47 protein-coding genes, 2 tRNA genes and 1 pseudogene (2 of these 50 running past the window's edge) are annotated in these 57,671 nt (G+C 39.7%); 29 read left to right on the top strand and 21 right to left on the bottom strand.

The window, feature by feature from the left end; genetic code table 11:
* Positions 1–253 carry the 5' portion of a sigma-54 interaction domain-containing protein gene (locus tag A9J31_RS10815; protein ID WP_067765477.1) on the bottom strand. It extends 842 nt beyond the left edge of the window, so 253 of the gene's 1,095 nt are visible here — the first part of the coding sequence; its start codon is at positions 251–253; its stop codon lies beyond the left edge, outside the window.
* Positions 254–483: 230 nt separating this feature from the next.
* Between A9J31_RS10815 and A9J31_RS10810 the strand changes: the two genes are divergently transcribed.
* Both A9J31_RS10810 and A9J31_RS10805 read left to right on the top strand, forming a co-directional pair.
* On the top strand, positions 484–699 hold the full coding sequence (locus A9J31_RS10810; RefSeq protein ID WP_067765474.1) for a TOBE domain-containing protein: 216 nt from the start codon (positions 484–486) through the stop codon (positions 697–699).
* Positions 700–742: 43 nt separating this feature from the next.
* Entirely contained in the window at positions 743–1,567 is an 825-nt protein-coding gene (locus A9J31_RS10805) for an ABC transporter ATP-binding protein (RefSeq protein ID WP_067765471.1), read from the top strand.
* Positions 1,568–1,712: 145 nt separating this feature from the next.
* Here the strand turns inward: A9J31_RS10805 and A9J31_RS10800 are convergent, their stop codons facing one another.
* The 4 genes from A9J31_RS10800 to A9J31_RS10785 all read right to left on the bottom strand — a co-directional run bounded on the left by A9J31_RS10800 (position 1,713) and on the right by A9J31_RS10785 (position 7,695).
* On the bottom strand, positions 1,713–3,080 hold the full coding sequence (locus A9J31_RS10800; RefSeq protein WP_067765468.1) for an LLM class flavin-dependent oxidoreductase: 1,368 nt from the start codon (positions 3,078–3,080) through the stop codon (positions 1,713–1,715).
* Between the two features lie 297 nt (positions 3,081–3,377).
* Positions 3,378–4,739 (bottom strand): LLM class flavin-dependent oxidoreductase, encoded by a 1,362-nt coding sequence (locus A9J31_RS10795; RefSeq protein WP_067765466.1) that lies wholly within the window; start codon positions 4,737–4,739, stop codon positions 3,378–3,380.
* 272 nt (positions 4,740–5,011) lie between these two features.
* Positions 5,012–6,388 (bottom strand): MATE family efflux transporter, encoded by a 1,377-nt coding sequence (locus A9J31_RS10790; protein ID WP_067765463.1) that lies wholly within the window; start codon positions 6,386–6,388, stop codon positions 5,012–5,014.
* Positions 6,389–6,540: 152 nt separating this feature from the next.
* Positions 6,541–7,695, bottom strand: a complete 1,155-nt coding sequence (locus A9J31_RS10785) for a methionine aminotransferase (RefSeq protein ID WP_067765460.1) — start codon at positions 7,693–7,695, stop codon at positions 6,541–6,543.
* 230 nt (positions 7,696–7,925) lie between these two features.
* Here A9J31_RS10785 and A9J31_RS10780 point away from each other — a divergent pair, with 230 nt between their 5' ends.
* From A9J31_RS10780 to A9J31_RS10760, 5 genes are all read left to right on the top strand, one after another.
* The gene (locus tag A9J31_RS10780) at positions 7,926–11,297 is read left to right on the top strand and encodes a type VI secretion system Vgr family protein (protein ID WP_067765457.1); all 3,372 of its coding nucleotides are present in this window, start codon (positions 7,926–7,928) and stop codon (positions 11,295–11,297) included.
* An 8-nt stretch (positions 11,298–11,305) separates the two neighbouring features.
* Complete coding sequence (locus A9J31_RS10775; RefSeq protein ID WP_067765454.1) at positions 11,306–11,791, top strand: hypothetical protein; 486 nt, start codon at positions 11,306–11,308, stop codon at positions 11,789–11,791.
* Positions 11,791–14,211, top strand: a complete 2,421-nt coding sequence (locus A9J31_RS10770) for a hypothetical protein (RefSeq protein WP_067765451.1) — start codon at positions 11,791–11,793, stop codon at positions 14,209–14,211. Before A9J31_RS10775 ends, A9J31_RS10770 begins: the two co-directional genes overlap by 1 nt.
* Before the next feature lie 3 nt (positions 14,212–14,214).
* The gene (locus A9J31_RS10765; RefSeq protein WP_067765448.1) at positions 14,215–14,754 is read left to right on the top strand and encodes a hypothetical protein; all 540 of its coding nucleotides are present in this window, start codon (positions 14,215–14,217) and stop codon (positions 14,752–14,754) included.
* A gap of 114 nt (positions 14,755–14,868) precedes the next feature.
* A complete protein-coding gene (locus A9J31_RS10760; protein WP_067765445.1) occupies positions 14,869–15,615 on the top strand; it encodes an IS5 family transposase in 747 nt (248 codons plus the stop codon).
* Positions 15,616–15,666: 51 nt separating this feature from the next.
* Here A9J31_RS10760 and A9J31_RS10755 read toward each other — a convergent pair whose 3' ends face one another.
* Positions 15,667–16,530, bottom strand: coding sequence for a lytic transglycosylase domain-containing protein (locus A9J31_RS10755; RefSeq protein ID WP_067765442.1), 864 nt, complete (start codon positions 16,528–16,530; stop codon positions 15,667–15,669).
* 499 nt (positions 16,531–17,029) lie between these two features.
* On the opposite strand from A9J31_RS10755, the gene ttcA reads away from it, so the two are divergent.
* Positions 17,030–17,959 (top strand): tRNA 2-thiocytidine(32) synthetase TtcA, encoded by a 930-nt coding sequence (ttcA, locus tag A9J31_RS10750; RefSeq protein ID WP_067765439.1) that lies wholly within the window; start codon positions 17,030–17,032, stop codon positions 17,957–17,959.
* Between the two features lie 223 nt (positions 17,960–18,182).
* The gene (locus tag A9J31_RS10745; RefSeq protein WP_067765436.1) at positions 18,183–18,566 is read left to right on the top strand and encodes an SCP2 sterol-binding domain-containing protein; all 384 of its coding nucleotides are present in this window, start codon (positions 18,183–18,185) and stop codon (positions 18,564–18,566) included.
* Between the two features lie 67 nt (positions 18,567–18,633).
* Here the strand turns inward: A9J31_RS10745 and A9J31_RS10740 are convergent, their stop codons facing one another.
* Entirely contained in the window at positions 18,634–19,746 is a 1,113-nt protein-coding gene (locus A9J31_RS10740) for an MltF family protein (RefSeq protein ID WP_067765432.1), read from the bottom strand.
* Positions 19,747–20,111: 365 nt separating this feature from the next.
* On the opposite strand from A9J31_RS10740, the gene greB reads away from it, so the two are divergent.
* The 6 genes from greB to epmA all read left to right on the top strand — a co-directional run bounded on the left by greB (position 20,112) and on the right by epmA (position 24,256).
* Positions 20,112–20,606 carry a transcription elongation factor GreB gene (gene greB / locus A9J31_RS10735; protein WP_067765429.1) on the top strand — a complete coding sequence of 165 codons (495 nt, stop codon included), beginning with the start codon at positions 20,112–20,114 and terminating at the stop codon, positions 20,604–20,606.
* An 88-nt stretch (positions 20,607–20,694) separates the two neighbouring features.
* A tRNA-Ser gene (locus A9J31_RS10730) sits at positions 20,695–20,784 on the top strand.
* Positions 20,785–21,072: 288 nt separating this feature from the next.
* Positions 21,073–21,162, top strand: a tRNA-Ser gene (locus A9J31_RS10725).
* Positions 21,163–21,332: 170 nt separating this feature from the next.
* Positions 21,333–22,085, top strand: coding sequence for a class II aldolase/adducin family protein (locus A9J31_RS10720; protein WP_067765426.1), 753 nt, complete (start codon positions 21,333–21,335; stop codon positions 22,083–22,085).
* Between the two features lie 129 nt (positions 22,086–22,214).
* Positions 22,215–23,282 (top strand): 4-phosphoerythronate dehydrogenase, encoded by a 1,068-nt coding sequence (locus A9J31_RS10715; RefSeq protein ID WP_067765423.1) that lies wholly within the window; start codon positions 22,215–22,217, stop codon positions 23,280–23,282.
* Positions 23,279–24,256 (top strand): EF-P lysine aminoacylase EpmA, encoded by a 978-nt coding sequence (gene epmA / locus A9J31_RS10710; RefSeq protein ID WP_067765420.1) that lies wholly within the window; start codon positions 23,279–23,281, stop codon positions 24,254–24,256. Before A9J31_RS10715 ends, epmA begins: the two co-directional genes overlap by 4 nt.
* 60 nt (positions 24,257–24,316) lie before the next feature.
* Here epmA and A9J31_RS10705 read toward each other — a convergent pair whose 3' ends face one another.
* The 6 genes from A9J31_RS10705 to ahcY form a co-directional block, all read right to left on the bottom strand.
* Positions 24,317–25,552: a multifunctional CCA addition/repair protein gene (locus A9J31_RS10705; RefSeq protein WP_067765417.1), complete on the bottom strand. Its 1,236-nt coding sequence runs from the start codon at positions 25,550–25,552 to the stop codon at positions 24,317–24,319.
* Between the two features lie 82 nt (positions 25,553–25,634).
* Positions 25,635–27,914 carry an NADP-dependent malic enzyme gene (locus A9J31_RS10700; protein ID WP_067765414.1) on the bottom strand — a complete coding sequence of 760 codons (2,280 nt, stop codon included), beginning with the start codon at positions 27,912–27,914 and terminating at the stop codon, positions 25,635–25,637.
* A gap of 139 nt (positions 27,915–28,053) precedes the next feature.
* Complete coding sequence (locus A9J31_RS10695) at positions 28,054–30,930, bottom strand: EAL domain-containing protein (RefSeq protein ID WP_067765411.1); 2,877 nt, start codon at positions 30,928–30,930, stop codon at positions 28,054–28,056.
* Between the two features lie 189 nt (positions 30,931–31,119).
* Positions 31,120–31,833: a 16S rRNA (uracil(1498)-N(3))-methyltransferase gene (locus A9J31_RS10690; protein ID WP_067765408.1), complete on the bottom strand. Its 714-nt coding sequence runs from the start codon at positions 31,831–31,833 to the stop codon at positions 31,120–31,122.
* Between the two features lie 34 nt (positions 31,834–31,867).
* Complete coding sequence (gene metF, locus A9J31_RS10685) at positions 31,868–32,704, bottom strand: methylenetetrahydrofolate reductase [NAD(P)H] (RefSeq protein WP_067765405.1); 837 nt, start codon at positions 32,702–32,704, stop codon at positions 31,868–31,870.
* Between the two features lie 189 nt (positions 32,705–32,893).
* A complete protein-coding gene (ahcY, locus tag A9J31_RS10680) occupies positions 32,894–34,276 on the bottom strand; it encodes an adenosylhomocysteinase (RefSeq protein WP_067765402.1) in 1,383 nt (460 codons plus the stop codon).
* A 324-nt stretch (positions 34,277–34,600) separates the two neighbouring features.
* Here ahcY and A9J31_RS10675 point away from each other — a divergent pair, with 324 nt between their 5' ends.
* Positions 34,601–35,950 carry an amidohydrolase gene (locus tag A9J31_RS10675; protein ID WP_067765399.1) on the top strand — a complete coding sequence of 450 codons (1,350 nt, stop codon included), beginning with the start codon at positions 34,601–34,603 and terminating at the stop codon, positions 35,948–35,950.
* Positions 35,951–36,010: 60 nt separating this feature from the next.
* On the opposite strand, the gene A9J31_RS10670 is transcribed toward A9J31_RS10675, so the two are convergent.
* From A9J31_RS10670 to radA, 6 genes are all read right to left on the bottom strand, one after another.
* Positions 36,011–36,532 (bottom strand): tetratricopeptide repeat protein, encoded by a 522-nt coding sequence (locus A9J31_RS10670; RefSeq protein WP_067765396.1) that lies wholly within the window; start codon positions 36,530–36,532, stop codon positions 36,011–36,013.
* Positions 36,533–36,644: 112 nt separating this feature from the next.
* On the bottom strand, positions 36,645–36,983 hold the full coding sequence (locus A9J31_RS10665) for a DUF3325 domain-containing protein (RefSeq protein ID WP_067765393.1): 339 nt from the start codon (positions 36,981–36,983) through the stop codon (positions 36,645–36,647).
* Positions 36,980–38,752, bottom strand: coding sequence for a PepSY-associated TM helix domain-containing protein (locus A9J31_RS10660; RefSeq protein ID WP_067765390.1), 1,773 nt, complete (start codon positions 38,750–38,752; stop codon positions 36,980–36,982). The genes A9J31_RS10665 and A9J31_RS10660 overlap by 4 nt, the downstream gene beginning before the upstream one ends.
* A 1-nt stretch (position 38,753) precedes the next feature.
* Positions 38,754–39,104, bottom strand: coding sequence for a hypothetical protein (locus A9J31_RS10655; RefSeq protein ID WP_067765387.1), 351 nt, complete (start codon positions 39,102–39,104; stop codon positions 38,754–38,756).
* Positions 39,105–39,318: 214 nt separating this feature from the next.
* Complete coding sequence (locus A9J31_RS10650; RefSeq protein WP_067765385.1) at positions 39,319–40,311, bottom strand: Tim44 domain-containing protein; 993 nt, start codon at positions 40,309–40,311, stop codon at positions 39,319–39,321.
* A gap of 116 nt (positions 40,312–40,427) precedes the next feature.
* Positions 40,428–41,816 carry a DNA repair protein RadA gene (gene radA, locus A9J31_RS10645; RefSeq protein WP_067765382.1) on the bottom strand — a complete coding sequence of 463 codons (1,389 nt, stop codon included), beginning with the start codon at positions 41,814–41,816 and terminating at the stop codon, positions 40,428–40,430.
* A 170-nt stretch (positions 41,817–41,986) separates the two neighbouring features.
* Between radA and A9J31_RS10640 the strand changes: the two are divergent.
* Positions 41,987–42,355: pseudogene (locus A9J31_RS10640) on the top strand (hypothetical protein); the annotation flags it as partial.
* Between the two features lie 255 nt (positions 42,356–42,610).
* Here the strand turns inward: A9J31_RS10640 and A9J31_RS10635 are convergent.
* On the bottom strand, positions 42,611–43,957 hold the full coding sequence (locus tag A9J31_RS10635) for an alanine/glycine:cation symporter family protein (protein ID WP_005236738.1): 1,347 nt from the start codon (positions 43,955–43,957) through the stop codon (positions 42,611–42,613).
* A gap of 321 nt (positions 43,958–44,278) precedes the next feature.
* Between A9J31_RS10635 and A9J31_RS10630 the strand changes: the two genes are divergently transcribed.
* From A9J31_RS10630 to A9J31_RS10600, 7 genes are all read left to right on the top strand, one after another.
* On the top strand, positions 44,279–45,682 hold the full coding sequence (locus A9J31_RS10630) for an amino acid permease (protein ID WP_067765376.1): 1,404 nt from the start codon (positions 44,279–44,281) through the stop codon (positions 45,680–45,682).
* Between the two features lie 417 nt (positions 45,683–46,099).
* The gene (lptM, locus tag A9J31_RS15780; RefSeq protein ID WP_067765761.1) at positions 46,100–46,303 is read left to right on the top strand and encodes an LPS translocon maturation chaperone LptM; all 204 of its coding nucleotides are present in this window, start codon (positions 46,100–46,102) and stop codon (positions 46,301–46,303) included.
* Positions 46,304–46,327: 24 nt separating this feature from the next.
* Complete coding sequence (gene lysA / locus A9J31_RS10620; protein WP_067765373.1) at positions 46,328–47,572, top strand: diaminopimelate decarboxylase; 1,245 nt, start codon at positions 46,328–46,330, stop codon at positions 47,570–47,572.
* Positions 47,573–47,584: 12 nt separating this feature from the next.
* The gene (gene dapF, locus A9J31_RS10615; RefSeq protein WP_067765369.1) at positions 47,585–48,430 is read left to right on the top strand and encodes a diaminopimelate epimerase; all 846 of its coding nucleotides are present in this window, start codon (positions 47,585–47,587) and stop codon (positions 48,428–48,430) included.
* A gap of 98 nt (positions 48,431–48,528) precedes the next feature.
* Positions 48,529–49,353, top strand: a complete 825-nt coding sequence (locus A9J31_RS10610; protein WP_067765366.1) for an enhanced serine sensitivity protein SseB C-terminal domain-containing protein — start codon at positions 48,529–48,531, stop codon at positions 49,351–49,353.
* 87 nt (positions 49,354–49,440) lie between these two features.
* A complete protein-coding gene (locus A9J31_RS10605) occupies positions 49,441–50,361 on the top strand; it encodes a tyrosine recombinase XerC (protein ID WP_067765363.1) in 921 nt (306 codons plus the stop codon).
* A 292-nt stretch (positions 50,362–50,653) separates the two neighbouring features.
* Positions 50,654–51,025 (top strand): hypothetical protein, encoded by a 372-nt coding sequence (locus tag A9J31_RS10600; protein WP_067765360.1) that lies wholly within the window; start codon positions 50,654–50,656, stop codon positions 51,023–51,025.
* Between the two features lie 72 nt (positions 51,026–51,097).
* Here A9J31_RS10600 and A9J31_RS10595 read toward each other — a convergent pair whose 3' ends face one another.
* A complete protein-coding gene (locus tag A9J31_RS10595) occupies positions 51,098–51,592 on the bottom strand; it encodes an Lrp/AsnC family transcriptional regulator (RefSeq protein WP_067765358.1) in 495 nt (164 codons plus the stop codon).
* A gap of 114 nt (positions 51,593–51,706) precedes the next feature.
* On the opposite strand from A9J31_RS10595, the gene A9J31_RS10590 reads away from it, so the two are divergent.
* The 5 genes from A9J31_RS10590 to gyrA form a co-directional block, all read left to right on the top strand.
* The gene (locus A9J31_RS10590) at positions 51,707–52,312 is read left to right on the top strand and encodes a LysE family translocator (RefSeq protein ID WP_067765355.1); all 606 of its coding nucleotides are present in this window, start codon (positions 51,707–51,709) and stop codon (positions 52,310–52,312) included.
* A gap of 493 nt (positions 52,313–52,805) precedes the next feature.
* Complete coding sequence (locus A9J31_RS10585; protein ID WP_067765352.1) at positions 52,806–53,558, top strand: electron transfer flavoprotein subunit beta/FixA family protein; 753 nt, start codon at positions 52,806–52,808, stop codon at positions 53,556–53,558.
* A gap of 18 nt (positions 53,559–53,576) precedes the next feature.
* Positions 53,577–54,509, top strand: a complete 933-nt coding sequence (locus tag A9J31_RS10580; protein ID WP_067765350.1) for an FAD-binding protein — start codon at positions 53,577–53,579, stop codon at positions 54,507–54,509.
* 284 nt (positions 54,510–54,793) lie between these two features.
* Positions 54,794–55,426: a hypothetical protein gene (locus tag A9J31_RS10575; protein WP_150923014.1), complete on the top strand. Its 633-nt coding sequence runs from the start codon at positions 54,794–54,796 to the stop codon at positions 55,424–55,426.
* A gap of 291 nt (positions 55,427–55,717) precedes the next feature.
* Positions 55,718–57,671, top strand: partial view of a DNA gyrase subunit A gene (gyrA, locus tag A9J31_RS10570; RefSeq protein WP_067765346.1) — the 5' portion only. 1,028 nt of this gene lie beyond the right edge of the window; only the first 1,954 of its 2,982 coding nucleotides appear in the window; the start codon lies at positions 55,718–55,720; its stop codon lies off the right edge, out of view.

Here is a 57,671-nt window from a genome sequence, read left to right as displayed (position 1 = left end):
GAGATTCGGTAAAGGCACCACAGTTTACGGCAATGAAAGGCCCTTTGGTGCGATGGCTCAATTGATGGATTTGCCGTGCGACCAATTCTTTTCCCGTACCTGTATCACCAATAATTAATGCATTGGCATCGCTTGGTGCAATTTGTTCAATTCGCGATAACAACGCTTGCGATAAAGGATCTGCAAAAACTGTTGCTGTCGCCCGTTTATGCTTGAGTGCAGACGGCACTGAAGGGTGGGTCAGAATAGACATGTAGATTCTTATAGTTGTTGAAAATGTTGATCATGATGAAAGATTTAAAAATAAAAGATAAATAATAAATCGATATTTAAATATCAGTTTCAAGCATAAATTCCACTTGGGATTATTTATCTGTTTTTGAGATAAATAAAATCGGGATAACTAAAGGATAAATCGAGATATAGTAAGTGATTGAAGTGTTCTATATTAAAGATCTCTAAATAACAAAAGGCATAATTAAAATGGCGATTACTTCAGTAAATGTGCGTAACCAATTTAAAGGCGTGATTAATGAAATCGTAGAAGGACCAGTTGTTTCTGAAATTGATGTAGAAACCAAGGCAGGTTTTTTTACATCCGTGATTACCACACGATCAGTCAAAGATCTGGATTTAAAAGTGGGTTCAGAAGTGGTGGTGTTAATTAAATCTACGGAAGTGTCGTTGGCTAAACTTTAAGCTGAGTCAGTAGTCTATTCAAAAATGAATTGAGAATAATGATATGAGCGTAGAACAAACCGGTTCGGTTTCTATTCAGCAGCTGAATAAACATTATCCCACACAAAAAAATGAAGATTTGACGGTACTTGAAGATATTAATCTAGAGATTAAGCCGGGTGAATTTATTAGTATTGTGGGCAGCAGTGGCTGTGGTAAATCAACATTATTGCGTTTATTGGTGGGTTTGGAGCGTCAGTTTCAGGGCCAAATTTTAGTTGATGGTGAAGCGATTGAGGGAACCAGTCTCGAACGTGGTATTGTGTTTCAAGACCATCGACTGTTTCCTTGGTTAACAGTGCGTGAAAATGTACGGATTGCGCTGCACAAAAGCCAGTTTAGTCGTGCGGAAGAAGATCAATTAATTGATGAACATCTAGAACTTGTAAAACTCACCAAGTTTAAAGATGCTTATCCCTCGCAGCTGTCAGGCGGGATGAATCAGCGGGTTGCGATTGCACGCAGTTTGGTGAATCGACCACAGATTTTATTACTAGACGAACCTTTCGGTGCCCTTGATGCATTGACACGTCAAAATTTGCAAGATGAGTTACAGCGGATTTGGCAAAGTGAAAAAATCACCATGATTATCGTCACGCATGATGTGGAAGAGGCGGTATTTTTAGGTGATCGCGTGGTGGTGATGCAGCCGCATCCAGGGCGGATTAAGCGGATCGTCGATATCCAGTTACCGCATCCGCGTAAACGTGAAGATATTCGCTTAACCAACATTAAAAATGACATTTTGACCGATTTTAGTGATCCAGTTAAAGACCAATTAATTCAGCCCTTATCTGCGAGTTTCGCAGATTATAAATTTGCTTGGTAACTTAAAACACACATATATAGCCCTGATTACAGGGCTTTTTTGTAGTTGGTAAATGCCTTTTCAGATTAATCCGTGATACGTATTCCAAATCATTCATCATAAAAAATGCCCCATTTGGGGCACCTTGTGTCGTCATTGCAGGTACTTAGGATGCTTGCGAGGTATGACGTTTTTCTAAGAGATATTGGTTTTCAGGGCGTTTTAATCCGAGATTTTCACGTAAGGTTTTACCTTCGTAAGTGGTACGGAACAGACCACGACGTTGTAGTTCTGGCACCACTAAATCGACAAAGTCATCTAAGCTTGCAGGTGTAGTTGGCGGTAGGATATTAAAGCCATCCGCCGCCTCATTTTCAAACCAAGCTTGTAGTTGATCGACAATTTGTTCAGGTGTACCAATGAGCGTCCAATGACCACGAGCACTTGCTACCCATTGATAGAGCTGACGAATACTAAAATTGTTTTCACGCGCAATGTCTAAGATGAGTTGCTGGCGACTGGCGCCGTTTTCCATTTGACCAATATGTTCCGGTAGGGGTTGGTCTAAATCAAATTGGGATAAATCTTCGGTAAATCCGCCCAGTTGTTTTAACAGGGTAAGTCCCAAGGTTGGATGGATATAACTGTTTAGCTCGTCATACTTTGCGCGCGCTTCAGCTTCGGTTTTGCCCACAAAAACCGAAACACCGGGCATAATTTTTAAATCATCTGGATGGCGGCCAAATTTAGCTAAACGTGATTTCACATCACGGTAAAAGTCTTGTGCATCTTCAATTTTTTGTTGTGCGGTGAAGATGACTTCGGCATATTTTGCAGCCAACTCACGACCGTCATGTGATTGACCTGCTTGTACAATGACAGGATAGCCTTGTGGAGGACGAGCAATATTTAAAGCGCCATGTACAGAAATATGCTTACCTTTAAAACGTGGTGGATGCAATTTTTCGCCAGTGAAGAATTGTCCAGTCTGCTTGTTGTATTCAAAGGCATCATCCTCCCATGAATCCCAAAGCTTTTGAGTCACTTCAATAAATTCATCTGCACGTTCATAGCGCTCTTTAGGAAGTAATGCATCATTGATGCCGTAGTTTTTCGCGACTACGCTGCCTGAAGTCGTGACCACATTCCATGCAGCGCGACCCTCAGATAAATGGTCTAAAGAAGCAAATTTACGCGCAAGGTTATACGGTGCTTCATAGGTGGTCGAAGCGGTTGCAATAAAGCCAATATGCTCAGTTACTGCGGCAAGTGCTGAAAATAAGGATACGGGTTCCAATCCTGCTGAAAAAGTACCATTGAGTCCTAAATCTGGCGTGGTGTCTGGGTCAACGGTGACCGGAACATCAGCAAGGAAATAAGCATCAAATAAGCCACGTTCAGCGGTTTTAGCCAACTCGGTAAAGTATTTTAAATTATGACTGTCTTGTGGGCGTGCTGCTGGATGGCGCCATCCAGCAACATGTTGTGAAGTTCCTGGTACGAAAGCCCCTAAGCGAATTTGACGTTTTGACATGAATTAACCTGAGTATATGTTTTAATCCATAGAGTTATTACAAATGTTGTGCCAATTAAATAATATAACAAAAACATTCACTTATAATTTTATTGAAATTAAAATGTTGATATTTAAACAATAGATAATTTTGAGTGTTGCAGATAGTTCATCAAAAATATTGCAGTACTTATCTGTATATATTTAAACACATAAAAAATTTATGGGATTGTGGGCATTATTAAAGATTAATTATAAAAAATGCCTCAAATGAGGCATTTAGCAAATATAAGCTGAACTGAAATCAGCTCGCATGAATTACGAGGCTTGAGATTGTTGATTTTTCAACACATACTGATTTTCAGGTCGTTTTAAGCCTAGATTTTCACGTAAAGTTGAGCCTTCATATGCGGTACGGAATAAACCGCGACGTTGTAATTCCGGCACGATCAGATTTACGAAATCGTTTAATCCAGCCGGTGTGGTTGGTGGTAAAACATTAAAGCCATCAGCAGCTTCATTTTCAAACCACTCTTGTAATTGATCCACCACTTGTTCAGGTGTACCAATTAAAGTCCAATGCCCACGTGCTGAAGCGATATATTGATACAACTGGCGAATACTAAAGTTATGCTTACGCGCAATATCAATCATCATTTGCTGACGACTAGAAAAATTAATGTCGGTATCTTCAATTTTAGGGAAGGGTGCATCTAAATCAAACTTGGATAAGTTAATTCCACCTGCTAAGGCAGACAATAAGCTGAGGCCGACTTCAGGGTGAATTAAGCTATTTAAAAAGTCATATTTTTCTTGTGCTTCCTGCTCAGTTTTGGCCACAAAAATAGACACACCGGGCATAATTTTTAGATCATCTGCATGACGACCATATTTTAGGACACGGTTTTTTACGTCACGGTAAAAGGCTTGGGCATCGGCCAAATTTTGCTGTGCAGTAAAAATAACTTCTGCATATTTACCCGCAAGTTCGCGGCCATCTTCTGACTGACCTGCTTGCACAATCACTGGATAGCCTTGCGGTGGGCGAGAGACATTGAGCGCGCCTTCAACATGATAATACTTGCCATGATGTTCAGGTTGATGTTGTTTACGTGCATCAAAAAATTGTCCCGTTTCTTTATTGTAGTGGAAGGTGTCGTCCTCCCATGAGTCCCAAAGTTTATGACTCAGCTCAATAAATTCATCAGCACGTTCATATCGTTCTTTGGGTTCGGGGTGTTGCTGTAGATTAAAGTTTTTTGCTGTATCCGCAGAAGCTGTAGTGACCACATTCCAAGCAGCACGACCTTTAGAAATATGATCGAGTGAGGCAAATTTTCGAGCCAAAATATAAGGATCTTCGTAGGTCGTGGATGCCGTGGCAATGAAGCCAATATGCTTGGTCACGGTGGAGAGCGCAGCAAATAGCGTGACAGGTTCGAAGCCAACGCCTTTATCGCCCAGACCTTTTTCACCCTCGACAGCTGAACTCCAACGGACTGATAAACCATCTGCTAAAAAGTAAGCATCAAATAAGCCACGTTCTGCGGTTTGCACTAATTCAATGGCGTAGTCAATATTGAGATGATCTTGTGGGCGTGATTCAGGATGGCGCCAACCAGCCACATGCTGAGACGTTGTGGGAATAAAAGCACCGAGTTTAATTTGTCGCTTGGCCATTATTTTTCCTTATTTCTAAAAGCAATTTAATCTCTGTTTTAGAACAAGATGTATGCCAGTAAAAAATCATTAAGGAATGAAGTGCTTAGCGATTTTGAGTTGAATATATGTTGATTAAACAACAGCAAAATCATCTATTTGAGCAGATAGCCACAGCAGAAATTATTTAGAGCTTATGCAAAAAACTAGCTGATTTTACAAAAAGCATGCTCTATAGCATCATCATAAAAATGTCGCGAGGAAAGCGGCATTTTTTGAATGAAAGATCGATTTTAAACCAAGGCTTTGACGGCTTTCTTTTTCCAAACAAATTGGTAGTACAAGCCTTGTAATAAGCAGAGACTGACAAAGGCAAGGGCATAGGCATACCAAATACCTTGAAGTCCCCACCATTCACTGAACAAATAGGCGCAGGGTACTTCAATACATAGAATTGCCATAATATTGATGATCATGGGCACGGTTACTGTACCACTGGCCCGCATAATCGAGGCGAAGATGGCGCTGGCACCAAAGAATAAAATCGACCACAAGACAATAAACAGCAACTCTTGACCTAATAACACCACATTTGGATCGGTAATAAACAGCGCCATGAGGTATTTAGAGAACAGATAGCCTAAAGCCACCAAAGCACCAGTAATGATGATGTTCATACCTAAGGCGGTGCGTTTCACTTTATTGAGCAATTCAGACTTACCAGCGCCAATGGCCTGTGCGGCAAAAATAGACGCAGCAATTGAAATCGACAACGCTGGGAATTGAATATAGTTCAACACTTGATTGACCGCGCCATAAGCTGCCGTGGCATCGGCACCGTGACGATTGACCAAACCCACAATCACTAAACCTGCCACAGAAGTTGTCACCATCTGAATCCCTGTTGGGATGCCCAAACGCAGAATAATTTTACTCAGCTCATGTTGATGGCGCACATGACGCAGCAATTCCATATCTGGTTTGAGTGGATGATTTTTCTTGTTGAGATAAATAAACAAGAAGACCAAGGCGATGAAAAAGCCGACATTAGTGGCAATGGCAGGGGCAATAATGCCCATTTGTGGAAAGCCAAATTTTCCAGCAATTAAAATAGGCGTGATAATTAAACCTGTACCAATGGTCATGCCCGAAGCAATCAGCGGCGTGGTACTATCGCCAACACCCCGTAAAATGGAGGTGTAAATAATATAGATAAATAACAATGGGCTACCGGCAAGCATCCACTGCACATAAGGCAATGAGAGATGCATAACATCTGGGTCGGTGCCTAAAGCCAATAAAATAGGTTTGGCAAATAGCACACCTAATAGCGCAATAATACTGCCACCAATTAAAGTCATAAAAAGTGTAGAACCAACCACACTCCGGACTTTCTCGGTATTTTGAGCCCCCCATGCTTGTCCGACCAATACGGTTGCACCGGCAGAGAGTCCAATTACAAATGCCATTAAGCAAAACAAAATAGGAAAGAATACTGCCACCGCAGCAATGGCGTGCACACCCAACATTTGCCCGACAAACACGGTATTAATTGTGCCTGACAGGTTTTGCAAAATATTGGTCGCAATCAGTGGCACTAGAAAAATGAGAAAGGTTTTCCAGAGATTTTGTTGAGTGACGAGCGGTTGCTGTTGGGAAGGCTTCGACATAGGCGTGCACGTCCTGAGTGCTGCATTGTTATGTTTTTAAGTTACTGATAACACTAACATGCCTATGCTTAAAAAAGCCTTAGTTTTTAGGTAACGCAGGCTTCATTTTTTCTTCATGGCTTTAATCAGATACATGATCCAACAGAGAGAACTTAAACCGCAGATAAAATCTGGGCAGCTTGGTCTAATGTGGCATCTTGTTTGGCAAAACAGAAGCGTAATAAACGTAAATCTTCAGGTGCTTGTTGATAAAATACGGACACAGGAATTGCCACGATTTTATGTTGCTCTGCTAAAAGCTGACACATCTCGACATCATTGAGATCGGGACGAATCAAGCTGTAGTCGAGGTTTTGGAAATACGTACCTGCCGATGGAATCAATTCAAATCTAGAGTGGCTTAAGCCGGCATTGAAACGGTCACGTTTGGCTTGGTAAAAATTGCCCAATTCAGCAATGTGCTCCGGATGTTCTGCCATAAATGTAGCTAAAGCTATTTGGACGGGAGTGACCCCACAGAAGTTGGCAAATTGATAAATCTGACGAAATACCTGCATCAGTTTCGGCGCAGCAATGCAATAACCAGTTTTCCATCCAGTAACATGAAAAGTTTTACCAAAAGAACCCACCACAAAACTGCGTTCACGCAATTCTGGAAAAGACAGCGCTGATAGATGCTTTCGGCCATCATAAATTAGGTGCTCATACACTTCATCGGACAACACCACAATGTTTTTATTTGCAATCAGTTGAATTAAAGTCTGCCAGTCGTTATGACTCCACAAGGCACCCGTAGGATTATGCGGCGTATTGACAATAATCATCCGTGTTTTATCACTGATTGCGTCAGCAACACTGTTCCAATCGACACTAAAACTTGGCGCTTGCAAGGCAATATGCACGGGTTTTGCGCCCACCAGTTTAACGCTGGGTGCATAACTGTCATAGCTTGGGTCAAAAATAATCACTTCATCGCCAGCGTGTACCACTGCCTGAATGGCACTGAATATCCCAATAGTTGCCCCAGGGGTAATGGTGACTTCGGTTAGTGGATCAATCTGCAGTTGATCACGGTTGGCAAATAGGCCAACCAGTTGCTCACGTAAACTGTGTAAACCATCACCCGGCGCATATTGGTTAAAACCGTGTTGTGTCGCTTGACACAAGGCATCAAGCAGTGCGGGCGGGGCAGGAAAGTCAGGAAAGCCCTGAGATAAATTTAATGCATTTAAGCGCTGAGCCATGGCACTCATAGTGCTGAAAATTGTCACGCCTTGCGCAGGAAGTTTAGATTCGATTTGGATCATGGTCTTAGGTATTTTTATCAATTGCTTTGCCAGTTTACAGCTCTATTGGCAGAGCTAAAAGCCGAATTTGTAGAAAGAAATTCATAAATATTGCTGATATTGATCTTAATTAGCAGGGTTTTAAATTTGAAGCCGAAAACTAATTCACAATTTATTTACAAATTGAGGTAGACGAAAAAATCATCATTTCATAAAATGCAGCCATATAAAAATGATATCAACAATAAAAAATGATAAAAAATATTTATGCCATGGTGGAAAACTTTGGCCTTAGCGTGCAAAAACGCGCTCTACACATTCATTTTTCCAATGAAGCTCTGAATGCTGAAGTCTTTATTCAACGCATTGAAGGTGAACACCGAATCAATCAAGGCTTTCGTGCGGAAATAATTTGTCTATCGACCAATGCACATTTGGCCTTGAAGCAATTTATTGGTGGACGTGTCGCAGTTGATCAAGTCACGGACTTGGGACAACTCAGTCGCCTGACTGGTGTGATTACAGGGGCGAGCCAAGGGCAAAGTGATGGCTCATTGACGGTCTATAAATTAGTGATCGAAGACGCATCAGTGCTATGGCATAAACGTCGTAACAGTCGAGTTTTCATGAATAAATCGGTGCGTGACATCACCGAAGTGCTGTTTAGTGAATGGCAGAACAAAAGTAGCTTATTTGCTGCAAGTCTGAGTCTAAATTTGGCGGGGCTGGCCAAGGATTATGATGTCCGCCCATTTACCATGCAAGCCAATGAAACAGATTATGCATTTTTAACTCGACTTTGGCGTAGTGAAGGCATCAATTGGTTAATTGATGAATCCAAACGCTTTGTTCCATTTTCAGCATCGACCATTGAAGCACAGCAGTTACGTTTAATCGATCAAAACCAAGCATTTACTGCTTTAGATCGTACTAATATTCGTTTCCATCGTAGTCATGCTACAGAGCGACAAGACACCATTACCAGCTTGATTGCCGAGCGATTTTTACAATCTACAACTATTCAAACTCAGCGTTGGCAGGCTCAGCATCTTGCACAAGATCAAAGTGGCACACTGCTCAGTGTACATCAGCACAGTGAACTGCAAGAAAATGAAAGCTTGAGTTTAGAGCAGGCTTGGACCATTAGCTCGGCATGGACTGCTGATTTAAAAGGTGAAGATCAAGCGACCACTGCAAATACCCAACAATTGGATAAATTAAATCAGCAACTGAATCATTATCAAGAACTGCAAGCCAAATATTTTACCGTCAGTAGTAGTGTACGTGATGCGCAAGTCGGCTATTGGTTCGAGCTGTTAAATCACCCCGAAATAGATCAACATCAAGGATCAGATCGTGAGTTCCTTATTTTAGGCAAAGCGTTTTACAACCAAAATAATTTACCCAAAGATATCTTAGTTCAGTTAGACAAATTACTGACAGCCAGTCGTTGGCAATCGCTCGGTGATGAACGTCAAGCCAATAATTTGTACATCGTGCGGCGTAATATTGCCATCGTCCCTGAATATGATCCGATGTTCCATCGACCAGCAGCTTATCCGCAACGTGCAAAAGTGGTAGGGCCAGAGGGTGAAAGTATTCATGTGGATGCATGGGGGCGCATTAAAGTGCGTTTTACTTTTACCCGTGCAGATGATCATGGTCATGATGGTGGAGCGGGCAGCAATGATAATGATAGTGATTCGGCTTGGGTTGATGTGCTGACCCCTTGGGCGGGTGATGGTTATGGCGCACGTTTCCATCCGAGGGTCGGGGAAATTGTGGTTATCGACTTTTTTGAGGGTGATGTGGATCGACCTTTTGTGGTTGGGCGGATCCATGAAGCGGAACGTGATCAAACCATGTTTGATATTAAAGGACAGTTACCTGAAACAAAAAAACTCAGTGGTATTCGTTCGCAAGAAGTAGCAGGTGAAGGTTTTAACCAGTTGCGTTTTGATGACACCACTGGACAAATCAGTACCCAGTTGCAAAGTAGTCATGCAGCAACGCAGCTTAACCTCGGTAATCTGAGTCATCCTAAGGAACAAGCCAGCAGTAATGGGCGTGGTGAAGGCTTTGAGTTAAGAACAGATGCTTGGGGTGCAATGCGTGCAGGTAAGGGTTTATTAATCAGTACCTATGCGCAGGACAAAGCTGTAGCCGATCATTTAGCAGCTGCGGAAGCACAGTCTTTACTGACTCAAGGACATGAAAGCATGCATGTGCTGAGTGGACTTGCGGTGAAACAACAAACCGATGCATTGAATGTGGTAAGTAGACTACCGAAATTAATTCAATCTCTAGAAATTAAAAGTACCGTTGAGGCGGTTAAAAACACGCTGAATTTATTTAAAGATGATCTCAGTCAAGACCCATTAGCAGCACTTAAAAACTGTAAAGGTTTTATTCAAGATATTGGCTCGCTGACCAAAGATGTCAAAAGTACTGTTAAAGAGTTCAAAGCCTTTTTTGATGATGCCGAAGACGCTTTCGATAATCTGAAATCTGTATTGGATCATATTGAAGACAATGGAAAAGATGCACTACAAGGACGAGTCGCGAGTTTAAAAAGCAACATTCAAAATGATCCATTGAAAGCGTTAAAAGATGTCGGTCAACTGCTTGAAGATATTAAATTTAATCCGGCAGATTTACTTAATAGTGGTGGTTTCGGTCTACCTGAAAGCCTGACACCTATGAAAGCTTTAACCAAAGTTCAAGGCTTTATGGAAGGCTATGCACAAGGATTAGAACAGTCGAATAGTGCCAAGAAGCAAGAACAAGGCAAACTATTCCGCCAAGCTTTAATGCTATTGGCATCACCGAATGGCATTGCACTGACCACACCTGAAGATATTGTGTTGCAGGCGTCGCAAGATATTGCTGAAAGTGCTCTAGGTTCAATTAACTTTAGTGCACAAAAGAATATTGTTGGACATGCACAAGATAAAGTGAGTTTGTTTGCCGCACAAAAAGGAATTAGTGCTTATGCCGCAAAAGGCAAAGTGGAATTACAAGCGCAAGATGATGCCATTGAAGCGATTGCACGAAAAGTCATTAAGTTAATTTCAACCGAAGATAAGATTGAGATTACCAGTCCAAAAGAAATCATACTGACCGCAGGCGGATCACAACTCAAAATTAATGGCAGTGGAATATTTACCACGACAGGTGGCAAGTTTGAGAGTAAGGCAGGGCAGCATAGTTTTGTGGGGGGAAGAACAGTAAATGCTCAGTTGCCGAAGCTGCCTGAGAGTGGAATATTTAGCCGAAGATTTGATTTTGGTGAACTATTTGATAAAGATCAACTAAATCAAAAAATTAAATTTAAATTTATAAATCACTCCAAAAAAACTGAATTTAATGGGTTTTTAGATGAGTTTGGTCGTACTCAACGCTTTTTTAGCGATAGTGCTGATAATGTTGAAGTAATTATTTTAGGACATGATAGTCAGAATCATGATGAGCTTTTTGTCATCAAAAATGATTTGAATAGCACAAAAAATCAGGATTCTAGTGAAGATTGCTGTGGCGATGGAGACGATGATCATCACCACAACACGGAAAAATTATATGATGATAGTGATTTAGAAGCCGATTTTAAAAGTTTTGGATTGTGAGAATTTTTATGAAAAATAAAATCCTTTTTATATTTTTTATGTGTTTAATGTCTTTTACACATGCGGAGATATTGAAATCATATCCTTATGAAATATTGGATGGTGAAAAAATTAGCTTTGATTATATTGAATCAGATAAATGTAATTTTCAGCGAAAAGATTTAAAAAGTTCAATAAATCGTATTCTAGAAATAAATAAGATAGATCTTGGATCTGGAAATTGGATGCATGTCCCTTATGAGTGTTGGAATATAAAAAACTCAAAGGAGGACCTTTTTCTTATATCTTTTATAAATAAAAACAAGCCTTTAGAATTTTATATCTTTGTTGATGACAAGAATAATTTAGGAAGTGTTATGTTCAATTTAAAGGAAGACAGAAGCTTTGATTTTAATAAAAATATGATTATATTTTCAAAAAATGTAAATGAAAATAATAAAAATAAAATATTGATATTATTTAAAAAAATAGATTTTGAATCTAAGGGGTTATAATGAGTTTTGTTTCGCTTAAAAATGGACCGTCTTTTGGAGAAGATCGACTAGCCTATATATATGCTATTTCCCGTAGAGAATCGTCATCAAACCTCTCATTGTCTGATACAGTTAGACCAAATTTACAAGCTAGAAATGTTCATAACGGTAAAATTGCTGGGTATGGATTTATAGGCTATTTTCAATTTGGTGAAAGTGCACTATATGATTTGGGTTATTTTAAGCCGCCTTTTGAATTTAATGGTAAATCTTCAAGTAGTTTTCAAAAATCGCTAAATATCAATGATTGGAATGGTACTTGGACAGGTTTAGATGGTGTCACCTCAAAAAGTACTTTTTTAAAAGATAGAACTATTCAAATAAAAGCTTTCAATAAATGGATTAATACTTTATGTATTAGACTAAATAGTCAAAATTTAAATGAATTTTATGGTGTTAGGATTGGTGGTGTTGAAATAACTGAATCAGGTTGTATAGCAGGAGCACATTTAAAAGGACCTAAATATGTTCTGGAATTTGTTCAAGGTTTAGGTAACAGTGCAGATGCTTTTGGTACGCAAGTCGGTGAATATATATCCTTATTTGCACATTACGATTTGGAAAGTTGTTGTAATCGTAAAATATATATTAATGTAATAGATGAGGGTGGTAATCCTGTTTTAGGTCAAAAAGTTATAATTGAGTCGGAATATAAAGAAGGTAAATATTACAGTAAAATCGGAAAAATTTCGAATGATTATAAGACAAACAATGAAGGGAAAATTCCTGTTATTGTTAGACATCCAAATACTAAAATTAAAGTAATCATTGATGGTAAGAAACTAGAGATCACACAGCAAAAAGATAAGATAGAAAGCTATACAATTAAATTAACAAAAGAAATATCTGTACCTGTTGTGTTAGAACAAAATAGTACTCCTCAGCCAAAACCTCAATCAGATAAGACTCCTCAAGAAGTAAGAAATGAGCAGAATTCATTTGAAGATAAAAAAGAGGTAGCTGCTGGTAATACAAAAGAGGTGAGTTTTAATATTCAAATTATAGAAGAGGATACAAGGAAAGCTATTTCTTATATGAGTTTTTACTTGACATATAAAGGGAATATAAAAAAGCATACAGCTGATTCGTCAGGGACTAAAAAAGGGATAGTGGCTGAAGTAGGTGAAGATATCGAAGTTACAGTATCTGGCGCTGGTCAACCTCAAAAAATACACCATTTTAAAGTTGAACAGTCTTTATCTAATCAGACTATTAAAATTAAATTACCTGTATGCTCTTTTAAAATAAATGTTAAAGAAAATAATAAAAATGTAACAAATACACTAGTGAGTATTTTCTATAGAAATAAGCAAATTTCGAAAAGAACAGATAGTAATGGAGATCTTAATGTCAAAATGCTTCTGGGTTTTGTTTTTGGCTTTGGTATAAAAAATAAAGAGTTGGAAAAGCTTCGTGTTTTGAAAGGAATACCAATTAGGTATTTTAAAGTTAATGAAGGATTTGTAAAAGCTTCAAAGCTGTATGAAATTGCCGATCAAAAGCGTAAGGGAGCAGATGAACTTAAGAAAAAATCTGACCAAATGCAGCAAAAGCAACAACAAGATGCTCAGGAAAAAAAGGCAAAAGAACAATCTGAAAAAGCAAAATCAGAGTCAGAAAAAAATCAGTCTATTCAGGATAATACATATACAGAAAATGGTGGAAAACCACTAACTACAGCTAGTAAACAGTCTCCATCTACAAGTGATACAACACGTTATCATATTTATCATAATGGAAAAATTAAAAGGGAGAACAAAGCAGCTACAGGTTATGCTCAGTACATATATTATGATTCTACAGGGACTTCTCATAATTTAGGTAAATCAAAATATGTTGTCGCAAAAAGATGGTCTTCTAAGAACGTGTTAGGTAGTGGTAATGTTTATTTAGTCGATGTCAGACATTTTGATAAATATCGTTCAGGCGTAGTCGGTTATAAAATTTTAATGAATTCTGGACAACAACGATATTATTTAGGTGGTATAGAGTTAGCAGCATTTTTAGGAGCTTTGTGTAAATCTGGGTATGATGACATTTGTTTTAATGGCTTTAGCAGAGTCAATGGTGATCCAGGTGAGAGTAAAAGTCATATTAATGGTGAAGCTGGAGATCTGAGATATTTAAGAACTGATAAAAAGCCTCTAGCAGTGATCTTGCAAGATAACATTTATGACCATGAAAGGACTTTAAATTTAATCAATAACTTTATAATATTTGGTTGGGGTAAATCAAAAAAAATGCTAAGTGAATATTTCACTAATCCTAAGGTAGGTATTAAAAGTAATTATATTTTTCCAAATTGTAAGCATTTGGCTGAACCAAGACATAACAATCACCTTCATTTGCAAGGGTTGTCTCCAAATCTAGAGGATATTTAATTTATGAAAAAAATATATTTTATTTTTTCTATTTTATTGTTATGTGGTTGTTCCAATAGTCACAATAATTTATTGGATTTAAATGGGAATAAAAATAAAGAAAGTGAATTAAATGATATTAAAATAGGAGATACTTTAGAAGTGTTAAGGGAAAGGTTTAAGGGGGATATAATTATTCAAAATTATAGTGATATTACTGATTTAAAAGAATGTCAAAAGAGAAAGAATATTTTAGTTAACAACACTCTGACAAGTGTTGATATTGATGATTATGGAGTGGTTACATCTATTCATACTCGAGATTTGAAGGCAGTTGATGCAAACAATATAAGTGTTGGTAAGCTAGAAAGTAGTATTAAGAATTTAAATAGCAATATTAAGTCAGAGAAAATTTTTAGTGGGGATGATTCAGTAGACGTATTTGTATATAAGATTCCTATGAAGGGAAATAAAGGATATTTTATATATAATATTGGTAATGAAAGTAAAATTGAGTCTATCTCGATTGAAAGCTTGGATCACATTTCGTGTAATTTTGAGTGATTTACAATTAAGCTAAAAAAATTAAAATTTAGTTTAGGGTCTGTTGACATTTACTGTGCAAAAAAAATAGCGAGAAAGTAGAATTTAATCGCCAAACCAAATCTACTCCTCGCTATGCCTCGTACAATGTTGACTGATCAACACTGGTCTAAGTTAGAAAACATTTTCCGTAATTTTCGTATTTATCTCAAACAAAATCTTCGAAATTTTATTGAAGCTATTCTTTATAGAATCCGTACAGGCTGCCCATGGCGGGATTTACCTGCTAGCTTTGGAAAACCAAATTCTATATTCAAGAAATTTTCCCGGTGGTCGAAAGACAATAAGTTATTAAAAATATTTAAGTTAATTTCATCTGATGCTGATCTAGAGTGGGTGTTTATTGATGCTAGCCATGTGAGGGCTCATCAGCATGCTACAGGAATCAAGGATCAGGCTATTTCAAAAAGTATCGGTGGAAACAGTTCTAAAATTCATTTGGTAGTTGATTCTCATGGGAACCCTGTTCAGTTTTTGATAGAGGATGGTACGACCCATGATGTAAAAGTGGCACCGAAATTAATTAATAGCATAGACCTGAATGAGACAGAAATTCTCTGTGCCGATAAGGGGTATGACTCTGAATCCTTGAGAGAACAGATAGAAAAAACGGGGACTCAAGCTAATATTCCCAAGAAATCCAATACGCTTTCAAATAATGATCATGTGGATTGGTATTTTTATAAAATCAGGCACTTAATTGAGAATGCCTTTGCTAGATTAAAGCAATTTAGAGGAATTGCCACACGCTATGACAAGCTAAAGCAAAGCTATGAAAATTCTGTTGCCTTAGCTTGTATCTTTATTTGGCTACCATTATGAAATGTCAACAGACCCTAATAATTCAGATACAGAATTATCTCAGCATGTTTTTTATTCATTAAAGTAGATACGTGCTGAGGCAGACGCATTGGCTGTGGCAAATGATCCAGCTGGCGCATCGGTATAGCTACCGTTCGCATTTTGAATTATTTGGCGCTGTGGGCGAGAAGGTGTGGGTGCCGCGGCATGATAATTGTCAGAACTAGCAATAATACGGCCATTTGAACTCGCGCTATCACTGTTAGATGCTGATGAAGCTACGTTTAAGCCACTAGAATATAAATTACTATAGCGACTGGTTACACGGCGCACATAATCTTGGGTTTCACGAAAAGGTGGAATGCCGCCATATTTAGCAACATTGCCTTCGCCAGCATTATAACCAGCCAAAGCTAAAGAGGTATTACCATTAAAGCGTTTTAATAGCCAAGACAGATAACGTGCACCCGCCATAATATTTTGGTGCGGGTCATAGGCATTTGAGACATTGAAGCGGCGGGCCGTCGCTGGCATCAATTGCATTAAGCCTTGAGCACCAACAGGGGAGCGGGCATTTGTATTAAAACCTGACTCGGTATGCATCACTGCTTTAATTAATCCTTCAGAGACACCATGCTGAGCAGCAGCTTGTTTAATAATATTGTCAAAGGCATTTTTATTGCGACTATAGCTTGGTAAAACTGAAGACTCATTAGAACCCCAGTTGCTATAACTGTGAATATTACTGTCCGGATAATACGTTTTCTTTTCAACTTTCAGATTGCTATAGCGACCCTGCTTATTGGTTAATAAGGTCGTACCATTACTTTCGCGTAATTGGTAAATGGTTTGCCCAGCAAAAGTGTTAGGCGCAGTCCAAAATATGGCCGCACTTCCGATAATATAGAGCCCCAAAGTCCAAATATTTTTTTTCATTTTATAGTGAAGAAATTTTCTGTCCCCAAACAGTTGAATTAGAGTTTAACAAAAAAAAATCAGATGAAAAGGCTTCGGTTGCTGATTTCTTCACTAGTTTGTAAAAATCAAGTCATTTTGATGATTCAATAATCAAAAAAAAATATTTATTTTTTTTTAATGAGCATAACTTGACACACTTAAATGGTTGAAAAATAAGTAAAAATAAATTGATCAAAAAATAATCAATTTAAATAGAAGCCTTAAAATAAGGGCGGCTCAAGCTGTCAAGCCTTTTAGAATCCACAAAGTTATCCACAGGTTTTGTGGACAACTGTGGAAAAGTCCAAAAGATAAGCGTTTCGGGTAAAAAATGAACGCTTGCGTATAAAATTATGAACAAGTGATTACGTGACGATGACAGCAATTTTACATTTTCGGGAAAATACATTCTTTTGATGCGCAGCTGCGTCGAATCAGCTAAAATTGCGCGGTATTTTTATTTAGGTTTAACTCGTCTATGTTCTCGCCAGTTGAGTCCGAACAAGGATTTAATTTCAAACCAGAACTACCAACTAGCTCTGCGTATTATCGTCTATTGAAAAAGCTACGCCGTCAGGTCGGTCATGCCATTCGTGATTTTAAAATGATCGAAGAGGGTGACAAAGTCATGGTGTGTATTTCTGGCGGTAAAGACAGTTATACCTTGCTTGACATTATGTTGCAGTTTAAGCGTATCGCACCAATTAATTTTGATGTGGTTGCGGTTAACCTTGACCAAAAGCAGCCTGGTTTTCCTGAAGATGTATTACCACGTTATTTAGAAGAAAATAACATTCCGTATTATATTTTAGAAAAAGATACCTACAGCATTACCAAACGTTTAACCCCAGAAGGTAAAACGTATTGCGCAGTATGTTCACGTTTACGTCGCGGCTCTTTATATGGTTTTGCACAAGAAATTGGTGCAACCAAAGTCGCGCTTGGTCATCATCGTGATGATATTTTGGCAACGTTCTTCTTGAATTTGTTCCATGGCGGTAGCTTAAAAGCGATGCCACCTAAGCTTTTATCTTCGGATAAAAAGAACATTTTGATTCGTCCACTGGCTTATGTGGAAGAAAAAGACATTATCAAGTATGCGGAAATGCGTAAGTTCCCAATAATTCCGTGTAACTTATGTGGTTCACAAGAGAACTTACAACGTGCCATGTTAAACGAAATGCTACGTACGTGGGATAAAGAATATCCAAAACGCTTGCACAGTATTTTTGGTGCACTGCAAAATGTATCACCATCACAATTAGCTGACCGTGAGTTATTTGATTTCGAAAAATTAGACGAAGAACGCGAGTTTGATTTTAAAGAAAGCAGTAGTTGTTCGACAGAGGCAGGCGAACCTGAAAGCAAACGCATCAATATGGTGAATTTAGGTTTTGCTGCTGACTAATGAAATAATTGGGTAAAAAGAAAGGCATTCTCAGGAGTGCCTTTTTTTATATTGATGATTTTTAATACTTTGTTGTTAAGGTGTTAAATATTGAACGGTGCGTACAAAAAACTTTAGCCATTTTATAATTGATCATGCTATAACAAGCGACAAGCAAAAATAGCTTGCACTGATGTTGTCTGGAACGGCAACACAAACGAACAAAATAAATTGAGGAAAGATCATGCCTGCTTTTTTAACTGATGATTGGTTTTCAACTGTAGAAACTTTGACTGCTCAAGCTGGTGACTTAAATTTACCACCTGCGTTGGCTAACCTTGCAATTAACCTAGTTGTAGCTGAAGCTGCAGGTAACACAGAATTATCTTTAGATGGCGGCGCAATCAAAAAAGGTTTGTCATCAAATGCAAAAACTACATTAAACATGGATGCTGAAACATTACGTAAAGTATTCCTAGAGTTTGATATGGCTGCGGCGATGCAAGCATTCATGACAGGAAAAATCAAAGTTCAGGGTGACATGTCTCAGCTGATGGCATTGCAAACTGCAAAACCGAGTGCAGAACAAAAAGATTTATTCAAAAAAGTACTAGAGCAAACAGCTTAAGTCTTTTGAAATAAAAAAGCTTACCCGAAGGTAAGCTTTTTTTTTGCTTTAAGAAAATTTCAAGTCTTTAAATATTCACCAATTGCGGTGTGGTCTTGATATGTTCTAAATAGGCACGAATACGTGTGACATATTGAACTGTTTGACGATAACGTCCATTGCTGGCTTTGTTACGGTCTAAGTAAGCGTATAGGTTCACCCATTTATCTGGGTTTTTACCTTGTGACTTAATTCGCTTCTGAATCTGAGAAACAGCACCAGGCCCCATATTGTAAGCAACGAGGGCATACCAATTACGATCAGGGAAAGGAATATGACTATAACGATTTAACATTTGGTCATAATACTTTGCACCACCTTGAATGCTTTGTGTCGCATCGGTACGGTTACTTACACCCATAGCTTTTGCCGTACTGTTGGTCAGCATCATAATGCCGCGTACGCCTGTCGGCGAAACAGAGTCAGGTTTCAAATACGACTCTTGATATCCAATGGCTGCAAGTAAATGCCAATCTAAATCGTATTGCTGTGCAGTCTTTTTAAAACTAGCTTTATAGATAGGCATACGTTTGGTTAAATCACGTTGAATGATATTCCAAGAATCTTGCTTGACCACATTACGATTATAAAATGAAGCGAGTTGACTGATTGCTCCATTTTGCTTTGCACGACAAACAAAGCCACTTGCAGTTTGGCTCAGTGGGTCATCGGCATTTTTAAACACCCAGTTTAAATTGCTATTTAAACCATTTTTTTGCAATGAAACCGTGTCACCGCAACTTGCTGAAAATGAAGTGAGGTGTTTTGCTTCAATACTTTGCATGCTCGCCGTCGTCATCGCAAAACTTGCTTGACCTTTAGCGACCATTTTTAAAGCAGTGGCATTGTCTTTGACTGTACGAAAGTCAAGTTTGACATTAAGACTATCCGCATAATTTCGTGCAAGGTCATAACCAAAACCATGCAGATGTTTACCATCCTTAAAAACGATATCTGGGTTGGCTACAGATACAACAGTTAATTTACTGTTATTGACGACAGCATCATATTGATGTGTCGCTTTACTTGCATTGATACTGTGAAATGGTATTGCAACAGTACAAAGTGCAAGGGCTTTAAATGGGAGAGAGTTAAAAGAGTTAAGGCAAAGCCTAAACCCAGAAGTTGAACTACTGTGCATGTTGTCTCCGCTACAAGTAATTTATGCCCTAAAAAGCAAAGGCAAAAATGCCTCAGACTTTTTCAAGTTTGATAAATTCAATAAGGGTTGGGCAGTCATGACGTCATTCAGAATGACTAAGGTTTAACGGGAAAATATGTAGAAAATCTACACTGATGAAAAAATAAACAAGCTTAAAAGATGTGCGCATAATAAAGATCAAAAAAAAGCTTGTCAAATTTTGTACGAAAAATTATAAAATTATGTAACATAAATAACTGATTTTGTTTGGGAATAAATTTTATATACTGATACTGTGTAGAAATAGGGGATAAAATAGGCTTTTATTGTAAGTTGTTGCTCATCAAACTAGCCTAGAAAACATCATGAAATCTAACTTAATTACCCGCGCTGGGCATGATTTATTGGTCGCTGAACTGAAGCATTTATGGCATGAAGAACGGCCCGAAATAACCAAAAAAGTGAACTGGGCAGCGAGTTTAGGCGACCGCTCTGAGAACGCAGATTACCAATACAACAAGCAATTGTTACGTAAAATTGATCGACGTGTTCGTTACCTTGGAAAGCGTTTAGAAGAACTCCGAATTATTGACTATTCACCCGAACAAGCCGGCAAAGTTTATTTTGGAGCTTGGGTCGATATTGAAAATGAATTGGGCGAAGAAAAAACGCTACGCATCGTCGGTGTTGATGAAATTTACGACCATCATCCACAGCATATCTCTATTGATTCACCCATGGCTCGGGCGCTGTTGTCTAAACAGGTAGATGATGAGGTGGAAGTTGTTACACCATCAGGAAAAAAATGTTGGTATATCAATGCTATTCGTTATGAACTGAGAGAAGAAGCATCGAAATAATAGAATTTGCTTTTATTTTGTTCAATTGAATGCTTTTTTGACAAAATGATTTGCCATTGTGGAATTTTATTTATATGATGGCGCCCATGGAAGCGTGGCAGAGCGGTTTAATGCACCGGTCTTGAAAACCGACGAGGGCGCGAGTCCTCCGTGAGTTCGAATCTCACCGCTTCCGCCAAATTCAAAACCCCCAATCATTGATTGGGGGTTTTTTAATGACTTTATTTTCTATTTCTAAAATAAATAATAAGGTGATCGATAGTTTTTTATATACTTGGATGTATTTTTTTGGTGATCATTAGTCTGAAATTTTTCTAAAAAAACGTTTCTAGCTGAAAAAAAAGATGTTCTGAATTTTATGCAATTGTTGTAATTGCATAAAAAGTGAATAAACGATTCAAGCAAGGCATAAAATCATGGAAAATAATTTGCCATTGTGGAATTTTATTTATATGATAGCGCCCATGGAAGCGTGGCAGAGCGGTTTAATGCACCGGTCTTGAAAACCGACGAGGGCGCGAGTCCTCCGTGAGTTCGAATCTCACCGCTTCCGCCAAATTCAAAAAACCCCAATCATTGATTGGGGTTTTTTATTGCCTAGTTTTTTTATAGATATTGATTCAGTGAATAAATCAAAAAGACAATGTACTTGTTGATTGACTAAAAAATTGCTAACAATAATGCAGACAAAATAATTGATTAGAAAATGATAAAAGGATTTAAAAAATGGCTAAGCCTGATTATATGGATGAACAAGAGTGGCAAGCACGTTGTCAATTGGCAGCTTTGTATCGGTTGATTGCTTATTATAAAATGACCGATTTAATTGATACACATATTAGTTTACGTTTACCCCATGAACCAGCGCATTTTTTAATCAATCGTTATGGTGTCACCTTTGAAAAAATGAAAGCATCCGATCTCGTTAAAATAGATCATGATGGCAAAATTGTTGAAAGCTTTGATGAAGGGAAAATGGTGAACGTTGCTGGCTTTGTCATTCATTCGGCCTTGCATCATGCAAGAGCAGATATCAATTGCGTGATCCATACGCATACAGCGGATGGCATTGCCGTTTCCGCGCAAGAACAAGGTTTACTCCCGTTATCTCAACATGCCTTAAAGTTTTATAACAACATTGCTTATCATGAATATGAAGGGATTGCATTTTCATTAGAAGAACGTGATCGTCTCGTGGCTGACATGGGGCATTATCGCTGTATGATTTTAAGAAATCATGGATTATTAGCGACAGGAAATCATATTGCCCGAGCATTTCACGAAATATATTTTTTAGAACGTGCTTGTCAAATACAGGTTAAAGCAATGAGTGGTGGTAATTTACATTTTCCGAAAACAACTATTTGTGAATATACCGTTCAGCAATTTGAGAGCCCAATGGCTGAACCCATTATTCAAGCAGCATGGCAAGCCGCTTTATCCCAAATTGAAGATCTGCAAACTGATTATTGCCAATAAAGTGTATGCCGACTTGTTTTGTCATTCGTATTTATTCATCTGGATGATTTCAACACATTGGCATATCAGTACATAGTCAGCATCTATGTAACGCGCTATTATTCATGCAGTGAAATTTTGGAATGACTTATGAAAATCGTTGCAGATGAAAATCTTGCATTTACAGATTACTTTTTTGCGCAATTCGGTGAAATTCAGCAAGTTGCAGGACGTAACTTAACGCAACATGATGTTGTAGATGCAGAAGCGCTTTTAGTGCGTTCAGTGACGAAGGTTAATGCTGCTTTAATCAACAAAACTGCGTTGAAATTTGTTGGTAGTGCAACGATTGGAACTGATCATTTAGATATTTCTGCATTAGAGCAGCAAGGCATTGCATGGTCGAATGCAGCAGGCTGTAATGCACAAGCTGTTGCAGAGTATGTAATTACGGCACTGTTACACTTAGAGCCAACTGTACTTGATGCAAATCAGAAGTTTACTCTAGGCATCATTGGTTTAGGTAATGTTGGTTCGCGTTTAGCGACAATGGCGCAACTATTGGGCTGGAATGTGATTGGCTATGATCCATTTGTTCAACGAGATCATGTACAACAAGTTGAATTGGAAGAATTACTGGCTCAGGCCGATGCAATTTCGACGCATGTACCTTTAACCAAAACTGGCGCGCATCCGACCTATCATCTCATCAATTCTGAAGCCTTCGCTACCATGAAGCCATCAGCTATTTTGATTAATTCTGCACGTGGCTCAGTGGTTGAAGAAGCTGCTTTAATTGCTGATATTCAAAGTACTGGGCGTAAAGTGGTATTAGACGTATTTGAACATGAGCCTGAAATTTCAGAAACGTTACTTAATCTTATTACTTTGGTGACGCCGCATATCGCAGGTTATAGCTTGGAGGGAAAAGCCCGTGGTACGCAAATGATTTATGAAGCATTTTGCAAAACCTTTTCGTTTCAAAGCGATAAAGCCTTTGAAACGCAGTTACCTGTAGGTGAACAATATTTTGCTCAGCATGATTTAAAACAAACGCTTAAAGTCTATTTACATCAAATTTATGATATTGCTCGTGATGATGCCAACTTACGTACTTGCCTAAAAGACGGTAAGGTGGATCAAAAAGCCTTTGACTATTTACGTAAAACCTATCCTTTACGCCGAGAGTGGGCGGCACATGGAGGTCCAGCTGCATGAGTGATGTCCGTTATCAGCCGACCTGTGATGTTAATACATTGCGTGCACGTGCCAAAATGTATGCACAAATTCGTCAGTTTTTTGCAGAACGTGATGTACTCGAAGTCGAAACACCGGTGTTGTCACAAGCTGGTGTGACTGATGTTCACTTGGCCTCAGTACAAGCACAGCGTCACGTACAGAGCTGTGCTCAAATACATTATTTGCAAACATCACCTGAATTCGCCATGAAGCGCCTGCTAGCCAGTGGGAGTGGTCCAATTTACCAAATCTGTAAAGTATTTCGTGACGATGAGCATGGGCGTAAGCACAATAGCGAATTCACTATGTTGGAATGGTATCGTCCAGGATTTAGTTTAAAAGACTTAATGTTTGAAGTGGCTGACTTACTCAATGTTGTGCTAAAACAGCGTTTTGGTGAAGTACGTCCAACAATCTTAAGTTATAAGCATGCTTTTATGGATCGTTTGGACTTGAACCCATTACAGGCGACTGTACAAGAATTAAAAGATTGCTGCCGTCGTGTTGGCTTGAGTTTAGATTTAGGTGATGAACGTCTTGGTTATATTGATCTATTGTTCTCACATTTCGTTGAACCAAGTCTAGGCTTTGATACCCCAGTATTCTTAACAGATTTCCCACCCGAAATGGCATCACTTGCGAAAACACGTGTTGATGACGATGGGGAGTTAGTTGCAGCGCGATTTGAGTTGTATATAGAAGGTTTAGAGCTTGCCAATGCTTATGACGAGTTAATCGATGCTGATGTTTTGCGCAGTCGTTTTGAAGCCGATAATGCTGAACGTGAAAAGCTTGGTTTACATATCATGCCAATTGATGAATATTTGCTTGCGGCGTTGCCCCACATGTCAGAGTGTGCGGGCATTGCACTGGGTATAGATCGATTGTTAATGACAGCAACTGAACAATTGCGCTTAGACAAGGTCATCACGTTCCCAGCGGATATTTCATAACAGCGTTGTTATTAGACGACATTTAAAAAAAGCACCTGAGGGTGCTTTTTTTAAATCAATTTATACGTCCATTGTATATTGATTCGTTTTAAGTGCGGCAATAGCTTGAATACGTCGTTCAATCAGTATTTCGCCAATATCAGGGCCTGATATGTCAGGTGGTAAATCTGCTGCTTTAATACTCCGTACGACATTCATTGCATCGAGCACATACTGTGCTTGCGGATAAGCTCGATCTTCAAGTCCCAAACGACCACGTGAATCGCATTCACAGGCTTGAACAAAAGCTTCCACACGTTCAGGTCGACGTAATACATCCATGCGTTGTAAAAGACGCCATAAGGTACCAGGTTTTAATGTCAGTGCTTGATGACACTTGAGATGCTCTTTACAAACAGAAATTGCCAATTGTTTGGTATTGGTGGGAACACGCATACGATCACACACTTCGGTCACCGGTTTAACACCACGTTCTTCATGCATGATATGGCGCGGTAACTCATCCACTGGAGTGAGTGCTTTGCCCAAGTCGTGTACCAGTACAGCAAAACGAACATCCAAAGAATAATTGGCACGGCAAGCCTGCTGCAATGACATCATGGTATGAATACCACAATCAATTTCAGGATGATATTCAGGACGTTGTGGAATACCGTATAACGCATCAATTTCTGGGAATAGTACTTTTAATGCGCCGCATGCACGCAGAACTTCAAAATATTCATCTGCGTGGTCTTCCATTAAGGCACGAGACGTTTCCTTCCATACACGTTCAGGTGTAAGGGCTTCAAGTTCACCCGAATTAGCAAGCTCATGCATCAGTTCCAGTGTTTCATCAGCCACTTTAAAACCTAAAGCTTTATAACGTGCTGCAAAACGTGCAATACGCAAAACCCTTAATGGATCTTCGACGAAGGCATTAGACACATGACGAAGGATACGCTGTTCTAGATCACGTTGACCGCCATAGGGGTCATAGATATTACCTGCATCATCCATAGCAATGGCATTGATGGTGAGATCACGACGAATGAGGTCTTGTTCAAGGCTAACATTGACGTCTGTATAAAACTCAAAACCGTGATAACCATGACCCGATTTCCGCTCTGTTCGAGCGAGTGCATATTCGTCTTTTGTGTCAGGATGAAGGAAAACAGGGAAGTCCTTACCCACAGGTTGATAACCTTGAGCAAGTAATTGTTCCGGCGTTGCACCGACGACTACATAATCTTTCTCGTGATAGGGGTGTCCGAGCAAGTGATCTCGAACTGCGCCGCCTACTAAATAAACTTGCATGAAAAAACCTCTATTCTTATCGCCATCATGCTACAGAACAGAGGTTTTCTCAAGTCACAAAGTGTGATCCATTAAACTTAAATTAGAGGGCTAATTTTTCGTTTTCTTGAATCTCTGCAACGGTTAATGCTGTCATATTCACCAAACGACGTGTTGTTGCTGTCGGAGTTAAAATATGAACAGGTTTAGCAGCACCAAGTAGAATTGGACCAATCGTTACATTGCTACCTGATGTTGATTTCAACAAGTTAAATGAAATGTTCGCTGCATCAAGGTTAGGCATAATTAATAAGTTTGCAGAACCTTTGAAACGTGAATTTGGGAATGCAAATTGACGAATATTTTCATCCAGGGCTGCATCAGCATGCATTTCACCTTCAACTTCAAGCTCCGGTGCAATTTCTGACAAAATGTCGAACACCTTACGCATTTTTTGCGCACTTGGGTCTGTTTGATCAGAACCAAAACTTGAGTGAGAAAGTAACGCGACACGTGGAGTAATACCAAAACGACGCACTTCTTCTGCAGCCAAAATAGTCATTTCAGCTAATTGTTCAGCGGTTGGATTACGGTTGATGTAGGTATCCGCAATAAACAAGTTACGATCTTCAAGCATCAGTGCATTTAGCGTAAAGAAGTTATTACGACCTTCTTTTAAACCAATTACATTACTTACGAAGTCTAAATGGATATCGTAGCTTGAGTACGTACCACAAAGCATACCATCAGCAATGCCATGACGAACCAACATAGAAGCAATTAAAGTCGAACGACGACGAGCTTCACGCTGCGCATATTCAGGTGTAACCCCTTTGCGTTGCATGATTTTATAGTAGTCATCAGCAAACTTGTCATAGTCTGGGTTTTTCTCTTGGTCAACGATAGTGATGTTCACACCATCTTCAAGACGTAAACCTAGTTTCTTGATGTTTGCTTCAATAACAGCAGGGCGACCAACCAAAATAGGTTTTGCTAAACCTTCATCTACAGCAATTTGCACTGCACGAAGTACACGTAGATCTTCACCTTCAGCGTATGCAATACGTTTAGGATCCGTTTTCGCTTGTGCAAAAATCGGTTTCATCATAAATGCAGAGTTATATACAAACTCAGACAAACGTTGACGATATGCAGAGAAATCTTGGATTGGGCGTGTAGCAACACCTGAATCCATAGCTGCTTGTGCAATGGCAGGTGCAATTTCAAGAATTAAGCGTTGATCAAGTGGGCGAGGGATTAAGTAATCACGACCAAATGAGGCAGATTTTTCACCATAAGATGCAGCATCTGCTTCAACGTGTGCCATACGTGCAATAGCATGCACACAAGCGATCTTCATCTCTTCATTAATTGTCGTAGCACCAACATCGAGTGCACCACGGAAAATATAAGGGAAGCAAAGCGCGTTGTTTACTTGGTTTGGATAATCTGAGCGACCTGTTGCCATAATTACATCTGAGCGCGCTTCGTGTGCGTGTTCAGGCACAATTTCTGGATCTGGATTGGCAAGGGCAAAGATGATTGGATCTTTGGCCATCACTTTAACCATTTCTTTGGTCAAAATGCCAGCAGCAGAAAGGCCCAAGAACATGTCAGCACCTTCCATGACATCGGCAAGTTGAGTGCCTTCAATGTCTTGTACATATGCTTTTTTAGATTCGTCCAAACCTTCACGTTTAGTGGTCAGTAGGCCGCGTGAGTCCGCAACAATAATGTTTTCTTTCTTTGCACCTAAAGCACAAAGTAGATTTAAACATGAAAGTGCAGCAGCACCAGCACCTGAAGCAATAATTTTGATTTCTTCAATTTTTTTGCCGTTGAGTTGTAAGGCATTTAACAATGCAGAACCAACGATGATTGAAGTACCGTGTTGGTCGTCATGGAACACAGGAATGTTCATGCGTTCACGAAGTTTTTGCTCGATGTAGAAACATTCTGGGGCCTTGATGTCTTCAAGGTTGATACCACCAAAAGTTGGTTCTAAAGCTGCAACGATATCTACGATTTTGTCTGGATCGTTTTCAGCAATTTCGATGTCAAATACATCGACACCAGCGAATTTTTTGAATAGTACGCCTTTACCTTCCATTACAGGTTTAGACGCCAATGGACCGATGTTACCTAAGCCAAGTACGGCTGTACCGTTACTGACTACTGCAACAAGATTACCGCGCGCTGTGTAAAGTGCAGCAGTAGATGGGTCACGTTCAATTTCTAAACAAGGTGCAGCGACACCAGGCGAGTATGCGAGGGCTAAATCGTGTTGGTTGACCAATTGTTTGCTTGGTGTAACGCTGATTTTCCCCGGTGTTGGAAATTCGTGATAATACAAAGCCTGCTGTTTTAAAGATTGATCGTCCATCTGTATCTCGATTGTGTTTTGTTTATCCAGTGGGCCTGGATATGGTTGCTTTATCAGCTTGAATATATCATTAGTTGTCTTATTGGGACAGTCGAACACGTGTGTTTTTCAGACATTCTTATTGGTTCGAGCGACTAACTTAGATTAAGTATGTATAAGTCGGTGCACTAATGTTGTTTTCGAGGAAGATAGTGGCTTCTTCTTGTGGCAGAGGTTTTGAGAATAAATAACCTTGTGCAATATCACAGTCTAAATCTTGCAAATACTGCATTTGTTGTTCTGTTTCAATCCCTTCAGCAACTACTGTCATGCCCATCGCTTTACCCATAGCAATCATGGCGCTGACAATTGCTTGTTGCTTATTTTCTCCAATTTTAGAGACAAAACTACGGTCAATTTTTAAAATATCAATTGGAAAATCAGCTAAATAGGACAGTGAAGAATAACCAGTACCAAAGTCATCCAAAGAGATATTAATTTTACGTTTCTTAATTTCGTCAAGTAAGTTACGTACTGAATCTGAGTTTTCAATTAGTGAAGATTCGGTAATTTCTAATTCCAAACTCGAGCCATCAATTTGATTGTCGTCAATTGCTTGATCCAAATCGTTTAGTAACTGGCCACGACGAATTTGCTGCGCCACAATATTTACTGAAACACAGATGTTGTTATAGCCTAAATTATTCCAGAGACGGATTTGTTTTGCTGTTTTTTGCAGCACAATTCGACCAATATCTGAAATTAAACTGGTTTGTTCAGCAAGCGGAATGAAAAGGCCGGGTGGTATAAGTCCTTTTTCAGGATGATTCCAACGTACTAAAGCTTCAAAACCATAAATATCTTTATTTCTAAAATTAATTTTAGGTTGGTAATAAACCACTAATTCATTGTTTTGAATTGCTTTACGTAAATCGCGTTCAAGGAAGATACCTTGTTCGAGTAGGGCCGTATTTTCATTTGAATAATAACGGATGGTATTACCACCTAAGTTTTTGGCCTCACTGAGTGCTTGTTCTGCACAGTTGTTTAGATAGTCGAGCTGTCGGCCATGTTCGGGGTAGAAAGCTACACCAATAGATAATGTGATCACATGATCTTGCCCGAAAATATTAAAAGGCAGACTGAATGCTTTGGTTAAGCGCTCACAGTGTTCTTGTACCGAAGGTCGAATATGTGACATCTCATATACAATTGCAAAATCATCGCCATTTAGATGGGCAACAAATAGTGCTTCCGCATTGGTTAGGCGTAAACGCTGTGCTACTTGGCGCAATAGTTCATCGCCGCCATTATTGCTGAGATATTCATTTAAAGGGCGGAAACGGTCGATGTTGAGTCGAATAACTGCCAACTGCTTGATGGAATCTTGCTGTGACACTAAATATTGATGTAATTGGTAATTGTAGTAGAAACGATTTGGTAGATCGGTCAGCGTGTCGTAGTTTTCTAAATATGACAGGCGTTGTTCTTGTAGCTTACGTTCGGTTAAGTCGGAGACAATACCTATATAATGGGTGACACGGTTTTGCTCATCGGTAATTGCATTAATGTGCATCCACAATGTTAATTCTTTACCAGATAAGAATTTTTCATGTAATTCACCATCATATTCACCCATTTTAAGTACTTGCTTAATAATGGAATAATGGGTACTACGCTGTGCTGATTTATAATTTGCAGTAATATCAAATAAATGCTTGCCAATAATTTGCTCGTGGCTAAATCCAGTCAGTTGTTCATAGAAAGGATTGACATCAATGTAGCGAAGTTCTTCATTGAGAATAAAGATTCCCTCTGCGGCTTGCTGAAGTACACTTGCAGCTAGTTTTAGGCGTTCTTGTGAAGTACGTTCTTGGTGAATATCACGGCGAATCCCCACCATGCGAAGTGGTTTTTTATTGTTTGGATCACGAGTAATCACACGACCTATATCATGCACCCAGTTCCATTTACCATTGCTGTTTTGAATCCGATACGTTGCTTCATATCGGTCTGTCAGACCACGCAAATGTCTGGTCATTTCTGTTTTGAAATGCATGACATCGTCAGGATGAATGACATGCTGAAGCTGGATTTGATGGTCTTTAGAACTGCGTAAGGATTTTTCATGCTTATGATTGGTCACAGAAATTCTACGTTCTTTGACATTCCAGTCCCAAGGACGTAAGCCTGCAATTTCATGGGCAAGAACAAGGTTTTCTTGTTGGTTTTCTAAGTCCTTGTTCATAGTTTCAATATCAAACGTTCGCTCTTTGACTTTCTGCTCTAACAGTTGATTGCCGAGCTGCAACTGCATTTCGATATCACGTGATTTATTAACTTCGTCCTGTAATTGTTGGCAGAGTTCATCCGTCCATTTGACTTGTTGCTCTGCATTTTCGACTAATAAATTATTTTTCGCGTATAGGGTCGAAACACGACGATGGATACGATAAGAAGTCATTGCACACATTAAAATGACAATAAGGCCAAAATTAATACTGAGATTGAATAAATGATTGGTTTCGTCAAAAAAGAAAAACTGTGCAACTAAATAGGGAACGATAGACGGTAAAAATGCTAAGCAAAAATAATTTAGTTTTTGTGTTAAATAAGTTAGGCCAAAGGTTTGCGTAACAATCAGGAGGAGGGCTGAAAGTGTTAAGGCTTGAATCGGTTGAAAATTTTCATTGTTAGAGGGTAGGTAATAAAAGATTAAAAAGATCCCGCTTGCGATGAGCGTACCTACAGAAAAGCATTGAAATTGTAACCAGCGATGTGCAATTTGCAGCGAATATTGTCCTGGTTTGAAATAAACCGTACTGATCATCCAGCAAAGGCTGACGAAAACTTCAGTGAAAATGAACCAAATGCTGAAATAAAAAGATTGATGAGTAAAATAAACTTGGTAAATAGCGAATATATAAAGACAAATAATAAGGATGCTAACCAAAAAATAGCGGCTATGGCGAAGCGTGTTCGCAATTTGTGCAGCATGATTGTGCTGCTTAATATATTCATCTTGATTATATGTCATGAATATAAGCACCTTGCCCCAAGTACATCAAAACCATCATTGTATTTGTAGTATTCCAGCAACTATTTGTTTATTCAGGTAACTGTTGATTCATTTTTATTAAATCTAGGTTAATTGCGTTACAAAAAAAATGCAATGCACTGCAGAACTAAATATTAACTATCTGATGAACTCTTCAGTTAAAAAAAATTAAACCAACTTATAATTTAGAATTGATAATGCAACAACAGGTGCAGTTTCGGTACGTAAAACACGCTGACCAATGCACCAATTCACAAATCCTTTTTGATTTGAAGCTGCTATTTCTGCTTCACTTAAGCCGCCTTCAGGCCCGATTAGTAAAGCTATATCATGTGTCGCCTTAGTGAGTACATCAGCTTCATCTTTGTTTGGTGCCAGTACTAGTCGAGTTTCTGGTAATTCAGTTTCCAGCCATTTTTCTAGACTCATTGGTGGTAAAATTTGCGGTACGATGTTTAAACCACATTGTTCACAGGCCGCCACGGCAATACCTTGCCAGTGATCTAATTTTTTTTGATCGCGGTCATATTTGAGACGCATTTCACAGCGCTCAGAAGTCAAAAGCTGGATATTGGAAACACCGAGTTCAACAGCTTTTTGAATCGCATAATCCATACGATCCCCCTTACTCATGACTTGGCCTAGTAATGTACGAATTGCAGACGTACGATTATTTGGGTTAAAGTCGGAAATCTGCACAACAGCAGATTTTTTAGCGACTTCAATGAGTTCTGCTTGGTATTCACCACCTTGTCCATTAAACAAGATGGCTTGTTCACCCACTTGCGCACGTAATACTTTTACCCAGTGATGAAACACTGTTTCAGTTAATTCAACAGAAGTATTTTCGGCTAAATCAGCTTCAATAAAAAAACGGGGCATACTGCATTACTCGTAAATGGGTGAAATCTATGACTTATGCTAAACCGAGGTCTAGAACAAGTTGACGTGTTGGATTAGTTGTATTCATGGTGTAGAAGTGCAAGCTTGGTGCGCCACCGGCAATCAGGCGTTCGCAAAGTTTCACAATCACTTCATGACCAAAGGCTTTGATCGATTCAGTGTCATCGCCATAAGTCGCCAACTGCTTACGAATCCAACGTGGAATCTCTGCACCTGTACCATCAGCAAAACGAATTAAATTACTTGCATTGGTAATTGGCATAATGCCCGGAGCAACAGGAATATTTACACCTTCTTTTTGAATGCGTTCCACAAAGTAGAAGTATGCATCTGGATTGAAGAAGAACTGTGTAAGTGCTGCATTCGCGCCTGCATTGGCTTTGTCGCAGAAACGCTTGATGTCTAGATCAAAACTATCTGCTTGCGGATGCATTTCTGGGTAAGCAGCAACTTCAATTTTGAAGTGATCACCTGAATGTTCACGGATGAAACGCACAAGGTCGGTTGCGTATGGCAATTCACCTAAGCCAACTTGGCCTGAAGGTAAGTCACCGCGAAGTGCTACAATACGGTCAATGCCTTGTGATTTATATAAATCTAGCAATTCTGCAATACGTGCTTTGCTGTCACCAATACAAGAGAGGTGAGGCGCAACTGGTGTGCCTTTACCGTTGAAATCATTCAATGTAGACAAAGTACGTTCACGGGTAGAACCGCCTGCACCGTAAGTTACAGAGAAAAATTCAGGATTAAGTAGCTGAAGTTCTTGGTGTACAGCTTTAAGTTTTTCCGCACCAGCATCAGTTTTGGTTGGAAAGAACTCAAAGGAAATGGGTATATTTTTGCTCATTTCAAATCCTTGTTATAAATATTTAATTTTTTACCCTCTCCCTGACCTCTCCCAGAGGGAGAGGAGAATTCATTGCGGAATGATGCAGGGGAGCAAGCTAACTTTCTTCAAAAGATGAAAGTGAATTCATAAATGAAGATGTTCTGCGGTCACCCTCTCCCTCTGGGAGAGGGGTGGGGTGAGGGCTAATTAATATTTATAAGCCTCAGCTTTGAAAGGACCTTCAACTTGAACACCAAGGTAATCAGCTTGTTCTTGAGTTAACGTTGTCAATACACCGCCAAAACCAGCAACCATTGCAGCAGCAACTTCTTCATCTAATTTTTTAGGAATAAGTTCTACGCGAATTGCCGCTTGTTTTTGATCTTCAGGAAGATCAGCAAATTTCTCAGCGAACAAGTGCATTTGCCCCAATACTTGGTTAGCAAAAGAACCATCCATAATACGTGATGGGTGGCCAGTTGCATTACCAAGGTTTACTAAACGACCTTCTGAAAGAAGGATGAGGTAATCGTTTTCATTTTCAGAACGATAAACTTGGTGAACTTGAGGCTTAACTTCAACCCACTTGTAACCACGTAAGTAGTTAGTATCAATTTCAGTGTCAAAGTGACCGATGTTACAAACCACAGCACCCGCTTTTAATGAATCAAGCATTGCTGCGTCACATACGTGGTAGTTACCAGTTGTTGTTACGATCAAGTCAGTGTTTTGAAGAAGATCAAGGTTGATGTCTTCTTTCTTGCCCGTTTGTACGCCGTTTTTGTATGGAGCAACAACTTCATAACCGTCCATGCATGCTTGCATTGCGCAGATTGGATCAACTTCAGTTACACGTACAATCATGCCTTCTTGACGAAGTGATTGAGCTGAACCTTTACCAACGTCACCATAACCAATAACAAGCGCACGACGGCCAGATAAAAGCATATCTGTACCACGTTTGATTGCATCGTTTAGTGAGTGACGGCAACCGTATTTGTTGTCGTTTTTAGATTTAGTTACTGAATCATTTACGTTGATCGCAGGAACTTTTAATGTACCGTCACGGTGCATTTCGTAAAGACGTTGAACACCTGTCGTTGTTTCTTCAGTAATACCGTGAATTTTAGCAATCACTTCAGGGTATTTTTCGTGAACAAGTGCAGTTAAGTCACCGCCATCGTCCAGAATCATGTTGGCATCCCAAGGCGTACCATTCACATTAATTTGCTGTTCAAGACACCACATGTATTCTTCTTCAGTTTCGCCTTTCCAAGCAAATACAGGAATACCCGCAGCAGCAATAGCAGCAGCGGCATGGTCTTGAGTAGAGAAGATGTTACAAGATGTCCAACGAACTTCAGCGCCTAATTCAACTAAAGTTTCAATTAAAACCGCAGTTTGGATTGTCATGTGGATACAACCCAAAATTTTAGCGCCAGCAAGTGGTTTAGCGGCAGCATAACGCTTACGCAAGCCAATTAGAGCTGGCATTTCAGCTTCTGCAAGTTTGATTTCTTTACGGCCGTAGTCAGCAAGTGAAATATCGGCAACTTTGTAATCTGTAAATGAAGCATTAACCGCGTTCATCACGATCTCCTTAATAAAAACAATTGATCATTCAGTTCGCGGATGCCGTTGTTGATTCAAAAGAGCTTTGAACCGAATCGTCGAGCCTAGCGATTTCACATTTATGTGTCTGTGAAAAAGTCGCAGCATCCCTCGACTAGCGAAGTATTGTACTTGGAAAGTTAGGAGTGGGAAAGAGAGAGCGAGGACTTTGGTTGAATATTTGCACAGTGAGAAATAATTTTACTATACCTTTAATGTATAGCTCTGATACCTATAAAGTGCCCAAAAAATATTCAAATTTGCTTATGCTTGATTATCCATAGGATAAAGATGAGAGAAACGATGAAAAAGTTTATTCAGCTAGGTGCCGTGACATTGGCATTGACGACTAGTCAAATGACTTTGGCTGACTGGGTCAAAGATGCTGCACAAGCGGCAGAGGTAAAAACGATTCAGCTACGTCAGCATATTCATCAATATCCTGAACTGGGCAATATGGAAGTCAACACATCTAAGCTCGTGCAAAAGGAGTTAAAAGCCTATGGTATTCAGGTAAAAACAGGATTTGCTAAAACGGGTGTTATTGGCATTCTAAAAGGTGGTAAACCCGGCCCAGTCATGGCATTACGTGCTGATATGGATGCATTGCCTATGCAAGAAAAGACCAATTTGAGTTTTGCCAGTAAGGTCAAAGCAATCTATCAAGGTAAAGAAAGTCCTGTTATGCACGGCTGTGGTCATGACGCGCATACAGCAATACTTTTAGGGGCAGCAAAGGTGTTGGCGCAACATAAAGATCAGATTGCTGGAACCGTCGTTTTTGTGTTCCAGCCAGCGGAGGAAGGCGGTGCAGATATTGATAATTTTAGTGAAGGTCATTTGATTGGTTCACGTAAAATGATTAGTGATGGAGCGTTTAAAGACCTTCAGCCCGAAGTGATTTTTGGTTTGCATGTGATTGCAGGTATACCAAGTGGGCATTTACATTATAAAACTGGTGCTATTCTTAACAGTGCGGATAATTTGAAAATTACTGTCAACGGTCAGCAGGTACATGGTTCTATGCCATGGGCGGGACGTGATCCGATTGTGGCTTCTGCACAGATGATTAATAATTTACAAACTGTGGTGAGTCGTCGTAGTGATTTAACTCAGGGCATGGGTGTAGTCAGTATTGGGCAGATTCAGGCGGGTACTGCTGGTAATATTATTCCTGAACAGGTTTCAATGCTGGGCACGATTCGTTCAAATAATGAACAGGTACGTGATAATATCCTCAAGACCATTCCACAAGTGGTCGAGCACACTGCTGCTGCTAATGATGTGAAAGCCAAGGTGGAAATAGCGACTTATGCGCCGGTGACCATGAATGATGAAACTTTAACTGAGGTGATGGTGCCGACCTTAAAGCAGGCAGCAAATGGTAATGTCAAAATTTTAAATAATAATGCGAGTGCCAGTGAAGATTTTGCTTACTATGGCAAATTGATGCCATCGTTATTTGTATTTTTGGGAGCTACTCCAGCCAATCAGGATATGAGTAAAGCAGCGCCAAACCATAGCCCATTTTTTATTGTGGATGATGCGACCTTAAAAACGGGTGTAGAAAGTCATGTACGCTTTATTTTGGATTATCCAAATGTGGCAAGTCAGGTGCAAACGGCATGGAAAAATAAAGCTTTAAAGAAATAAAAAAGTAGTCAAAAAAATGAATAAAAAGCCCATCAATTGACGGGCTTTTTACTTTGAAATTTAAGCTTCTGGTTGCTCTAAGGTATTGGCTTTTTCTGTCCAGTAATCTGCTTTATCTTCATCGGCATCAATGCCTAAGCCGTTGGCATAAATAAAAGCTAAATCACGCATGGCTTGAACCTCACCTAATTTTGCAGATTGCTCCACCAGTTCAATCGACTTTGTTACATCTTTTTCTACTACATCACCACGACGGAAAAAGTTTGCCAATTCTAAAATCGCAGCAGGGTGATTATGTTTAGCTGCTTGTTCTAACCAACGATGCGCATGTTCAAAATAAGCTTTAGATTCTTCAGGATCTTCTTCTTGCATATCTTTCGCATAGACTGCATAACCTTCACCCAACCAATACATAGCCTCAACATGACCGAGTTGTGCAGCTTTGAGTGCCCATTCTTCTGCAAGCTCAACATGCTCATCATTTTCACTTTGCATATAAATTTCAGCAAGTTCAAATTGAGCATCTTTGTTGCCCGCCATTGCGCGGTTATATAAAGCAGGAGAGATCGAAAGTTCAGACATATGAAATCCAAAAGAGCAGAATAGATATAGCCTAATGGGTTGGTATGAAAAAAGCCAATCCGAAGATTGGCTTTTCACACGTGTAGGATGTATCGAAAACGATTATTGGTAATTAAACGAGCAACATGCCGTAGCTAAAAATCGCAATAACCGCTAAACCACCAATATATTTCCAAAAGTATGCTGGGAAATAACTAATACATAAGCCAACACTTAATGCAGCAATCGTCAACGCGCCAAACCAATAACTGATGTTATTACTTGGTGTTCCTAGGGAAAGACAAATGAGTAAAGTGACAATGAGTAAACACCAACCAACCAAAGTCGCTAGGCGTGTTTGCCCTAAAGATAATTCTTTACTAAAAAATTGCTTTTGATGTTTTGACATACTGCTGGCCAGTGCAAAAAAACCTAAACAGCTTAAAGACCAAATGCATAAGAAGAAGATCATCCTTTCAACTCCTGTGTAACACGTGCTTTTTTAGTAGGGAGTCCTTTATGATTTTTGACTTTATAGAACGAATAGGCAAATAAAACAGCCAACAACCACATCGCGATATCAAAGGATGCAATCATCCACTGACCATGTGCGACGGTGTTCCAAAGTGGCTGGCCGCCAGTCATAAAGTTCACAATTGGTAGCAGTGCATAAAGTGCCGAAGCAACCGCTAAAAGTTCTAACCAGGCCTGACGATGTGTACGGAACATCGGATAAATGAACGTGATTAGCCAGACAATAAAGAAGCTACGAATTTCCCAATTTGAACGCATTTCCATGCTGGTAGGGATAAAACGGTTAGCATAGAAGAATGCTGCACAGGCAATTGGAAGACCAATAATGGCAGCAATATTAGTTACTTCTACAGTACGGTAACCAAATGATTTATAGCCTTGCTTTTGCTGCTGTGGTGCTCGTTTCACACACCATAAGATGAGACCTGTTGCGACCATTAACGTACCAACAATGCCTGAAATAAATAATAACCAACGAAGCACAAGATCTACACCTCGTGCTTCATGTAAGGTGGTAACGACATTGTAGATACCCATGGGTACCGATGGATTTTTCAGTTTGGCACTTTCGTCAGTAAGGTCTTTACCGCTAACACCATCAAACTGTTTGCTCACATATACGTTACGATATGCCACGCTTTCGCCATGAAGCGCACGCAGTTCGATTTTGGCTTGATCAGTATTTGGCGCAATAATGCTGATTGTGCTAATTGGATTGGTTTTCCATTCCTTTTGTACTGCCACCACAATTGGCGCTAAATCTGTCAATGGTGCAGCTACAGCTGGTTTATCATCACGTTTTTTACGCTCGCCGCGTACTTCACTACGATTTTGCTGATCGGCATGATTTCCACGGGCTTGTTGTATTCCACCTTGCGTAGGAGATTCTGATTTTGCAGCACGTTCAGGACTTCCACTACGCTCTGAACGTTCATTTTGATTGTTAGCTTGTTCTGATTTTTTTTCTTCAACTAAAGCACGGTTTTGTTCTTGTAAAAATTGGCCACGGTTATCGTAGATCCGTTCAATACCCCACGGCATAATGGTAAAAAGCAGAAGTAAAAGACCGCTAAATGTAATCATGATATGGAATGGAAGCGCGAAAACAGCTGTCGCATTATGTGCATCAAGCCATGAGCGTTGACCTTTACCTGAGCGGAAGGTAAAGAAATCTTTAAAAATCTTTTTATGAGTGATCACACCACTAATAATTGCAACAAGCATCAATAAGGTTGCAATGCCCACGAACCAACGTGTCCATATACGTGGCATGCCATACAGTTCGAAATGAAAACGATAGAGGAAACTACCGCCTCGAGTTTCACGTGGTTTTAGTACTTCACCCGTCGCGCTATCGATATAAATTTGTTTACCACCACGACGTGCACGAGGGTCTTCACCCTGTTCGCGTACAGTAACTAAAGTGGCATTTTGTCGCGTGTTTGGCAGTAAAATATTCCAAGCGCCAGCATTTGGATGGTTTTGCTGTAAATAATTTAAAGCGACCTGTGTTTGCTGTATTTGCGAACTTGCTGGAACAGATTGATGAACTTCAGGTGTCATCCACACTGTAATTTCATTTTTGAAGAAACTTAGTGTTCCAGTCAAAAAGATTGCATAGAGCAACCAACCTAAAATTAGGCTCGCCCATGTATGTAGCCAAGACATTGATTGGCGTGGGCCTTCAGTTTTTGCATCTATGCGCATATTAACTTCCTAGCATTTTATAAATGATGTACAAGCACAGCGTTGGAATAACAATGCCTAATGTAGCTTTGCTGGTTTTATTCACCATAAATACCCAAATAAATGCACATGCCCACAGTAAAAAAGCGATTAGAGTGGCGCTCATGGCAGCACTGCCGCGGTCTTCTTGAAAATAATCTGCGATGACGATTGCTGACAGCATGGCCAATACATAACCACCAATCATGGCTAAGGCAAAGCGATAGAAAATCATCAAGCGATAGACGAGGAGGGAGGGTGCGGATTTGATTTTTGAAGGTGCAGAATTTGTAACTTGCGTCACAACAGCTTCAGGCGGTGAGCTATTTATCATCGTCTAAATTACAAGGAAATTTATGAAAGTTAATCTAAATGATAACAATTATTATTAAGTATTAGAATACTTGTAGGATGTATATTTTTATTTTATTCAATATTTTAGAAAATGTTGAAGAAGCTACTCAACATGAAAAGAGGGAATTGTCTTAAAAAATAGGCAAAAAAATAGCGGCCTAAGCCGCTACTTCTTCATAGGTTAAAACCTAAAATTATTGCTCTTGCTGAATACCTGCAACTTTCCAGTCTTCATTTGAACCAGCAGGTTTAACAAAATGCCAAACTTCTGCGAAAGGTTGTGGAAGGCTGTTTAAGTCTTCGCTTACAGTACCTGTAAAGCGAACGCTAACAACATATTGACCATTTTCTGTCGCAGAATCTGCAACCATAGCATTTAAGTTTGAAAACTCAGCTACGTCTTCATCTTTATTTGCCATGATGTCGTTATACATCGACTGGTAAAGGTCTGGAGTTAAGTAGCGTTGAATTTCAGCAATATTACTTGCTGTATTCATTGATTGAATGTGGTTAAAGCGCTGACGAGCTACACGTAAGAATGTTGCAGGTTCAGTACCATCCGGTAATTGATTACCCGAATTCGTATACGCACCACCAGCAAAAGGAGCATTCGTTTGCGGTGCATTTGACGCAGTTGAACCACCTACAGATTGACCAAAAATATTAGTGCTATCGTTACCTGCACGTGGAACAGCATTTTGCTGGCCAAACGGTGCGTTATTCGCACCGCTGTTAGGCGCATACGGGTTTGAATTAGCGGCTAGTTTTTTTTTTGCGCCCATCTTACGGAAAATGAAGAAGGCTGCTGCAGCTGCAAGTAAGATCCAAATCCAGCTTGGAATACCGCCTTTTTCTTCCTGTTGTTGAGCTTGCGCTTCAGATGCTGCTTGACCGTTGTTGTCATCAGCAAGAGCGTTTGCAGCTACAGCACCAATTGCCGCACCAGCAACACCGGCAGCAACCATACCGCCAACATTTGAACCAGATTTAGCAGGTGCTGTTGCAGGAGCAACAGGTTGTTGAGCTGGAGCAGATTGACGAGGTTGTTGATAAGACTGAGCAGGAGCTGCCTGACGGCTCATACCATGGCTTTTACCGCCACCGGCACGCTTAGCTTCTGCAATTGGAGCTACCAAAAGGGCTGCTGTTAAAAGAGCAGTCATCAAACCACGCTGTCGAACTTCCATCAAATTTTCCTATATAAAGTTTGAATTGCCCTGTATTTATGCAGTCATTTGGCATTAATTTCAATAGAACATGCGTAAAAACTTGGAAAAATCATCAAAATAAATCAAAAATAAACCTAAGTCTCATCACACAAGGTCATGGCCTGACTTAGGGCTTCATGTAAACGAGCGACCGAAATAATTTGTACACCCGGAATTGGTTTCTGGGGGGCATTGCCACGCGGTAAAATAATATATTTAAAACCGTGTTTGATGGCTTCTTTCAACCGCTCTTGGCCATTGGGTACGGGGCGAATTTCACCAGATAAACCAACTTCACCAAAAACTGCGAGATGCTGAGGTAAGGCTTTACCCCGTAAGCTAGAGGCACAAGCCAGTAGGACAGCAAGGTCAGAACCCGTTTCAGTAATTTTAAGACCACCAACCACATTGACATATACATCTTGTCCAGCGGTTTGTACGCCTCCATGACGATGCATCACTGCCAACAGCATATTCAAACGGTTCTGCTCAAGACCTAAGGCGACACGGCGTGGTTGTCCATGAGCATCATCGACCAAAGCCTGAACTTCGACCAACAGTGGGCGGGTGCCTTCACGACTGATCATTACAATTGAGCCGGGAATCGCTTCGTCATAACGACTGAGGAAAATGGCCGAAGGATTTGAAACTTCACGTAGACCTTTATCGGTCATGCCAAATACGCCCAGTTCATTGACTGCACCAAAACGGTTTTTAACTGCCCGAATCATACGGAAGCGAGAATCGGACTGGCCTTCAAAATACAGAACACAATCGACCATGTGCTCGAGTACCCTTGGGCCAGCTAAAGAACCTTCTTTAGTTACATGACCGACAATAAAGAGTGACGTCCCGCTATTCTTCGCAAAACGTGTCAGCAATGCCGCAGATTCACGGATTTGAGAAACGCCACCAGGTGCTGATTGCAACGTTTCGGTATACAGGGTTTGAATAGAGTCTAAGATCGCAACAGCAGGGCGTTCTTGGGCTAAAATTTCACAAATCCGCTCAACGCATGTTTCTGCCATGACTTTAAGTTGATCTGTGGGCAGGTCGAGTCGTTGAGCACGTAATGCAACTTGAGAAAGTGATTCCTCACCAGTGACATATAAGGCTGAACTTTTGCTTGCAGCCATATGCGTAGCGGTTTGTAATAAAATAGTCGACTTACCAATACCAGGGTCACCGCCAATTAAAACTACGGAGCCTGTGACTAAACCGCCACCAAGTACGCGGTCAAACTCACCTATACCTGTAGCTAAGCGTGATTCTGTTGAAACAGACACTTGATTTAACGTAGTGACTGCTGCCGCTTGGCCAGCATAGCCGCCACCCATTTTCGGTTGGGCACGATGAGTTACCACAGGAGCAATACTGACTTCGTTTAGTGAATTCCATTCACCACATTCAGAACATTGACCGGCCCATTTTGTATGGTCGGCACCACATTGTTCGCAACGATAGACACTTTTTGCTTTAGCCATAGGAATACATACATCAACTCAAATTGAGTCACAGCATAGCGGTGAATGCACAAAAAAACCAAGACCTTAACTTGAAAAAAATGCTTTCACGACAAGTCACGACGTTTAATTGCAGAGACTTATACATTCATCAAGTGCAACGTTTATAATGCTAAAACCTTCTAAATGAAATGGAACAACGCATGCCACTTTTAGTGAAACACATTGATGAGATTGCACGTGAAAAAAATCGTGATGTGCTGTTTGTACATTTTGAAGAATATGATCATGAACATCAGGAAAATAACCATGCACGTAATGCGTTATTTGAATGGTTAGATTTACAAAATATTGAATATTTTCCTTGTATGGGGCTTGCAGGTGAGGCTTTGCTCGTCAGCTATAGTGGGGATATTTATGTGGATGTTCCATTTGATGTGAATAATCCCGCGTTTCGTACTTTGAGTGAATATCTTGAAGATGAACAAGGCAATATGAAAATTGATGGTGTGTTGTTCTATTCACTCTCTTTGGAGCTCGCTTTAGAAATTGAAGCGGATCGTGCAAATGATGAATTTGATGACGAAGGCTTTGAAATGGAATATGACGAAGACGAGTTTGGTGATCAATTTGGTGAAGGCTTTGTTGAAAATATAGATTCACGACCAGAAGATTTAAGCAAGAGAAGCTTAAAAAAACCAAATGATGATGCGGATGATCAACTTGATGATGGGCCTATTGGGACAATTCAATAAATAACTAAACGGTATATAAATAAAAAAAGCCACGATATCCGTGGCTTTTTTTATTAAGAATTAATACAGTTCGCCTGACTTTCGACGTGCAATAAAGTCTTTCGACTCTTTCACGATCACCCCAGACAGCAGTAGCAGGCCGATCAAGTTTGGAATCGCCATCAAACCGTTGAATGTGTCTGCGAACAGCCAGACCAGATCCAGTGTTGCTACACAGCCAATAAATACTGAAGCGATATAAATGATGCGATAAGGGAATACAAATTTTTCACCGAGCAGATAGGTGGCACATTTTTCGCCGTAGTAGCTCCAGCCCAAAATGGTAGAATAGGCGAAGAAGATAATACCGAAGGTCACGATCCAGCCACCGACACCTGGCAGCAGTTTGTTAAATGTAGAAACGGTCAGAACAGCACCGGTTTGTCCACCAAAATCACTGCCGGCCATGATGAAGCCCATTACCAGGACAATACCCGTAATCGAACAGACAATAATTGTGTCAATAAAAGTTCCGGTCATGGACACCAGACCTTGACGTGCAGGATGATCGGTTTTTGCAGCAGCAGCGGCAATCGGTGCCGAACCCATACCAGCTTCATTCGAGAAGACACCACGCGCGACACCATAACGAATCGCCGCACCAATCGCACCACCTACAGCAGCTTCACCAGTAAAGGCATAGGTGAAAATCATTTTCAGTGCAGGGCCCACTAAATCGAGATGGGTGAAAATAATGATCAGACCGCCCGCCACATAACCAATCGCCATAATTGGAACGATGAAAGAGGCCGCCCTAGAAATCCACTTAATCCCGCCCAGAATCACTAGTGCCGAAAATGCAGTAATCACGATACCTGTAACCCAGGTTTCCAGACCGAAACCATTTTCTACCGCGAGTGCAACAGTGTTGGACTGAACTGAACTACCAATTCCGAAAGATGCGACAGCGCCAAAGAATGCAAAGATCAGCGCCAGCCATTTCCATTTCAGGCCACGCTCGATGTAATACATTGGACCGCCAGACATTTCACCGCGTTCATTTTTAACTCGGTATTTGACGGCCAGTACACCTTCGCCATATTTGGTTGCCATTCCGAACAGGGCAGTCATCCACATCCAGAATACGGCCCCTGGGCCACCCAGTACACAGGCAGTTGCGACACCGGCAATATTACCGGTACCGATGGTAGCTGACAGTGCGGTCATGAGTGAGCCAAACTGGGAAATATCACCTTCATGCGAAGGGTGTTTGCCAAAAACCTGTTTAAAGGCCAGTGGCAACATGCGGAACTGCCAGAACAGCAGGCGGAAAGTCAGGAATATACCGGTACCGACAATGAGAACCAGCATATATGGGCCCCAGACCCAGCCACTGACGGTTTCCATGATGCTTTGTAAATTTTGCATAAATTTCTTCTTATTTATCCGTGTCAGCTTTATTTGAGATGTTGATTGAAAAGCAATTTCTATGCCATGCGCGCTCATCCTAAATGCGAATATTGGCGGATTTGTATTCTATTTTTTACATAGTTTCAGCACTTTGACAAGAAAAATCCTGTATTCATTACGCCTTAAAACCAAGACTAAAGATAAATGAATATTGATATAAGAAAAATAAATTAATTTGCAAGATTAGTTGGAAAATACAAATGATGCGAATTTTCTTTTTGTATTCCGGGTTTTTTACGTTAATTTGTCGCCAATGGAACGCGAAGTTGAATTAACAATATGTCTAACGAAATTCATGGATCGCCAGAAACAAGTGGTGATTTGAAACGAAGCTTGTCCAACCGACACCTACAATTAATTGCAATTGGTGGTGCGATTGGTACAGGTTTATTTATGGGGTCAGGAAAGACCATCAGTTTAGCTGGCCCTTCCATTTTAATTATTTACATGATTATTGGTTTCATGGTTTTTCTCGTCATGCGTGCATTGGGCGAGTTATTACTATCAAACCTTGCGTATAAATCATTTATCGATTTTGCGACCGATTTAATTGGCCCTTGGGCAGGTTATTTCGTGGGGTGGACCTATTGGTTATGTTGGATCACGATTGGTATCGCAGATTTATCAGCCATTATTTATTACTTACAGTTCTTTAATGGGGGTAACCCGTTCTCGCCAGAAGAAGGGGTGATGATCAGTATTGCCGCCATTGTCTTTATCATGGGCTTGAACCTCGTTACTGTGAAACTCTTTGGTGAGTTGGAGTTTTGGTTTGCCTTAATTAAGATCATTGCGATTGTGGTATTGATTGGTGTTGGTTTGTGGATGATTTTCACGGGCTTTACATCGACTGCGGGCGATGTTGCATCATTTAATCATTTATGGTCGCATGGCGGGATCTTCCCAACAGGGGTAACAGGCTTCTTAGCTGGCTTCCAAATTGCTATTTTCGCCTTTGTCGGGGTGGAATTGGTGGGTACAACTGCTGCTGAAACCAAAGACCCAGAGCATAACTTGCCTAAAGCAGTGAACTCGATTCCAATTCGTATCATTATTTTCTATGTGCTTGCACTGGTGATTGTAATGTCTGTTACGCCTTGGAATAAGATTGATCCAAGCATTTCTCCTTTCGTGAATTTGTTTAGCCAAGCGGGTATTGCTGCTGCAGCCATTATTATGAATTTGGTGGTGTTATCTTCAGTAATGTCATCAATGAATAGTGGTGTGTTCTCTACATCGCGCATGTTGTTTGGTTTGTCTCGTGAAGAGCAAGGCCCGAAAGCGTTTGGTCACTTAAATAAACGTGCTGTTCCAGCAAATGCGTTGTATTTCTCAGCAGTGTGTTTACTACTCGGTGCTGCATTACAGTACTTTGTACCTAACACGGTTGAAGCATTTACTTTGGCAACCACACTTTCAACGATTTTATTTATCTGTGTGTGGCTCATGATTATCTGGAGCTATATCGTTTACTATAAAACACGCCCAGAATTACATGCTAAATCAACATTTAAACTTCCTGGCGGTTTGTTTACGTGTTGGATCGTGATTATCTTCTTTATTGGTATGATTTACGTGCTATCCCTTGAAGCGGATACCATGAAAGCATTAATGGTCAGCCCAATTTGGTTTGTCGTCTTATTGATTGGTTATTTTTGTTTCTATAAGCCGAAGCATAAATAAGTCTAAATAATACTGATGAAATGAAAAAACTGCTCCTTAGGGAGCAGTTTTTTTATGCGAATTTTTCACTACAAGGCTGATTTTTTACATGACCCAATGTGACCTTTATGGGTTGAATCCTTACCACCAATTTAATGTTTGATGGATAAAAACAGCTGAAATCGATTGATGTTAGAGAACATTTATCGGACTATGAATAGTTTACAAATTGATAAGCGATGTCAGTAAAATCAATGTTTTTGAGGCACAATTGCAAAGTAGATTTTTTGAGATGAGCGATAAAAATACAAAAATGCTTAAAATTAGTACAGGGTGCAAATAAGCCATCTAGGAATTACAGGGCTTTTCTTTTATCCGCGTGTTGATCACGTTATACTCGGAAAAATCTTTTCATTAGGTACGATTATGTATCGCTTTATGAATTATAAAATGATCGTGCTGATCAGCAGTGTTTTACTGACTGCATGTGGACAGTCTGGTGCATTACATTTGCCTTCTGATGGCAATGCAGATAAACGAGCAAAATATTTGATTTATCCAGATACGCCTGCACAGCAAAAGCAGGATAAGGAAACGACAACTGCACCTGCTGAAGCGTCTAATTCAAACCCAACACCTTAATGCTTTTTTAGAAAGGATACCTCCATGAGTTTCACCCGTATTAATGGGGTATTGCATGCAGAGCAATGTTCATTACAACAACTTGCGCAGCAATACGGCACACCACTATATGTTTACTCAAAAGCGACTTTTGAAAAGCATTATTTAGATATGGATCGTGCATTTAGCTTTATCGATCATCAAATTTGTTTTGCGGTAAAGTCTAACTCAAATATTGCGGTGTTAAACGTGCTTGCCAAGCAGGGTGCTGGTTTTGATATTGTAACTGGCGGAGAATTAGCGCGAGTATTAAAAGCGGGCGGCGATGCGTCAAAAATCGTATTATCTGGCTTGGGCAAAACTGAAGCAGATATTCAAAAAGCATTAGAAGTTGGCATTGCTTGCTTCAACGTTGAATCTTATGCTGAACTGGATCGTATCCAAAAAGTTGCGGCAGGATTAGGTAAAAAAGCACCGATTTCATTACGTGTAAACCCAGATGTTGATGCTAAAACGCATCCATATATTTCAACTGGCTTGAAAGAAAATAAATTTGGTATTCCTTCAGATTCAGTATTTGAAACTTATCAATATGCTGCATCTTTGCCGAATCTTGAAATAGTCGGTATTGATTGTCACATCGGTTCGCAGTTGACCGAAACACAGCCTTTTGTAGATGCGCTTGATCGTGTCATTGTGATGATCAATAAACTCAAAGAATTTGGCATTGAGTTGAAGCATATCGACATTGGTGGTGGTTTGGGTGTGACTTATAAAGATGAAGTTCCGCCTACAGTTGAAGAATATGCCAACGCGATGCGCCCAGCTTTAGAAAAATTGGGACTAAAAGTGTATATGGAGCCGGGTCGTAGCATTTCTGCTAATGCAGGTGTGTTGTTGACTAAAGTTGATTTACTTAAACCAACCAATCACCGTAACTTTGCCATTATTGATGCAGCAATGAATGATTTAATTCGCCCTGCATTGTATGAAGCATGGATGGACATTCAAGAAGTGACTCCACGTAACGATGTTGAAAAACAACAATGGGATGTCGTTGGTGCAATCTGTGAAACAGGTGATTTCTTAGGGAAAGAGCGAGAGCTAGCACTGAAAGAAAATGATGTACTGGCAGTATTGGGTGCTGGTGCATACGGTTTTGTTATGAGCTCTAATTATAACAGTCGTGGTCGTGCGGCAGAAGTGATGGTAGATGCTGACCAAGCACACTTAATTCGTGAACGTGAAACGATTGAGTCGCTCTGGGAACGTGAAAGCCTGTTGCCATAAGGAGTAAATCAGATGTTATTAGAATTTACGAAAATGCATGGCCTGGGCAATGATTTCATGGTGGTTGATTTAATCAGCCAACGTGCATACCTCGACACAGTGACCATCCAACGTTTAGCAGATCGTCATTTTGGTATTGGTTTCGATCAACTTTTAATTGTAGAACCACCCGATTTACCGAATGTTGATTTTAAATATCGCATTTTTAATGCTGATGGCTCTGAAGTAGAACAATGTGGCAATGGCGTACGCTGTTTTGCGCGTTTTGTCCATGAACGTCAGTTAACCACAAAATCCAAAATTAAAGTGCAAACCAAATCAGGAATTGTAGAGCCTGAATTGGGTGCAAATGGTTGGGTGCGTGTGAATATGGGCTATCCAAAATTCTTACCGCACGAAATTCCATTTTTGGCAGACGAGCCTGAAAACTTGTATGACATTGCACTGGAAAATAATCAGCAATTGACTATTGATGTCGTGAATATGGGTAATCCTCATGCTGTGACGATAGTCCCTGATGTGATTACCGCTGATGTTGCGATGATTGGGCCACAAGTTGAATCACATGAGCGTTTCCCACAACGTGTGAATGCAGGTTTTATGCAAATCATCAACGAAAAGCAAGCACGTTTACGTGTGTTTGAGCGTGGTGTGGGCGAAACCTTAGCTTGTGGTACAGGCGCTTGTGCCGCAGCTGTGTCTGGTATGCGTCGTGGTTTATTGGCAAATTCAGTGGAAATTGAATTGGCTGGCGGTAAATTGCAAATTGAATGGAAAGAAGGAGAGGTAGTCTGGATGACTGGCCCAACCGCAACTGTTTACGAAGGACGCTTAGACTTAAGTTACTTCCAAGGTTAAAATGAAAGCCCTGATTTATTCAGGGCTTTTTTATAGCGGTATTTGATACATCAGCAATAAAAATAATTCAAAAATACAATCAAAAAATAGGACTGACCATGGATACAATAAAAGAAGAAATATTAGAAAGTCTATTTGCGAAGGCTGTACATGAACCTGCTTATCGGCCTGAATTTTTGCAGCAACTTTTGGCTGCGAATGTGTATTGTGTTGGACATACAGATCGAAATGATACCGCCATAGACATACAAGAGCGTCATTTATCTACTGGTTCAAATATCCAACTCAAAAGTTGGGATGATGACGAATATACCAGTGTGCTTCCATTTTTTACGTCATTAGAAAAAATGCGTTTAGCGATTTCAGAGGAAGAATCATTTATTTGTTTACCGGCAAAAACTTTATTTGAAATGACTTTTGGTTCTCGTTTGGTACTTAATCCACAATCACCTGATGCGAGCAAAGATTTTATTCCAGATGAAATTGACTACTTACTTAAAGGAGAATTTGGAACCTCACCAGAGAATTACCTGATTGAAGAAGATACCGAAATCCTGATCGGTCAACCGGCAGATTATCCAACATTTATGGTCGAACAATTAACGATACTTTTTGCGACAGAAACTGATGTGAAAGCTGCATATTTGGCACAAATGTTTAATCAGCGTAGAGATGAAGAGCCAAGTTTATTGATTGGACTTGAGTTGAATGAAGGTTTATCGAAAGAACATGTGCAAGACTTACATAGTAAAATTAGTCGCGTTGCTTATGACAGTATGCAAGAACAAGGCTTAGTTGATTTGATTCACATGCTGGATGATGATCAAGAGGGCGTCGTTGCATATTTAAGAGATGAAACTGAACCTTTTTATGTGCGAGCACAGGGCAAGAAAAAAGGTTTTTTTGCAAGACTATTTTCATAGCGTACAATCTTCCTCAATGAAGAACCAAATCAGGCCGTAGAATATTTTGATGAGACAGCAATTCAAGTTGAGTATTGGAGATCGCAAATGACGGTAGATAATGCACAACTCCTTGAAATGTGGTTAAAGCAACGTGAAATTCAAAATCAGTCTAAACATACATTGCAAGCGTATGAACGAGATGTTCAGGATTTTATGCATTTCTGTGTCTCAAGAAATATTCAGCTGAGTGATGTTGAAAAAACAGACTTGCGTGAGTTTGTTGCTTATAAAGTTGAAAAGTTTCAGTTGAGTCCGAGTAGTTTGCAGCGGATGTTGTCTTCTATACGACAATTTATGAAATGGGCTGAACAAGGACAATATCTGGCATTTAATCCTGCAGATGATTTTCAATTAAAACGTCAATCACGTCCTTTACCTGGTTTGGTAGATATTGAAACGATTCAACAAATCATGGAACAGCCTGAGCCCGAAACGGAAACTCAACGACAACTGTGGATTCGAGACAAAGCCATTTTAGAGCTATTGTATTCAAGTGGACTACGTTTAGCTGAAGTGCAGGGGCTGACCATTCGCGATATCGATTTTAATCGTCAATTATTACGTATTACAGGTAAAGGGAATAAAACCCGCATTGTGCCTTTTGGCTTAAAAGCAAAAGAAGCGGTGATGCATTGGCTACAATTATACCCTGCATGGCATGGTGATTTTGTACCAGAAGCTCAAGTGTTTATTACCCAAAAAGGGCAACCACTCGGCGTGCGTCAAATTGAAAATCGAGTTAAATTTCAAGCACAGCGCGCAGGGGTAAATGTAGATTTACATCCGCATTTATTACGTCATTGTTTTGCAAGTCATATGTTGTCTAATAGTGGGGACTTAAGAGCTGTGCAGGAAATGCTTGGACATAGTAATTTAACCACGACACAAATTTATACGCATGTGGATTTTGATCGACTCGCGCAAGTGTATGATCAAGCACACCCACGCGCGCAGCATAAAGAATAGTAACAAATTTAAAAATATTGCACTTTAATGTGGTTTGATCTTTGCTACATATTTAGAGTGGTTTAACGAGTTGGGAGTCACTGAAATGTACGATTTAAGTCACTTTCATGAAATTTAAATAAGCTTAGACAAGAATATTGGTAAAATTGACTGATATTTTGAACTATTGTCGCATTATAAAAATTCAAATTATCAGGTATAAAAATTGTCCATTACCTAGTCGTAATGAAATTAGTCCGTTTGACTCGGCATTTTAGTCACGCTGTATTGTTCAAAATATATAGGCCATAACATGATTGCAGATATTCAAGAAAAATATGACCAGTTAAGTGCAAAGCAAAAAGAAATTTTTGCGGGCTATGGTTTACGCCAGATTAAGCACTTTGTTGAAATTAACTTACCAGATATGGAAGCAGTCATGCCTGCGGGGGCACTGGTACAAGGAATTAATGCTGACGGGAAAGTGCAGGCATATGATTCAGCAACGGGTCAGCATTATATTTGGATTTCAGACAAGCAGTGGCAACTCAGTACCAAAGCAACTGAAATGGTTGATAGTAAAGAAGATGCAATGACAGTTTGGCGCATTTTTGATTTACAAAAATATGAGCTCATAGACTTAAGCCATGTACATCGTGATTTTTTAGAGAGCCAAACAGCTTAATTACTGTGAATACTGACTCAAAAGGCACTGGATTGGTGCCTTTATATTTTTGTATATGCGTGTAAATGAACTTCACAAATCTTCTAAAGGTAACTGGAAACTCTGTTTAATAATTTGACTCGGTAAATCGGTTTTGACACTGGTGATGCCATTCTTTTTGGTTAAATGGGTGGATTGAAACTTACGATAACTTTCTAGGTCTGGTACCACGACTTTTAGCATAGCATCACATTCACCTAAAATAATGTAGCACTCCATCACTTGTGGTAATTCTTTCATGGCTTCAATAAAGGTATCGATGGTTTCAGCATCTTGACCAACTAACCAAATACGTGAAAACAAAATGAGTTGAAAACCAATTTTTTGTGGGTCGACAACAGTCGTGTAATTTTGAATAACACCTGCGTCTTCTAAGATTTTAACTCGACGTAAACATGAAGATGGTGACAAGCCTATTTCCTTGGCAAGATCATTATTTGGGATTCGGCCATTATTTTGTAGCTCACGAATGATACTTTTATCGATTCGATCTAGCTTTACTGAAATAGACTTAGAAGAAAGCTTCATAAATTAGAATATAATTTGAAAAATAATACATATTATAGAATATTTGAAATCCTATTTTATATAGTTTCAAACATACTTATTCCACTTTCACGACATCGAAAGGGAAAAGTTGAAATGTCTGTATTTGCATTGTTTGCCTTAACGGTAATCCCCCTTATTTTCACACCAGGACCCGATATGCTGTTTATCCTGTCACAAGTGATGGGTAAGGATGCAAAAGCGGGCATGATGGCAACCCTAGGTGTATGTAGTGGTTATTTGGTGCACTCGATTTTGGTAGCATTAGGGATTGCAGCAATTATTGTTTCGTTTCCTGTGTTATTTGAAACGATTCGCTGGTTGGGGATCGCTTACCTTTTATATTTATCAGCACATTTGTTGCGGTCGGTATTTACTCATAAAAAACTAAGTATTGAGAAAAAATCAGCTTCAAATCCTGTGAAAAAGGGCTTTTTTACGGCGCTTTTAAACCCCAAGGGTATGTTGATTTATTTTGCAATCTTACCGCAGTTTATCGATAAAACAGGTAATACCGTGAGCCAAGGCTTGATCCTTTCACTGATATTTATTGGCTTAATTTTTATCGTGTATTGCAGTTTGAGTGTGATCTTTGCACGTATTACACAAAAGACGCAGATTGATGAACGTAAGCAAAAATGGATTGATGGAACATCAGGTGGTTTACTCGCACTTGCTGCTTCTTGGTTAATTGCGAACTAAACAAGAATAAAAGAACCTCCCAAATGTGGAGGTTTTTTCATTTTCACTTGCTTCATTCACTAGGTTTTTGAAAATGAGAACTGCTCGTTCTTTACGAATTTGGCTTAATATTTGGAAAATTGTAAGCTTCTGTCTTAAATGACACGTTCTGATATGTTGCTGAATGTGTAGATAGAATGCTCTATTTCAGAAAGATTGATCGAAAAATAATATTAAATCAGAACTATTGATGAACTAAATCAAGTAAAAAAATAATAAAAATCAAAGGTTAAAAAGTAACTAAATCCTGAGCGATTTCAGATCAGTAATGTATTATTTAAAAAATGTGAACGATAAGTTCAAGGAAATTACGCTTTTTTACAGGTCTTTCGATAATTGTGACTTGACCGAAATGCCGTCCACATAGCAAGATAGGGCACCTAAAAAATTCAAAGTGAAGAGTTTAAAATAACTTTTCTCAACATTTACTTTTGCTAAAACAGCCGAGGATTACATGAAGGCTCTTGTTGCTGTAAAACGTGTGGTTGATGCCAACGTTAAAGTTCGCGTTAAGCCGGACAATAGTGGGGTTGACCTTACTAACGTTAAAATGTCAATTAACCCATTCTGTGAAATCGCAGTGGAAGAAGCGGTTCGCTTAAAAGAAAAAGGAACTGTTTCAGAAATCGTTGTTGTTTCTATTGGTCCTAAAGAAGCTCAAGAACAAATCCGTTCTTCTATGGCTCTTGGTGCTGACCGCGGTATCCTTGTTGAAGCTGACGACAGCCAATTAGGCGCACTTGAAGTTGCTAAAATCCTAAAAGGTGTTGTTGATGCTGAACAGCCACAATTAATCCTTCTTGGTAAACAAGCAATTGATGATGACTCTAACCAAGTTGGTCAGATGCTTGGCGCACTTCTAGGTGTAGGCCAAGGTACATTCGCTTCAGAAGTTAAAGTTGAAGGCGACAAAGTACAAGTAACTCGTGAAGTTGACGGTGGTTTACAAACTGTTGAACTAGCGCTTCCTGCAATCATCACAACTGACTTACGTTTGAATGAGCCACGTTATGCAGCTCTTCCAAACATCATGAAAGCGCGTAAAAAACCGCTTGATACTAAGTCGCCTGCTGATTTTGGTGTTTCTCCTGCAACTAAACTTAAAACAGTTAAAGTTGAAGCTCCTGCAGAACGTAAAGCTGGTGTACAAGTGAAGTCTGTAGACGAACTTGTAGACAAATTGAAAAACGAAGCGAAAGTGATCTAATACAGAAGGATAAAAATCATGAGTATTTTAGTTATCGCTGAGCACGACAACAAAGCACTAAACGGTGCAACTTTAAACGTTGTTGCTGCAGCGCAAAAAATCGGTGGTGATATCACTGTATTAGTTGCTGGTTCAGGTGCGCAAGCAGTTGCTGATCAAGCAGCTAAAGTTGCGGGTGTGAGCAAAGTATTACTTGCTGACGACGCTGCTTATGCAAACCAATTGGCTGAAAACGTAGCTAAACTAGTTGCGTCTATCGGTTCTGGTTATTCACATATTCTTGCTGCGTCTACAACGACTGGCAAAAACGTGCTTCCACGTGCGGCTGCACTTTTAGATGTAAGCATGATCACTGACATCATTGCTGTTGAAGGTCCTAAAACTTTCAAACGTCCGATCTATGCAGGTAATGCAATTGCCACTGTAGAATCTGGTGAATCTATCGTTGTTGCGACTGTTCGTGGTACTGCATTTGATGCTGTAGCTGCTGAGGGTGGTTCTGCTGCTATTGAAGCTGCTGCTTCTGCTGGCGACGCTGGTATCTCTAAATTCGTTTCAGAAGAAATCGTTAAATCTGAACGTCCAGAATTGACTGCTGCACGCATTGTTGTTTCTGGTGGTCGTGGTGTGGGTTCAGGTGAAAACTATCACACTGTACTTGATCCATTGGCTGACAAGCTTGGTGCTGCTCAAGGTGCTTCACGTGCTGCAGTTGACGCTGGCTTTGTACCAAACGACATGCAAGTGGGTCAAACGGGTAAAATCGTTGCGCCTGACCTGTATATCGCTGTAGGGATCTCAGGTGCGATTCAGCACTTGGCAGGTATGAAAGAGTCTAAAGTGATCGTTGCGATTAACAAAGATGAAGAAGCACCAATCAACTCAGTAGCTGACTACTGGTTAGTAGGTGATTTGAACACTGTTGTTCCTGAATTAGTTTCTAAAATCTAATTTAACAACGTCGTTCTAAAAGCGCCCTTTGGTATATTTGCCAAAGGGCGCTTTTTATTTGGTTTAATTTTAAAAGGGAATTTAAAAACTGATTTCAGTTTGAATGAAGAAAAACATCAGTATATAAAAATTAAAATTTATTAATTAAAACAACTTTTATTACAGTGTCTTAACTGATTTTGATTGTGAGTAATTCTTCAAAAGCTTATATGAATCTTAATGAATTGTATATTTAATGTTACTATTGTATTTTTATTTATCTTGCCTTTTGGCGGAGTTTCCTTTTGAAATTTGATTTTCAGTTACCAGTAAGTGCATTGGTGCTGATGATCTGCTGTCTACTTTTTCCTTTTTTGCAAAGTATTTCTTTCCCTTTATTTGATGGAATGACTGTCACAGCAGTTGAGTCGGTCCAAGCACTTCTATTGCTTTTCTTTGGTGTGTTTAGTTTCTTTTATCTGCGTCCACTCGAAATGGAAGATGGCAAAAAGCAATTTTGGCTTTGGGCCGTTGCATGGTGGATTTTACTATTTGGGCGGAGCATAAGTTGGGGGCGTGACTATTTTCCAGATGTGCCAAAACCTTATTTTCGTATGATTTCAATATTCTTGATTGCACCAGTGGTCTTCATGTTGTTTTCGCCACATTTGCGTCATGAAATAGCGCATAAGCTAAAGACCATGTCTTTACCTGTGTGGGCTTTGATATTGGTGTTATTTGGGCTGTTTGTGTCAGATACAGTTGAACATAGTCGTGTCTTGTCATTTGTATTTTTGCATGATGTTGCCTATAAAGACTTAATTGAAGAAGTTTATGAATTCCCATTGATCATTGGATTATTTTTGTTGTCTTATCCAATGATGTTACAAGACCGTGTAGATGTCACTGCTGATGAGCTTCAATATCAAAATGAGTGATTTTTATCACATTTAATTGCTGAATTTTGATCATTCAATCTGAAATTTATATGTCTTAAAAAAGCCTCTATAAACAGAGGCTTTTTTGTAGGTCTGAATCACAGTTTTGGTTAAAATAAATACAAAAAATCATGGTTATAGTGAAAGATGTTTAGCACAAAAAGAAGGGTTTTTATGCTATACTGTCTGACTTAATTTTTAATATTGGTTCGGTGTTTTTTGAACCGATTTTTACAGATTTTACGATATATAAATGCGGGCAGAATTCTGCTTGTATAACAAGGAGTATGCATGAGCGTATCGGAAATTAGACCGATTGCCATTGAGGATGAACTGAAAAGCTCATATCTCGATTATGCAATGAGCGTGATTGTGTCACGTGCATTGCCAGATGTCCGAGATGGTCTTAAGCCAGTTCATCGTCGTGTGCTTTTTGCAATGCACGAATTGGGCAATGACTACAACAAAGCTTACAAAAAGTCTGCCCGTGTAGTCGGTGATGTGATCGGTAAATATCACCCTCATGGTGACTCTGCTGTATACGAAACAATTGTTCGTATGGCGCAAGATTTCAGTTTACGTTATCAATTGGTCGATGGTCAGGGTAACTTCGGTTCGGTCGATGGTGATAGTGCAGCAGCAATGCGTTATACCGAAGTACGTATGCGCAAACTCACTCATGAATTACTGGCAGATCTTGAAAAAGATACAGTAGAGTGGGAAGACAACTACGACGGTTCTGAGCGTATCCCACAAGTCATGCCGACACGCATTCCTAATCTATTGATTAATGGCGTAACCGGTATTGCTGTTGGTATGGCAACTAACATGGCACCGCATAATATGACTGAAGTCATCAATGCGTGTCTTGCTTATGCCAATGACCCACAAATCAGCATCGAAGGTTTGATGCAGCATATTTCAGGCCCTGATTTCCCTACTGGCGGTATCATTTACGGTAAATCAGGTATTGTTGATGCTTACCGTACAGGTAAAGGCCGTCTACATATTCGTGGTAAATACCATTTTGAAGAAGACCAAAAAACGGGTCGTACTACAATTGTATTTACTGAAATTCCTTATCAGGTGAACAAAGCAAAAACGATCGAACGTATTGCTGAGTTAGTAAAAGAGAAAAAACTCGAAGGGATTTCTGAGCTTCGTGACGAATCTGATAAAGACGGTATGCGTATTGCAATTGACTTGAAGCGTGGTGAAAACGCTGAAGTGATTGTGAATAATCTATTCCAAAATACGCAGCTGGAAAATTCATTCAGTATCAACATGGTTTGTCTAGATAATGGCCAACCAAAGTTGATGAACCTCAAAGATATTATTGCTGCATTTATCCGCCATCGTCAGGAAGTGGTTACACGTCGTACGATGTTTGAATTGCGTAAAGCACGCGAACGCGGTCATATCTTAGAAGGTTTAACGGTTGCTTTAGCTAACATTGACCAAATTATTGAAACGATTAAAACTTCTGCAAACCCAGCTGAAGCGCGTGAGCGTTTACAAGCAGGTGAGTGGGCAGCGGGTAGCGTTTCAGCACTTCTTGAAAAAGCGGGTTCTGTTTCAGTTCGTCCTGATGAAATTGAAGGTGAAGATCCAAACCGTCCGTTTGGTATTGATGGTGATATTTACCGTCTTTCTCCAACTCAAGTGGGCGCGATCTTAGAATTGCGTTTACATCGTTTAACGGGTCTTGAACAAGACAAATTACACGCTGAATATACCGAAATTCTAGGTCAAATTGCTGAATACACTGCAATCTTGAATGACTTCAACCTATTGATGAACGTGATTCGTGAAGAGTTAGCGTTAATTCTTCAGCAATATGGTGATGCGCGTCGTACCGATATTGTTGAATCTCGCATCGACTTCTCTCGTGAAGATTTGATTCCTGAAGAACAAATGGTGTTAACCGTTTCTAAATCAGGTTATGCGAAAACTCAACCATTGTCAGATTACGCTGCACAGCGCCGTGGTGGCCGTGGTAAGTCTGCGACTAGCATGAAAGAAGATGATTACATTCAGCATCTGATTGTGACGTCTAACCATGCGACAGTACTTTGCTTTACCAATGTTGGTAAAGTGTACCGTCTGAAAGTGTATGAAGTGCCACAAGCATCACGTGGTGCTAAAGGTCGCCCAATGGTGAACTTATTGCCACTGGATGATAATGAAACAATTACAGCAATTTTACCTGTGATTGACGCACCGAAGAAATTTAAAGAGCGTTTAG

This window comes from Acinetobacter gandensis, from assembly GCF_001678755.1.
GTDB lineage: Bacteria > Pseudomonadota > Gammaproteobacteria > Pseudomonadales > Moraxellaceae > Acinetobacter > Acinetobacter gandensis.
This window is presented reverse-complemented; position numbering and strand designations above follow the sequence as displayed.

What these genes read in the sequence shown, in the direction of transcription:
- A9J31_RS10780 (WP_067765457.1), top strand. Translation starts at nt 7,926, where the DNA reads ATGATAAAAAATATTTATGCCATGGTGGAAAACTTTGGCCTTAGCGTG.
- A9J31_RS10650 (WP_067765385.1), bottom strand. Translation starts at nt 40,311, where the DNA reads ATGGAAGTTCGACAGCGTGGTTTGATGACTGCTCTTTTAACAGCAGCC.
- A9J31_RS10580 (WP_067765350.1), top strand. Translation starts at nt 53,577, where the DNA reads ATGAGTATTTTAGTTATCGCTGAGCACGACAACAAAGCACTAAACGGT.
- A9J31_RS10600 (WP_067765360.1), top strand. Translation starts at nt 50,654, where the DNA reads ATGATTGCAGATATTCAAGAAAAATATGACCAGTTAAGTGCAAAGCAA.
- A9J31_RS10800 (WP_067765468.1), bottom strand. Translation starts at nt 3,080, where the DNA reads ATGTCAAAACGTCAAATTCGCTTAGGGGCTTTCGTACCAGGAACTTCA.
- A9J31_RS10590 (WP_067765355.1), top strand. Translation starts at nt 51,707, where the DNA reads ATGTCTGTATTTGCATTGTTTGCCTTAACGGTAATCCCCCTTATTTTC.
- lptM (WP_067765761.1), top strand. Translation starts at nt 46,100, where the DNA reads ATGAATTATAAAATGATCGTGCTGATCAGCAGTGTTTTACTGACTGCA.
- A9J31_RS10670 (WP_067765396.1), bottom strand. Translation starts at nt 36,532, where the DNA reads ATGTCTGAACTTTCGATCTCTCCTGCTTTATATAACCGCGCAATGGCG.
- ahcY (WP_067765402.1), bottom strand. Translation starts at nt 34,276, where the DNA reads ATGAACGCGGTTAATGCTTCATTTACAGATTACAAAGTTGCCGATATT.
- greB (WP_067765429.1), top strand. Translation starts at nt 20,112, where the DNA reads ATGAAATCTAACTTAATTACCCGCGCTGGGCATGATTTATTGGTCGCT.
- A9J31_RS10635 (WP_005236738.1), bottom strand. Translation starts at nt 43,957, where the DNA reads ATGCAAAATTTACAAAGCATCATGGAAACCGTCAGTGGCTGGGTCTGG.
- A9J31_RS10630 (WP_067765376.1), top strand. Translation starts at nt 44,279, where the DNA reads ATGTCTAACGAAATTCATGGATCGCCAGAAACAAGTGGTGATTTGAAA.
- A9J31_RS10770 (WP_067765451.1), top strand. Translation starts at nt 11,791, where the DNA reads ATGAGTTTTGTTTCGCTTAAAAATGGACCGTCTTTTGGAGAAGATCGA.
- A9J31_RS10765 (WP_067765448.1), top strand. Translation starts at nt 14,215, where the DNA reads ATGAAAAAAATATATTTTATTTTTTCTATTTTATTGTTATGTGGTTGT.
- radA (WP_067765382.1), bottom strand. Translation starts at nt 41,816, where the DNA reads ATGGCTAAAGCAAAAAGTGTCTATCGTTGCGAACAATGTGGTGCCGAC.
- A9J31_RS10775 (WP_067765454.1), top strand. Translation starts at nt 11,306, where the DNA reads ATGAAAAATAAAATCCTTTTTATATTTTTTATGTGTTTAATGTCTTTT.
- dapF (WP_067765369.1), top strand. Translation starts at nt 47,585, where the DNA reads ATGTTATTAGAATTTACGAAAATGCATGGCCTGGGCAATGATTTCATG.
- A9J31_RS10795 (WP_067765466.1), bottom strand. Translation starts at nt 4,739, where the DNA reads ATGGCCAAGCGACAAATTAAACTCGGTGCTTTTATTCCCACAACGTCT.
- A9J31_RS10605 (WP_067765363.1), top strand. Translation starts at nt 49,441, where the DNA reads ATGACGGTAGATAATGCACAACTCCTTGAAATGTGGTTAAAGCAACGT.
- A9J31_RS10810 (WP_067765474.1), top strand. Translation starts at nt 484, where the DNA reads ATGGCGATTACTTCAGTAAATGTGCGTAACCAATTTAAAGGCGTGATT.
- ttcA (WP_067765439.1), top strand. Translation starts at nt 17,030, where the DNA reads ATGTTCTCGCCAGTTGAGTCCGAACAAGGATTTAATTTCAAACCAGAA.
- A9J31_RS10700 (WP_067765414.1), bottom strand. Translation starts at nt 27,914, where the DNA reads ATGGACGATCAATCTTTAAAACAGCAGGCTTTGTATTATCACGAATTT.
- A9J31_RS10745 (WP_067765436.1), top strand. Translation starts at nt 18,183, where the DNA reads ATGCCTGCTTTTTTAACTGATGATTGGTTTTCAACTGTAGAAACTTTG.
- A9J31_RS10740 (WP_067765432.1), bottom strand. Translation starts at nt 19,746, where the DNA reads ATGCACAGTAGTTCAACTTCTGGGTTTAGGCTTTGCCTTAACTCTTTT.
- A9J31_RS10720 (WP_067765426.1), top strand. Translation starts at nt 21,333, where the DNA reads ATGGCTAAGCCTGATTATATGGATGAACAAGAGTGGCAAGCACGTTGT.
- A9J31_RS10715 (WP_067765423.1), top strand. Translation starts at nt 22,215, where the DNA reads ATGAAAATCGTTGCAGATGAAAATCTTGCATTTACAGATTACTTTTTT.
- A9J31_RS10760 (WP_067765445.1), top strand. Translation starts at nt 14,869, where the DNA reads ATGCCTCGTACAATGTTGACTGATCAACACTGGTCTAAGTTAGAAAAC.
- A9J31_RS10595 (WP_067765358.1), bottom strand. Translation starts at nt 51,592, where the DNA reads ATGAAGCTTTCTTCTAAGTCTATTTCAGTAAAGCTAGATCGAATCGAT.
- A9J31_RS10755 (WP_067765442.1), bottom strand. Translation starts at nt 16,530, where the DNA reads ATGAAAAAAAATATTTGGACTTTGGGGCTCTATATTATCGGAAGTGCG.
- A9J31_RS10690 (WP_067765408.1), bottom strand. Translation starts at nt 31,833, where the DNA reads ATGCCCCGTTTTTTTATTGAAGCTGATTTAGCCGAAAATACTTCTGTT.
- lysA (WP_067765373.1), top strand. Translation starts at nt 46,328, where the DNA reads ATGAGTTTCACCCGTATTAATGGGGTATTGCATGCAGAGCAATGTTCA.
- metF (WP_067765405.1), bottom strand. Translation starts at nt 32,704, where the DNA reads ATGAGCAAAAATATACCCATTTCCTTTGAGTTCTTTCCAACCAAAACT.
- A9J31_RS10705 (WP_067765417.1), bottom strand. Translation starts at nt 25,552, where the DNA reads ATGCAAGTTTATTTAGTAGGCGGCGCAGTTCGAGATCACTTGCTCGGA.
- A9J31_RS10675 (WP_067765399.1), top strand. Translation starts at nt 34,601, where the DNA reads ATGAAAAAGTTTATTCAGCTAGGTGCCGTGACATTGGCATTGACGACT.
- A9J31_RS10660 (WP_067765390.1), bottom strand. Translation starts at nt 38,752, where the DNA reads ATGCGCATAGATGCAAAAACTGAAGGCCCACGCCAATCAATGTCTTGG.
- A9J31_RS10785 (WP_067765460.1), bottom strand. Translation starts at nt 7,695, where the DNA reads ATGATCCAAATCGAATCTAAACTTCCTGCGCAAGGCGTGACAATTTTC.
- A9J31_RS10805 (WP_067765471.1), top strand. Translation starts at nt 743, where the DNA reads ATGAGCGTAGAACAAACCGGTTCGGTTTCTATTCAGCAGCTGAATAAA.
- A9J31_RS10790 (WP_067765463.1), bottom strand. Translation starts at nt 6,388, where the DNA reads ATGTCGAAGCCTTCCCAACAGCAACCGCTCGTCACTCAACAAAATCTC.
- A9J31_RS10655 (WP_067765387.1), bottom strand. Translation starts at nt 39,104, where the DNA reads ATGATAAATAGCTCACCGCCTGAAGCTGTTGTGACGCAAGTTACAAAT.
- A9J31_RS10695 (WP_067765411.1), bottom strand. Translation starts at nt 30,930, where the DNA reads ATGACATATAATCAAGATGAATATATTAAGCAGCACAATCATGCTGCA.
- epmA (WP_067765420.1), top strand. Translation starts at nt 23,279, where the DNA reads ATGAGTGATGTCCGTTATCAGCCGACCTGTGATGTTAATACATTGCGT.
- A9J31_RS10610 (WP_067765366.1), top strand. Translation starts at nt 48,529, where the DNA reads ATGGATACAATAAAAGAAGAAATATTAGAAAGTCTATTTGCGAAGGCT.
- A9J31_RS10665 (WP_067765393.1), bottom strand. Translation starts at nt 36,983, where the DNA reads ATGATCTTCTTCTTATGCATTTGGTCTTTAAGCTGTTTAGGTTTTTTT.
- A9J31_RS10585 (WP_067765352.1), top strand. Translation starts at nt 52,806, where the DNA reads ATGAAGGCTCTTGTTGCTGTAAAACGTGTGGTTGATGCCAACGTTAAA.